Source organism: Mesorhizobium sp. BR1-1-2, from assembly GCF_020165435.1.
In the GTDB taxonomy this organism is placed as follows: domain Bacteria; phylum Pseudomonadota; class Alphaproteobacteria; order Rhizobiales; family Rhizobiaceae; genus Mesorhizobium.
Genome location: NZ_JAIUID010000005.1, coordinates 111,862 through 169,532 on the forward strand (window position 1 = coordinate 111,862; position 57,671 = coordinate 169,532).

Annotated in this window: 51 protein-coding genes and 1 riboswitch (2 of these 52 only partly in view); of the genes, 30 read left to right on the plus strand and 21 right to left on the minus strand. The window is 64.9% G+C overall.

Annotation, left to right across the window (positions count from 1 at the left end; genetic code table 11):
* The 7 genes in view from LB551_RS13130 to LB551_RS13160 are tightly spaced (at most 5 nt apart) and all read left to right on the plus strand, a layout consistent with a single transcriptional unit that may run on beyond the window.
* Positions 1-539: the 3' portion of a carbohydrate ABC transporter permease gene (locus tag LB551_RS13130; protein ID WP_140551217.1), read on the plus strand. Its footprint begins 298 nt before the window's first position; 539 of the gene's 837 nt are visible here — the last part of the coding sequence; its start codon lies off the left edge, out of view; its stop codon occupies positions 537-539.
* 5 nt (positions 540-544) lie between these two features.
* Complete coding sequence (locus LB551_RS13135; RefSeq protein ID WP_224659443.1) at positions 545-1,366, plus strand: sugar phosphate isomerase/epimerase family protein; 822 nt, start codon at positions 545-547, stop codon at positions 1,364-1,366.
* 4 nt (positions 1,367-1,370) lie between these two features.
* Complete coding sequence (locus tag LB551_RS13140; protein ID WP_224659444.1) at positions 1,371-2,447, plus strand: Gfo/Idh/MocA family protein; 1,077 nt, start codon at positions 1,371-1,373, stop codon at positions 2,445-2,447.
* Positions 2,447-3,265, plus strand: coding sequence for a sugar phosphate isomerase/epimerase family protein (locus tag LB551_RS13145; protein ID WP_224659445.1), 819 nt, complete (start codon positions 2,447-2,449; stop codon positions 3,263-3,265). Before LB551_RS13140 ends, LB551_RS13145 begins: the two co-directional genes overlap by 1 nt.
* Positions 3,265-4,104, plus strand: a complete 840-nt coding sequence (locus LB551_RS13150) for an alpha/beta fold hydrolase (protein ID WP_224659446.1) — start codon at positions 3,265-3,267, stop codon at positions 4,102-4,104. The genes LB551_RS13145 and LB551_RS13150 overlap by 1 nt, the downstream gene beginning before the upstream one ends.
* Positions 4,101-4,823: a ribulose-phosphate 3-epimerase gene (locus LB551_RS13155; RefSeq protein WP_224659447.1), complete on the plus strand. Its 723-nt coding sequence runs from the start codon at positions 4,101-4,103 to the stop codon at positions 4,821-4,823. The genes LB551_RS13150 and LB551_RS13155 overlap by 4 nt, the downstream gene beginning before the upstream one ends.
* Entirely contained in the window at positions 4,820-5,830 is a 1,011-nt protein-coding gene (locus LB551_RS13160; protein WP_224659448.1) for an ROK family protein, read from the plus strand. Before LB551_RS13155 ends, LB551_RS13160 begins: the two co-directional genes overlap by 4 nt.
* A gap of 114 nt (positions 5,831-5,944) precedes the next feature.
* On the opposite strand, the gene LB551_RS13165 is transcribed toward LB551_RS13160, so the two are convergent.
* Positions 5,945-7,273 (minus strand): dicarboxylate/amino acid:cation symporter, encoded by a 1,329-nt coding sequence (locus LB551_RS13165; RefSeq protein ID WP_224659449.1) that lies wholly within the window; start codon positions 7,271-7,273, stop codon positions 5,945-5,947.
* 323 nt (positions 7,274-7,596) lie between these two features.
* Here LB551_RS13165 and LB551_RS13170 point away from each other — a divergent pair, with 323 nt between their 5' ends.
* Genes LB551_RS13170 through LB551_RS13180 form a run of 3 tightly spaced genes read left to right on the plus strand, consistent with a single transcriptional unit; the run spans position 7,597 to position 11,270 of the window.
* A complete protein-coding gene (locus LB551_RS13170) occupies positions 7,597-9,402 on the plus strand; it encodes a sensor histidine kinase (RefSeq protein ID WP_224659450.1) in 1,806 nt (601 codons plus the stop codon).
* Positions 9,399-10,805, plus strand: coding sequence for a sigma-54-dependent transcriptional regulator (locus tag LB551_RS13175; RefSeq protein ID WP_224659451.1), 1,407 nt, complete (start codon positions 9,399-9,401; stop codon positions 10,803-10,805). Before LB551_RS13170 ends, LB551_RS13175 begins: the two co-directional genes overlap by 4 nt.
* Positions 10,806-10,844: 39 nt before the next feature.
* Positions 10,845-11,270 (plus strand): GNAT family N-acetyltransferase, encoded by a 426-nt coding sequence (locus tag LB551_RS13180; RefSeq protein ID WP_224623518.1) that lies wholly within the window; start codon positions 10,845-10,847, stop codon positions 11,268-11,270.
* Here the strand turns inward: LB551_RS13180 and LB551_RS13185 are convergent, their stop codons facing one another.
* The 9 genes from LB551_RS13185 to murA form a co-directional block, all read right to left on the minus strand.
* Positions 11,271-12,386: an anhydro-N-acetylmuramic acid kinase gene (locus LB551_RS13185; protein ID WP_224659452.1), complete on the minus strand. Its 1,116-nt coding sequence runs from the start codon at positions 12,384-12,386 to the stop codon at positions 11,271-11,273.
* A complete protein-coding gene (locus LB551_RS13190; RefSeq protein WP_224659453.1) occupies positions 12,386-13,387 on the minus strand; it encodes a serine hydrolase domain-containing protein in 1,002 nt (333 codons plus the stop codon). The genes LB551_RS13185 and LB551_RS13190 overlap by 1 nt, the downstream gene beginning before the upstream one ends.
* A 232-nt stretch (positions 13,388-13,619) precedes the next feature.
* Positions 13,620-15,368, minus strand: a complete 1,749-nt coding sequence (locus LB551_RS13195) for an ABC transporter ATP-binding protein (RefSeq protein ID WP_224659454.1) — start codon at positions 15,366-15,368, stop codon at positions 13,620-13,622.
* Complete coding sequence (locus tag LB551_RS13200) at positions 15,365-16,204, minus strand: ABC transporter permease (protein WP_224659455.1); 840 nt, start codon at positions 16,202-16,204, stop codon at positions 15,365-15,367. The genes LB551_RS13195 and LB551_RS13200 overlap by 4 nt, the downstream gene beginning before the upstream one ends.
* Positions 16,204-17,163, minus strand: a complete 960-nt coding sequence (locus LB551_RS13205; protein WP_224659456.1) for an ABC transporter permease — start codon at positions 17,161-17,163, stop codon at positions 16,204-16,206. The genes LB551_RS13200 and LB551_RS13205 overlap by 1 nt, the downstream gene beginning before the upstream one ends.
* Before the next feature lie 31 nt (positions 17,164-17,194).
* Entirely contained in the window at positions 17,195-18,709 is a 1,515-nt protein-coding gene (locus tag LB551_RS13210; RefSeq protein ID WP_224659457.1) for an ABC transporter substrate-binding protein, read from the minus strand.
* Positions 18,710-18,871: 162 nt separating this feature from the next.
* The gene (gene murQ / locus LB551_RS13215; RefSeq protein WP_224659458.1) at positions 18,872-19,804 is read right to left on the minus strand and encodes an N-acetylmuramic acid 6-phosphate etherase; all 933 of its coding nucleotides are present in this window, start codon (positions 19,802-19,804) and stop codon (positions 18,872-18,874) included.
* Between the two features lie 184 nt (positions 19,805-19,988).
* Entirely contained in the window at positions 19,989-20,873 is an 885-nt protein-coding gene (locus LB551_RS13220) for an N-acetylglucosamine kinase (RefSeq protein WP_224659459.1), read from the minus strand.
* Positions 20,870-22,126, minus strand: a complete 1,257-nt coding sequence (murA, locus tag LB551_RS13225) for a UDP-N-acetylglucosamine 1-carboxyvinyltransferase (protein ID WP_224659460.1) — start codon at positions 22,124-22,126, stop codon at positions 20,870-20,872. The genes LB551_RS13220 and murA overlap by 4 nt, the downstream gene beginning before the upstream one ends.
* Before the next feature lie 183 nt (positions 22,127-22,309).
* Here murA and LB551_RS13230 point away from each other — a divergent pair, with 183 nt between their 5' ends.
* On the plus strand, positions 22,310-23,170 hold the full coding sequence (locus LB551_RS13230; protein ID WP_224659461.1) for a MurR/RpiR family transcriptional regulator: 861 nt from the start codon (positions 22,310-22,312) through the stop codon (positions 23,168-23,170).
* Positions 23,171-23,187: 17 nt separating this feature from the next.
* Here LB551_RS13230 and fhuB read toward each other — a convergent pair whose 3' ends face one another.
* From fhuB to LB551_RS13255, 5 genes are all read right to left on the minus strand, one after another.
* On the minus strand, positions 23,188-25,167 hold the full coding sequence (gene fhuB / locus LB551_RS13235; RefSeq protein WP_224659462.1) for a Fe(3+)-hydroxamate ABC transporter permease FhuB: 1,980 nt from the start codon (positions 25,165-25,167) through the stop codon (positions 23,188-23,190).
* A gap of 26 nt (positions 25,168-25,193) precedes the next feature.
* Complete coding sequence (locus LB551_RS13240) at positions 25,194-26,069, minus strand: iron-siderophore ABC transporter substrate-binding protein (RefSeq protein ID WP_224659463.1); 876 nt, start codon at positions 26,067-26,069, stop codon at positions 25,194-25,196.
* Positions 26,070-26,091: 22 nt separating this feature from the next.
* Positions 26,092-28,275, minus strand: a complete 2,184-nt coding sequence (locus LB551_RS13245; protein WP_224659464.1) for a TonB-dependent siderophore receptor — start codon at positions 28,273-28,275, stop codon at positions 26,092-26,094.
* Positions 28,276-28,411: 136 nt separating this feature from the next.
* Positions 28,412-29,296, minus strand: a complete 885-nt coding sequence (locus LB551_RS13250) for a helix-turn-helix domain-containing protein (protein WP_224659465.1) — start codon at positions 29,294-29,296, stop codon at positions 28,412-28,414.
* 129 nt (positions 29,297-29,425) lie between these two features.
* On the minus strand, positions 29,426-30,781 hold the full coding sequence (locus tag LB551_RS13255; protein ID WP_224659466.1) for a glutamine synthetase family protein: 1,356 nt from the start codon (positions 30,779-30,781) through the stop codon (positions 29,426-29,428).
* A gap of 487 nt (positions 30,782-31,268) precedes the next feature.
* Between LB551_RS13255 and ftsZ the strand changes: the two genes are divergently transcribed.
* The 14 genes from ftsZ (at position 31,269) to LB551_RS13325 (ending at position 47,748) form a co-directional block, all read left to right on the plus strand.
* Entirely contained in the window at positions 31,269-32,306 is a 1,038-nt protein-coding gene (gene ftsZ / locus LB551_RS13260) for a cell division protein FtsZ (RefSeq protein ID WP_140551191.1), read from the plus strand.
* A gap of 383 nt (positions 32,307-32,689) precedes the next feature.
* Positions 32,690-33,664: a sugar-binding transcriptional regulator gene (locus LB551_RS13265; RefSeq protein WP_181165158.1), complete on the plus strand. Its 975-nt coding sequence runs from the start codon at positions 32,690-32,692 to the stop codon at positions 33,662-33,664.
* A 45-nt stretch (positions 33,665-33,709) separates the two neighbouring features.
* Positions 33,710-35,155, plus strand: a complete 1,446-nt coding sequence (locus tag LB551_RS13270; RefSeq protein ID WP_140497757.1) for an ABC transporter substrate-binding protein — start codon at positions 33,710-33,712, stop codon at positions 35,153-35,155.
* 154 nt (positions 35,156-35,309) lie between these two features.
* Positions 35,310-36,233 (plus strand): carbohydrate ABC transporter permease, encoded by a 924-nt coding sequence (locus tag LB551_RS13275; protein WP_224659467.1) that lies wholly within the window; start codon positions 35,310-35,312, stop codon positions 36,231-36,233.
* 9 nt (positions 36,234-36,242) lie between these two features.
* Complete coding sequence (locus LB551_RS13280) at positions 36,243-37,100, plus strand: carbohydrate ABC transporter permease (protein WP_224623503.1); 858 nt, start codon at positions 36,243-36,245, stop codon at positions 37,098-37,100.
* A gap of 4 nt (positions 37,101-37,104) precedes the next feature.
* Positions 37,105-38,223 carry an ABC transporter ATP-binding protein gene (locus LB551_RS13285; RefSeq protein WP_224659468.1) on the plus strand — a complete coding sequence of 373 codons (1,119 nt, stop codon included), beginning with the start codon at positions 37,105-37,107 and terminating at the stop codon, positions 38,221-38,223.
* A complete protein-coding gene (locus tag LB551_RS13290; RefSeq protein WP_224623501.1) occupies positions 38,220-39,344 on the plus strand; it encodes an ABC transporter ATP-binding protein in 1,125 nt (374 codons plus the stop codon). The genes LB551_RS13285 and LB551_RS13290 overlap by 4 nt, the downstream gene beginning before the upstream one ends.
* On the plus strand, positions 39,344-40,897 hold the full coding sequence (locus tag LB551_RS13295; protein WP_224659469.1) for an FGGY-family carbohydrate kinase: 1,554 nt from the start codon (positions 39,344-39,346) through the stop codon (positions 40,895-40,897). Before LB551_RS13290 ends, LB551_RS13295 begins: the two co-directional genes overlap by 1 nt.
* Before the next feature lie 10 nt (positions 40,898-40,907).
* A complete protein-coding gene (locus LB551_RS13300; RefSeq protein WP_224659470.1) occupies positions 40,908-41,948 on the plus strand; it encodes a 2-hydroxyacid dehydrogenase in 1,041 nt (346 codons plus the stop codon).
* A 45-nt stretch (positions 41,949-41,993) separates the two neighbouring features.
* Complete coding sequence (locus tag LB551_RS13305; RefSeq protein WP_224659471.1) at positions 41,994-43,511, plus strand: glycerol-3-phosphate dehydrogenase; 1,518 nt, start codon at positions 41,994-41,996, stop codon at positions 43,509-43,511.
* Between the two features lie 48 nt (positions 43,512-43,559).
* Positions 43,560-44,501 (plus strand): sugar phosphate isomerase/epimerase family protein, encoded by a 942-nt coding sequence (locus tag LB551_RS13310; RefSeq protein WP_224659472.1) that lies wholly within the window; start codon positions 43,560-43,562, stop codon positions 44,499-44,501.
* A gap of 231 nt (positions 44,502-44,732) precedes the next feature.
* Positions 44,733-45,566, plus strand: coding sequence for a substrate-binding periplasmic protein (locus tag LB551_RS13315; protein WP_224659473.1), 834 nt, complete (start codon positions 44,733-44,735; stop codon positions 45,564-45,566).
* Positions 45,567-45,568: 2 nt separating this feature from the next.
* Positions 45,569-46,930, plus strand: a complete 1,362-nt coding sequence (locus LB551_RS13320; protein ID WP_224659474.1) for a dicarboxylate/amino acid:cation symporter — start codon at positions 45,569-45,571, stop codon at positions 46,928-46,930.
* Positions 46,927-47,748, plus strand: coding sequence for an aspartate/glutamate racemase family protein (locus tag LB551_RS13325; RefSeq protein WP_224659475.1), 822 nt, complete (start codon positions 46,927-46,929; stop codon positions 47,746-47,748). Before LB551_RS13320 ends, LB551_RS13325 begins: the two co-directional genes overlap by 4 nt.
* Before the next feature lie 21 nt (positions 47,749-47,769).
* On the opposite strand, the gene fba is transcribed toward LB551_RS13325, so the two are convergent.
* Complete coding sequence (gene fba, locus LB551_RS13330) at positions 47,770-48,834, minus strand: class II fructose-bisphosphate aldolase (RefSeq protein WP_140551181.1); 1,065 nt, start codon at positions 48,832-48,834, stop codon at positions 47,770-47,772.
* A 262-nt stretch (positions 48,835-49,096) separates the two neighbouring features.
* Here fba and LB551_RS13335 point away from each other — a divergent pair, with 262 nt between their 5' ends.
* From LB551_RS13335 to LB551_RS13345, 3 genes are read left to right on the plus strand one after another with little or no spacing between them, the layout of a single operon-like run.
* The gene (locus LB551_RS13335) at positions 49,097-49,867 is read left to right on the plus strand and encodes a DeoR/GlpR family DNA-binding transcription regulator (RefSeq protein ID WP_224659476.1); all 771 of its coding nucleotides are present in this window, start codon (positions 49,097-49,099) and stop codon (positions 49,865-49,867) included.
* Between the two features lie 18 nt (positions 49,868-49,885).
* Positions 49,886-50,644, plus strand: coding sequence for a triose-phosphate isomerase (locus LB551_RS13340; RefSeq protein ID WP_224659477.1), 759 nt, complete (start codon positions 49,886-49,888; stop codon positions 50,642-50,644).
* A 32-nt stretch (positions 50,645-50,676) separates the two neighbouring features.
* Entirely contained in the window at positions 50,677-51,120 is a 444-nt protein-coding gene (locus LB551_RS13345; RefSeq protein WP_224659478.1) for an RpiB/LacA/LacB family sugar-phosphate isomerase, read from the plus strand.
* Here LB551_RS13345 and dhaL read toward each other — a convergent pair.
* The 4 genes from dhaL to LB551_RS13365 form a co-directional block, all read right to left on the minus strand.
* A complete protein-coding gene (dhaL, locus tag LB551_RS13350; protein ID WP_224659479.1) occupies positions 51,117-51,752 on the minus strand; it encodes a dihydroxyacetone kinase subunit DhaL in 636 nt (211 codons plus the stop codon). The genes LB551_RS13345 and dhaL overlap by 4 nt on opposite strands.
* Positions 51,753-51,762: 10 nt before the next feature.
* A complete protein-coding gene (locus tag LB551_RS13355; RefSeq protein WP_224659480.1) occupies positions 51,763-52,770 on the minus strand; it encodes a dihydroxyacetone kinase subunit DhaK in 1,008 nt (335 codons plus the stop codon).
* 77 nt (positions 52,771-52,847) lie between these two features.
* Positions 52,848-53,321 carry a 6,7-dimethyl-8-ribityllumazine synthase gene (locus LB551_RS13360; protein ID WP_224659481.1) on the minus strand — a complete coding sequence of 158 codons (474 nt, stop codon included), beginning with the start codon at positions 53,319-53,321 and terminating at the stop codon, positions 52,848-52,850.
* A 76-nt stretch (positions 53,322-53,397) separates the two neighbouring features.
* A riboswitch (FMN riboswitch) is annotated at positions 53,398-53,546 on the minus strand.
* A gap of 60 nt (positions 53,547-53,606) precedes the next feature.
* A complete protein-coding gene (locus LB551_RS13365) occupies positions 53,607-54,797 on the minus strand; it encodes an MFS transporter (protein ID WP_224659482.1) in 1,191 nt (396 codons plus the stop codon).
* 49 nt (positions 54,798-54,846) lie between these two features.
* Between LB551_RS13365 and LB551_RS13370 the strand changes: the two genes are divergently transcribed.
* Together LB551_RS13370 and LB551_RS13375 are read left to right on the plus strand one after the other, a co-directional pair.
* Entirely contained in the window at positions 54,847-55,386 is a 540-nt protein-coding gene (locus tag LB551_RS13370) for an Lrp/AsnC family transcriptional regulator (RefSeq protein WP_140551173.1), read from the plus strand.
* A gap of 155 nt (positions 55,387-55,541) precedes the next feature.
* On the plus strand, positions 55,542-56,354 hold the full coding sequence (locus tag LB551_RS13375; RefSeq protein ID WP_224659709.1) for a class I SAM-dependent methyltransferase: 813 nt from the start codon (positions 55,542-55,544) through the stop codon (positions 56,352-56,354).
* A 98-nt stretch (positions 56,355-56,452) separates the two neighbouring features.
* On the opposite strand, the gene LB551_RS13380 is transcribed toward LB551_RS13375, so the two are convergent.
* Positions 56,453-57,671, minus strand: the 3' portion of a protein-coding gene (locus tag LB551_RS13380; RefSeq protein WP_224659483.1) for a four-carbon acid sugar kinase family protein. 104 nt of this gene lie beyond the right edge of the window; 1,219 of the gene's 1,323 nt are visible here — the last part of the coding sequence; its start codon lies beyond the right edge, outside the window — the gene reads right to left on this strand; it ends in the stop codon at positions 56,453-56,455.

Sequence of the window (57,671 nt, forward strand, 5' to 3'; positions counted from 1 at the left end):
TCAACGTCAAGGGCCGCTTCGGCATCCTGATGGTCATCCTGTCGGTGTCGATGTTCCCGCAGATCGCGCTGGTCGGACCGCTCTATCTGGTGGCTACCAATCTCGGCCTGCTCGACACCTACACGGCTCTGATCATCACCTATCTGGCGCTCGGCCTGCCTTTGGTGACCTGGGTGCTGTTCGGCTATTTCGAGACGCTTCCGCGCGAGATCGACGAGGCGGCGCGCATGGACGGTGTCAGCGTTCCCGGCCTGCTCTGGCGCATCATCCTGCCGATGTCGCTGCCCAGCCTGGTGACGACAGGCCTGCTCGCCTTCATCACCGCGTGGAACGAATTCCTGTTCGCGCTTGCCTTCACCTCCAACATCGACCGGCAGACGATCCCGGTCGGCATCGCCAATTTCACCAACCTCTATTACGTCCCCTGGGGCGACATCGCCGCGGCCTCCGCCGTGGTCACCGTGCCGCTGATCCTTCTGGTGCTGTTCTTCCAGCGCCACATCATCGAAGGGTTGACCCAGGGCGGCGTCAAGGAATGAACGACATGACGAAGACGAAGCTCAAGGTCGGCTGCCAGACCTTCACCTGGGAGATGCTCGGCAAGGCCTGGACCGGCGGCCCCGACGATCTCCTGAAGGCGATCGCCGATGGCGGCTATGCCGGCATCGAGATCACCGACACCATGATCGGCCGCTATGCAGGCAAGCCGGTCGAGTTTGCCGCGGCGCTGGAGTCATCCGGCCTGAAGCTGGTCTCCTTCGCCTTCGGTTCGAAAAGCGGCTTCACGCTGAAGGACGAGATCGGCGCCGACCTCGACACCGCAAAGCGCTGGATCGACTTCGCCGCCGCCTTCCCCGGCGCGCTGGTGTCGATGGGCTCGGCGACCGTCGTCTCCGACGGTTCGCGCGACGACAAATTCGCCATCGCCGCGGAGGTCTATAACAGGGCCGGCGAACTCGGGTGCAAGGCCGGCGTCCAGGTCGCCGTGCATCCGAGTTCGCACCACAACACGCTGCTGTTCGACCGCGCCGACTACGACGCGATCTTTGCCTTGCTCGAACCCGACCTGGTCGGCTGGGTGCCCGATACCGGCCACATCCTTCGCGGCCACAAGGACATGTCTGATACGCTCACCACCTACCGCGACCGTATCCGCTACATCCATCTGAAGGACGTCGACGCCAAGGGCGATTGGGCGATGCTGGGTGAAGGCGTCTGCGACACGCCTGAAGTGATCGAGATCGTCGGTGCGGCGCCGCGCTTCAACGGCTGGCTGGTGCTTGAGGAAGAATCCGACACGGCCGCTGCCGATCCTGCCGGCGCGGTCAAGACCAACCGCCAGACGATGCGCGGCTACGGAGCCTGAGACGATGATCAGAAAACAGGACAGGCGCCTCAGGGTCGGCGTGTTCGGCTGCGGCCCCATCGCGCAGTTCGCGCATCTGGAATCCTGTGCAAAGGCCGGCAATGCCGACCTTTACGCCATTTGCGACGCCGCACCCGACCTGCTCGCCCGCATGGGCGCCACCTACGAGCCGCGGAAGATGTATGCCGACTACGACGCGATGCTCGCCGATCCCGAACTGGAAGCGGTCATCGTCGCCACGTCGGACGCCTATCACGTGCCGATGTCGGTCAAGGCGCTCGACGCGGGCAAGCATGTGCTGTGCGAAAAGCCGATCGGAACTTCGGTCGAGGAGGGCGAGGCGCTGGCGGCGGCGGTGAAGCGCTCCGGCAGGATCCTGCAGGTCGGCCACATGAAACGCTTCGATCCGGCACTGGAGGCGGCGCGCGACTTCGTCCGCGACGAAATGGGCGAGGTGCTGGCGCTGAAGGCCTGGTATTGCGATTCCACCCACCGCTACACCAATACCGATGCAGTGCAGCCGCTGCCTGTCACCAGCAAGCTGGCGAAGAAACCGTCGGGCAATCCGAAGGCGGATCTCCGGCAGTATTTCATGCTGGCGCACGGTTCGCATCTGGTCGATACGGCGCGCTTCCTGTGTGGGGAGATCCTTGCTGTCCGCGCGCGCCTCAACGAGCGCTTCGGCGCCTATTGCTGGTTCGTCGAGACCGAGTTCGCCAGCGGCGCGCTTGGCCATCTCGATCTCACCGTCGCCGTACGCATGGACTGGCACGAGGGTTTCCAGCTCTATGGCGAGAACGGCTCCGTCATCGCCAAGACGTTCAATCCCTGGTACTTCCGCGCCAGCGAGGTCGACATCTTCCATGAGAAGGACGCGACCTCGCGAAAACCGCTCGGCGCCGACGGCCATTTCTTCCGCCGCCAGCTGGAAGGTCTCGCCGACACGGTGCTGAACGGCGCGCCGATGCGCGGCGCCAATGTCGAGGACGGCATCGCCTCGATCCGCGCCATGGTCGCCATTGCCCGCTCCGTCGAGACCGGCGAGCGGATTGAGCTCGCCTCGGTCTCGGGTGCGGTCTGATGCGTCTCGGCATCTTCGCCAAGACCTTTGCGGGCACCGAGCCGGCTGCTGTGCTGAAAGCCGTGCGGCAGGCGGGTTATGAGACGACGCAGTTCAATCTCGCTTGCTCCGGCCTGCCGTCGATGCCCGATGCTGTGCCTGACGCAGCCATTCCTGCCATCCGCGCCGCCGCCCGATCGTCAGGCGTATCGCTCGCCGCCCTGTCGGGCACCTACAACATGGCGCATCCCGACAAGGCGGTGCGCGACGATGGTCTTCGCCGTCTTGCCGTCGTCATCGGTACGGCGGCCGCCCTCGACATTCCACTGGTCACGCTCTGCACCGGCTCGCGCAATGCAGCCGACCAATGGGCTTACCATCCCGAGAACGCCACACCGGCCGCCTGGTCCGACATGGCCGCAGAGATGGAAAAGACGCTGGCGCTGGCCGAAGAGGCCGGCATCGATCTCGGCATCGAGCCCGAGCAGGCCAACATCGTCACCTCGGCGAAGGATGCCACCCGCTTGATCGCCGACATGGGCTCGAAGCATCTGAAGGTCGTGCTCGATCCGGCGAACCTGTTCGAACATGCGACGCCGGAGGAGGCGCGCGCCATCGTCGCGGCGGCGATCGACGAGGCCGCCGGCCATATAGCCATGGCGCATGCCAAGGATCGGTATGGCGACGGCCGCTTCGCCACAACAGGGGAGGGCATTGTCGATTTTCCGGATTTCGTCGCGCGGCTGAAGCGGGCCGGGTTCGACGGCCCGCTCGTCACCCACGGACTATCCGCCGAAGAGGCGCCTGGCGTCGCCGCCTTTCTGCGCGGGCTGCTCTGATGGTTGCCGCGCCGACGGTCATCCTTCGCGACGATGCCGCGCTTCGCGTCTTCGACACGGGGCAGGGAAGGCTTCCCGTCGTCTTCCAGCACGGTCTCGGCGGTGACGCCGCCCAGGTGGCGCAGAATTTTCCCGACGGCCCGTCGCGACGCCGGCTCACCGTCGAATGCCGTGCGCAAGGCGGCTCCGGCGCCGGCCACAAGCGCCCCTTTTCGATCGCCATGTTCGCCGACGACGTGCTGGCCGCCGCCAATGCGGCCGGCATCGAACGCTTCGTCGCCGGCGGCATCTCGATGGGTGCGGCGATCGCGCTGCGCCTGGCCGTCCGGCATCCCGAGCGCGTCACCGGCCTGGTGCTGGTCCGTCCGGCCTGGGCCTTCGACGCGGCCCCTGAAAATATGCGTCCCTATGCGGAAGTGGCCGAGCTCATCCGAAACCGTCCGCCGAACGAGGCGCGCGCCGTCTTTGCCGCTTCGGCCACGGCGGCCCGGTTCCGCGCCGAAGCACCCGACAATCTGGCGTCCCTGCTCGGTTTCTTCGAGCGCGACAACGCAGCGATCTTCGCCGAAATGATGCAGGCAATCGCCGCCGATGGACCCGGCGTCTCGCGGGCCGCAGCCTTTGCTCTGTCAATCCCCACGCTCGTCGTCGGAAGCGGCGTCGATCTCGTCCACCCACTGGCGACCGCGCGCGAACTCGCCAGAACCATCCCCGACGCGGTCTTCGCCGAAGTGGCGCCGAAGGCCACCGACAAGGCCCTTCATTTCACCGAGATCCGCGCCGCCATCGGCAGTTTTCTCGAAACGAATTTCAATCAACGGGACCACCACGACTCATGACCTCCAAACCCCTTTCAGGACAGGCCGCCATCGCCGCCTTGCCGCGTGATCGCCTGATCGCCGAGTTCTCGCTCTGGTCGGCCGATCTCGCCAATTTCGAGGGCGACCTCCGGCGCATTGAACCCTATGTCGATCTGCATCACATCGACGTAGCCGACGGTCTCTTCGCCCCGTCCTTCCTGTTCTTTCCCGATCTCGTCGCCCGCATCGCCAAACTGACGGCCAAGCCCATCCACGTGCACCTCATGGTCGACGCAGGGATTGTCGAGGCGCAGACGCGCCAGTTCATCGAGGCCGGCGCCGACATGATCAGCGTCCATGCCGAAAACGGCGAGGCGGGTCTGCGCGCGGTTCGGCTGGCACGACAACTCGGCGCCGAGGCCGGCGTCGTGCTGAGACTTGAAACGCCGGTCGAGACGGTGGGGCCTTTCGTCTCGGAAGTCGCCTTCGTCACGCTTCTGGGAACCGCGATCGGCGTCAAGGGCCAGGGCCTCTCCGAGAAGGCCTGCGACAGGCTTGGCGAAGCCCGTACGATCCTGCGCAAGACCGGCCGCGAGGCGGCCGTCGTTTTGGCAGCCGACGGCGGCATCCGCCATGAGACGGTGCCGCGGCTTCGCGCCGCCGGGGCCGAGACCGTGGTGCTCGGCTCGCTCGCCTTCGGCGACAAGGATCTGGCCGGCCGCATCGGCTGGCTGCATGGGCTGAAAGTCGCGGCATGAGCAACGAAGCCGCTCTCGCGATCGATCTGGGCGGCACCGAGCTTCGTGCCGCCCTGGTCGACCGCGAGGGCAAGATACTGGCATTCGCGGCGGTGCCGACACAGGCACAGGCTGGTCCCGAAGTGGTGATCGGCCAGATCGAGGCTCTCGCCGCGACCATCCATGCCGAGGCACCGGCGCTCGCCATTCTTGGCGTCGGCGTCGGCGCGCCGGGACCGCTCGATCCGCTGGCCGGCATCGCGGTCGGGCCGCCGACGCTTGCCGGCTGGCTGGACGTGCCGCTGGCCGACATCCTCGAGCGGCGGCTCGGCTTGCCGGTGCGGCTGGAGAACGACGCCAATGCCGCGGCACTTGGCGAGTGGCGCTTCGGCGCCGGCCACGGCGCCCGTTCGCTCGTCTTCGTCACCGTCTCGACCGGAATCGGCGGCGGCGTCGTCGTCGACGGGCGCATCCTGCATGGCCGCCGCGGCCTTGCCGCCGAGATCGGCCATATGACCATCACCAATGAAGGCGAGCGCTGCATGTGCGGTGTCGTCGGCTGTTTCGAGGCCATCGCCTCGGGCACCGCGCTCGGCCGCCGCGCCAATGCCGCGACTTCAGCCTTCGACGGCTCGACGCTGCGCCGCCTCTCGGCCAACGGCGAGGTTACTGGCCGCCATGTCGTCGATGCGGCGCGGCTGCAGGACGATCTCGCCCTGGCCTTGCTCGAGGAGGAGGCGCGCTGGCTGGGCGTCGGCTTCACCAACCTCCTGCATCTCTATTCGCCCGACGTGCTGGTCGTCGGCGGCGGCATCGCCAATGGCCTCGATCTAATGGCTCCGGCAATAGAGGCGACCATCCGCCAGCGCGCCATGCGCGCCTATCGCGACGTGCCGGTGGTTCAGGCCCAGCTCGGCCGCCACGCCGGGCTTGTCGGCGCGGCAAGCCTTGTCCTGTTCGACGACGGCACGGCCCGCGTGCCTGTCGAAGGGCCGAGCAGATATCCCGGACACGAGGAGGGACACTGATGGCCGAGCTGCGCGGCGTGCGCAAGTCCTGCCGCCTCACACGGTAAACACACGAAAACTGGCCCGAGGCAGCGATGCCTCAGGCTATTTGCTATCGCTGTGCGGCCGCTGCGATTACTCGGCGGGAACGATGTCCGCCGGCAGGCTATCGTCGGCGGTACCCGCCAGCGCCCTGGCCAGCTTGGCCTCGTCGAGTTCGCCTTCCCAGCGCGCCACCACCAGCGTCGCCACCGCATTGCCGACGAAGTTTGTCAGCGCCCGGCATTCCGACATGAAGCGATCGACGCCGAGGATCAGCGCCATGCCGGCGACAGGCACGGCCGGCACCACCGAAAGCGTGGCGGCAAGAGTGATGAAACCGGCGCCGGTGATGCCGGCCGCCCCCTTGGAGGAAAGCATCGCCACCAAGAGCAGCAGGATCTGGTCGCCGAAGGAGAGGTGGATGTTCGTTGCCTGCGCGATGAACAGCGCGGCCAGCGTCATGTAGATGTTGGTGCCGTCGAGATTGAAGGAATAGCCGGTCGGGATGACCAGGCCGACCACCGAGCGCTTGGCGCCGGCCTTCTCCATCTTCTCCATCAGCGAGGGCAGTGCCGCTTCCGAAGACGAGGTGCCCAGCACCAGAAGCAGCTCCTCCTTGATGTAGCGGATCAGCGACAGGATAGAGAACCCGTTGTAGCGGCAGACGGCGCCCAGCACGACGAACACGAACAGGAAAGCGGTCACGTAGAAGGTGCCGACCAGCATGGCGAGGTTGATGACCGAGCCGATGCCGTATTTGCCGATGGTGAAGGCCATGGCGCCGAAAGCGCCGATCGGGGCTGCCTTCATCAGCACGCTGACCAGCTTGAACATCGGCGCCATCAGCGCCTGCAGGAAATTGAGCACCGGCGCGCCCTTGTCGCCGACCAGCGCCAGCGCGATGCCGAACAGCACCGAAAAGAACAGCACCTGCAATATGTCGCCGTCGGCGAAGGCGCCGACGATCGTCGCAGGGATGATGTTCATCAGGAAGCCGGTGACCGACTGGTCGTGCGCCTTGGCGGCGTAGCTGTTGACGGTCGCGGCGTCGAGCGTCGCCGGGTCGATGTTGAAGCCGGCGCCGGGCTGCACGACATTGGCCACGATCAGGCCGATGATGAGCGCCAGTGTCGAGAAGGTGAGGAAATAGAGCATCGCCTTGCCGGCGACACGGCCGACCTTCTGCAGGTCGCTCATGCCGGCGATGCCGGTCGCGACCGTCAGGAAGATGACCGGGGCGATGATCATCTTCACCAGCTTGATGAAGGCGTCGCCGAGCGGCTTCATGCTCTCGCCGAGCGACGGATAGAAATGGCCGAGCAGGATGCCGACGGTGATCGCCACCAGCACCTGCACGTACAGTTGGGCATAGAGCGGCTTGCGCTGCGCGGCGGGCGCGCGTGATTGGTTTGCCATGTGCATCTGCTATCTCCCTGGCCGGAGGGAACGGCGCGCGCCGCCCCGCAAGACTTCTCCCATCGCGGCGCTCCGGTCGCTCGCCGCTGTCGAGAGTTTTGCAAGCGCCGTGCCAGATCGAGAAAACGCCGGACCCCCGGATTTCCGGCAGTTTTGTCCCCGTTTCGATGGAGGCCTGTGCGGATTTCCGCACTCGCCCTGGTTTGCCTGGGCGGAGTTTCGCATTACAGTGGCTGCTGAACAGCGAACGGTGGAGAGGTCAGACGCCACAGGCAGGCACCGATAGCGGATATCAGGAGTTTGCCGGCCGCGACCTGCTGCGCGAAGCGATGGCCAGGCTGCGTGACGGCCGCTGGCTCATTCTCCTGATCGTTCTGGCAATGCTGGCGGGAGCGGTCGCGATTGCCGGGCGCCTTGCCGCCAGCCAGGCCGCCCGCGATCTGCGCGACGGAGCACTGGCAGCCTTGCCGCTGGCGGCGGGCACCCTGACCGGCGAAATCGAAAAGCAGCGTCTCGTTCCCTTGGTGCTGGCACGCGACGATGCGGTGCGCGACGCGTTGCGCCGGGCCGGCAAAACGCAAGAGACAGCGCTCGATGACAAGCTCCGGGCCATTGCAGCGGACGCCTCGGCATCCGCCATCTATGTCATCGACACGGCAGGCATCGCAATATCCGCCAGCAACGCCGGCGAGCCGGGCAGCTTCGTCGGCATCGACTACAACTTTCGTCACTATTTTACCGATGCCATGGTCAAGGGCGCCGCCAGTCAGTATGGCCTCGGCACGATCAGCGGCAGGCCGGGACTTTATCTCGCCAGCCGCGTCGACGACGGCAACACGCCGCTCGGCGTCGCGGTGCTGAAAGTCGAGCTCGACGGCGTCGAAGCCAATTGGCGCTCCAGCGGCTTTGTCGTCTTCGTCACCGACGAGCGCGGTGTCGTGCTGGCCACCAGCCGGCCCGAGTGGCGGTTCCACGCGCTTGCTCCGCTCTCCGCCGCGGACGCTGCGACAGCCCACGAGCAGCTTCAACTCGCCGAAGCCGGCTTCGAACCGCTGCCCATACGACGCGGTGCCGGCGACGGCCTGGCGACGATCGACGATGCCGGAAAGCCGCGCCGGTTCGTCGAGGTGGTGCAGGACCTGCCCGGCGCGGTTCCTGGCTGGCGTCTGTGGCTGCTCACACCTGCCGATGCCGCCTTGACGTCGGCCGCCAACACGGCGCGCCTGACCACGCTGCTGGCGCTGCTGCTGACGGGTTTGCTTGCCTATGTGCTTCTCAGGCGCCGCCGTGCCCGCCGCCTGAGGCAGGAAGCGCTGGCGCGCATGAATGCCGAACTGGAGAGCAGGGTAAGCACACGAACGGCGGAACTGACCCGCTCCAACGCGGCCCTCGCCGGCGAGATCGCCGAGCGCGAAAACGCCGAGGCCAAGGTCCGTTGGCTGCGCGACGATCTCGCCCAGGCCAACCGGCTTTCCATCCTCGGCCAGATCGCCGCCGGCGTCGCGCATGAGATCAACCAGCCGGTGGCGGCGATACGCACCTATGCCGAGAATGCCGGCCGCTTTCTGCATGGCGGCAAGGTCGAATCCGTTTCCGGCAACCTGACATCGATCGTGTCGATGACCGAACGCATCGGCGCCATAACCGGCACGCTGCGCACCTTCGCGCGGCGGCCAGGCGTCGCCGCCTCGCCATTGCCGGTGCGCGAAGCGATCGACGGCGCGCTGTCGCTCCTGTCCGGCCGCATCCGCGATTCCGGCGTGACCATCGTCAAGCCGCGCGGCACTGCCTCGCCGATGGTCATGGCCAGCCGCATCCGGTTGGAGCAGATCCTGGTCAATCTCTTGCAGAATGCGCTGGATGCCCTGAAGGACCGGCCCGATCCGCGCATCGAGATCGAGCTTGCCGAGCGCGACGACAGGGTGCTGGTTTCGGTGCGCGACAATGGCCCTGGTCTCGGGCCCGAGGCGGCCGGCAATCTGTTCATGCCGTTCCAGACCACCAAGGAGAAGGGGCTTGGCCTCGGTCTGGTGATCTCGCAGGAGATCGCCCAGGAACTGGGCGGCACGCTGCGCCTCGATCCCGACTGCACAAAAGGCGCGTCCTTCACCATAGATCTGAGGCGAATTGAATGACGCAGGGATCAGGGCTGGTCGCGCTCGTCGAAGACGACGCGGATCTGCTTCACGCCACCACGCAATTGCTCGAGCTTGCCGGCTTCAACGTGATCGCGTTAAAGGCCGCGGAGGCAGCGCTTGCCGCCGTCGACCGGGATTTCCAGGGCGTGGTTGTCAGCGATATCCGTATGCCCGGCATGAATGGCTTGCAGCTGTTCGATCGGATCAGGGCGATCGACATCGACATACCGGTCATCCTGGTCACCGGGCATGGCGATATCGACCTCGCGGTGGCCGCGCTCAAGGATGGCGTCTACGACTTCATCCCGAAACCCTATGCCGGCGAGCGCCTTGTCGAGGCGCTGAAGCGGGCAAGCGAAAAGCGGCGGCTGGTGATGGAGAACCGGCGGCTGCACGAGGCCGCCGCGCAGGCCGCCGACGGCCTGCCGCTGATCGGCGAGGCGCCCGCCATCCGCCGCCTGCGTGAGACCTTGCGCCAGATCGCCGACATGGATGTCGACGTGCTGGTGGAAGGGGAGACCGGCACCGGCAAGGAGGTGGTGGCGGATCTCCTGCACCGATGGGGGCGGCGCCGCGCCAAACCTTTCGTGGCGCTGAATTGCGGCGCCCTGCCGGAAACCGTCATCGAGAGCGAGCTGTTCGGCCACGAGCCGGGCGCGTTCACGGGGGCGCAGCGGCGGCGGATCGGCCGCATCGAGCATTCCAGCGGCGGCACGCTGTTCCTCGACGAGATCGAATCCATGCCGGCGCCGCTCCAGGTCAAGCTGCTGCGAGTGTTGGAGACGCGCAGCCTCACTCCGCTCGGCTCCAACGAAACGCGCCGCCTCGATCTGCGGGTCGTGGCGGCAACGAAAATCGACCTCGGTCGGCCAGACCAGCGTGGCGATTTCCGCGAGGATCTCTATTTCCGTCTAAACGTGGTGACGCTGCGCATCCCGCCTCTGCGCGAGCGGCGCGGCGACATCCCGATGCTGTTCGGGCATTTCCTGGGCAAGGCCTCGCAGCGTTTCGGCCGTCCTGTCGCGGCCGTGAATGCCGCGGTGAGCGACCATCTCCAGTCGCATGACTGGCCGGGCAATGTGCGCGAGCTGGCGCATTTCGCCGACCGCGTCGCGCTTGGCCTGGGGCCTGACGAGGAGGCCGGGGCGACGTCCGCGCGCTTGTCGGAGCCCGCGGCGGCGCTGCCCGAACGGGTCGGCCGCTACGAAGCGCAACTCATCCGCGAGGCCTTGCGCGATCACGCCGGAGATGTGCGCGGCGCCATCGATGCACTCGGCGTCCCGCGCAAGACTTTCTACGACAAGCTTAAGCGCTACGGCATCGTCGCGTCCGAATACCGCAATAGCGACCCGGATACGCCCGGTTCGAGCACGGGCGTAAAACTTGCCCGCCCTTCGTAACGCTTCATTCCCAGCCAACTGCGCACTCCGGAAAGAGCCATGAACACGACACTGGAAACAACGGCAAACCCCTTGCCGGAAGAACTCGCCTTTCTCGGCGAGCGCCTGGCGGCGTTCAACGACGGCGATGTCGGGGCATCCGAAAGGAAGGCCCTGGCGGTGTTCGTACGCGACGAACATGGCGCGGTCGTCGCCGGCATTTCCGGCTACACCGCTTGGGGCTGGCTCTACGTGCAATGGCTGTGGGTCGACGAAAGGCTGCGCGGCCGGCACATGGCCGGCAGGATGCTGGACGCGGCCGAGAAGGAGGCGGTGGCGCGCGGTTGCCAGAACGCCTGGATCGACACCTTCAACCCGAACGCCGCCAGGGTCTATCAGCGCCAGGGCTACCGGCCCTTCGGAACGCTTGCCGATTTCCCCGTCGGCCGCAGCCGCGTCTTCCTGCAGAAAAAGCTTGGCGACTGATCAACCAGCCAGCCGTCCGCCGCGCATCGGCTGCGGCGCGCCCGTCGTGCTGGGGAAACTGATCGGCAGGCCGCGCAGCACGCGCACCGCCAAAAAGGCAAAACACTCCGCCTCCACCGCGTCGCCGCTCCAGCCGAGGCTTTCGGCCTGCACCACCTCGACACCGGCGCGGCTGGCGATCATTGCCATCATCGTCGGGTTGTGGCGGCCGCCGCCGCTGACCACCAGTTTTTTCGGCCGGTGTGGCAAGAGGTCTAGTGCCTTGCCGACGGCGGAAGCGGTGAAGGCGGTCAAAAGCGCAGCGCCATCCTCCGCGTTCAGGCCATCCGCCATGGCGGCGCCGAAATCGAAGCGGTCGAGCGATTTCGGATAGGCCTTGGTCAGGTAGGGGTGCTGCAACAGCTTGGCGAGCCGGGCTTCGTCGACCGTTCCCGCCCGGCCAAGCGCGCCGTCGCGGTCCATTTCGCCGAGCCCCTTCGACTTGATGAAGTCGTTGAGCGGTGCGTTGGCGGGGCCGGTGTCGAAGGCGACGACATTGTCGCCGCCGTCCCACCAGGTGATGTTGGCGACGCCGCCGAGGTTGAGCACGGCCACCTCGCCGCTGGCGCCGGCGCTGCTCATCAGCGCGGTGTGATAGGCGGCCGCCAACGGCGCGCCCTGTCCCCCCGCGCGCATGTCGGCAGAGCGGAAATCATAGGCAACCTTGGTGCCGAGGAGCGCATGCATCAACTCGCCGTCGCCGAGCTGCCGGGTCTGGCCGAGCCGGCCGATTTGCGGCGCGCGATGCAGCACGGTCTGGCCGTGGAAGCCGACCACGCCGATGTCCGCCATCCTCATCCCATAGCCTTCGACAAGCTCCCTGACCGCCGCTGATTGCGCGCGCGTCAGCGCCTCCTCGGCTTCGCGGAAGATCGCCGGCTCCGGTCCGGTGAAATTCCAGGCCCGCGCCTGCTTCAGCGTCTCCTCGAGCAGTGAGCGGATCGACGGGGGGTAGGGCATCAGGCGGTAGGTGCCGAAATCGTCGATGCGCTCGCCATCGGTTTTGATCAGGGCGACATCGATGTTGCCGTCCAGCACGGTGCCGGTCATCAGGCCGACGGCCCAGATGGATTCCATTATCGAACTCCATTGATGAGATCGCCGACCGCTTGGCGAAGCGCGACGATTCCGCTGTCGAAATGACGTGTCGGATGGATCCGGTTGGTAAGCAAGGTCCAGGCCTTGCCCCTGTCGAAGTCGATCCACAGCCCCGTGCCGGTAAAACCGGTATGGCCTATCGTTCCCGGGCTGCACAAGGCGTCGCCGGACCAGCCGTCATAGGGACGCTCCCAGCCATGAGTGCGGGTGGCGGACAAGGGCTGCCGCATCAGCGCGGTCGAGCATTCGGATGCGCCGGTCAGCAGCACTTGGGCGAAATCGAGCACCGAGGCCGCCGTGCCGAACAGGCCGGCATGGCCGGCGCCTTGCAATGCCGCGCAATTATCGTCATGGACTTCGCCGGACAGAACCCGGTGGCGCCAGGTGCAGTCCTCGGTCGCCGCAGCGACATCGGGCTTGGTGGACCACGCAAATCCCGGGCCGGGCTCCATGTCGCGGATCGTCTTGCCCGACAGCCGCTCGAGCGCAAAGCCCAGAAGAATGAAATTGATGTCGGAATAAACCGGATCGCGCGCCCGCCATTCCCGTTGCAGGATGAAGGCGCGCAGCAGGTCGGGATCGCGGCCATAGGTGTAGATCGGTTCAACGGCCGGGAAGGGCGTCTGGTGCCCGAGGCACTGGCGAAACGTCACCTTCCGCTCCCAGGCACTCGCGTCGTACTGGCGAAGATCCGGCAGCACCGAGATCAGCGCCGCGTCGAGATCGATGGCACCGTCCTGCGCCAGCGCCAGAATGCGCGGCGTCGTGAAGATCACCTTGGTCAGGGATGCCAGGTCGAACCAGGTCTCCTCGCGCATTGGTCGCGCATTCGGAACCAACTGCGCCGCGCCGATGGCTCTGGTGATGCGTTGGCCATCGCTGTCGACAATGCCGAGCACGCCCCCGGGAATGCACCTGGCGGCCACTGCTGCCGCCAGTGGTTCGAAGGCGCGGTCGAAAAGTGGGGCGAGGTTGGTCAATGCCTGCCTCCCTCGGAGAGGCAGCGATCCTTCGCGCCCCCCTCTGGCCTGCCGGCCATCTCCCCCACGAGGGGGGAGATTGGCAGCGTTGATGTTCCGCCAACCCTACAACGCTGGAGATCGGCGAAAGCAGTGACGAAATCCGATCTCCCCCCTCGTGGGGGAGATGCCCGGCAGGGCAGAGGGGGGCGCTGGCCCGCCGACCTCGCATATCCCAGGGCGCCACTCCTCATCACCCTTCCACCCTCGCCATATGATCCCCGCCAAACCGCTCCCATCTCGCCGGTGCCGGCTCAAACCCCCGTGGGCGCAACAGCGACGGCACCTGACGTGTGTCGATCTCGAAACGCTCATGCCGCCGGTCGATGGCCGGAACCGCTGATATGAGCTTCTTCGTATAGGAATGTTTCGGCGCCGACAGCACCGAGGCCGCGTCGCCGATCTCGACGATCTGGCCGGCATAGATGACGGCGATGCGGTGGGCGATCCGCTCGACGACAGCCATATCGTGCGAAATGAACAGATAGGCCAGCCCGAACTCGTGCTGCAGGTCGACCAGCAGCTCAAGCACCTTGGCCTGCACCGAGACATCGAGGGCGGAAACCGCTTCATCCAGAACGACGACCGACGGGTTGAGCATCAGCGCGCGGGCAATGCACAGCCTTTGCCGCTGGCCTCCGGAGAATTCGTGCGGATAGCGCTGCAAACTGTTCTCCGGCAGGCCGACGCGCTCCAGCAGGCTCGCCATCCTGGCTCGCGTTTCGGCATCCGCCCGGCCGCCGTTGGCGATCACCGGCTCCGCCAGGATGCTTTCGATGCTCAGCCGCGGGTTGAGCGAAGCGTAGGGGTTCTGGAAAACCATCTGCACGGGCTTGGCGCTGTGCTTTGCCGAGGCTGTCCGGGCGGCGACCGAGAAGCTGCCGCGCGTCGAGCGCACCAGCCCAAGGAGTGCTTTCGCGGTGGTTGATTTGCCCGAACCGCTCTCGCCGACAATGGCCAATGTCTCGCCCGGCATCAGGTCGAAGTCGACACCGTCGACGGCGTGCACGGCGCCGCTCGCATGGCTGAAGAAATTGCTCCTGAGCGGAAACCGCACCACCAGGCCGTTGACCTCCAGGGCCGGGCCGGTCCTTGCATTCTTGTCGCGCTGTCGGTCCGCGCGTGTCGCGCGGCCGTGGGCGAAATGCGGCACATCCCGCAATAGATGCTGCGTGTAGGCGTGCTGCGGCCTGTCGAGGATCTGGTTCAATTCGCCCTGTTCCACGGCCTGCCCGTTCTGCATCACCATCACCTTGTCGGCGATGCCGGCGACAAGGCCGATGTCGTGGGTGATGAAGATCATCGACATGCCGCTTTCCTGCTTGAGCTCTGCAAGCAGCGCCATGATCTGCGCCTGTACCGTCACATCGAGCGCCGTGGTCGGTTCGTCGGCGATGAGCAGGCGCGGATTGCAGGCGAGCGCAATGGCGATCATCACCCTTTGCAGCATGCCGCCCGACAGCTGGTTGGGCGTGTATTTCAGCCGCCTTGCCGCATCGGGGATGCGCACGCGGTCGAGCGCGTCCTTGGCCGCCGCGGTGGCTTGTCTTCCGGTCAGTCCACGGTGCAACCGGAACGATTCCTCGATCTGCGTGCCGATCGTCAGCACCGGATTGAGCGAGGTCATCGGCTCCTGGAAGATCATGCCGATCTCTGCGCCGCGAATGCCGGTCAGTTGCGGCTCGGTCGCGGTCGTCAGGTCGAAGAGGCTGCCGTCGGCCCGTTTCAGCGTCATGGCGCCTCCGGTGATGCGGCCGCCGCCGAAATCGATGAGACGGTTGATCGACAGCGCGGTGACCGACTTGCCCGAACCGCTTTCGCCGACAATGGCCAGCGTTTCGCCGTCGGCGAGGTCGAAGCTGACGCCGCGCACCGCTTCATTGGCTTGCGGGTCGCGGCCGAAGCCGACGCGCAGGTCGCGAACCGACAGAAGCGGGATCATGCGAGCGCTCTCCGCATCCTGGGATCGAGGATGTCGCGCAAGGCGTCGCCCAGCAGGTTGAAGCCCAGAATGCTGATCATGATCGCCAGGCCCGGGAAGATCATCAGCCATGGCGCGGTTTCCATCAAATTGCGGCTGTCGCTCAGCATCAGGCCGAGCGAGGCGGCCGGCGGCTGCGTGCCAAGCCCGAGAAAACTCAAGCCGGCTTCGGTGAGCAGCGCCCAGGCCAGCGCCAGCGTCACCTGGACGGTCAGGGGCGCCACCAGATTGAGCAGCAAATGCCGCGTGACGATATAGAACGAGCTGCTGCCGAAGGTGCGCGCGGCGTCGACGAATTCGCGCGCCTTGAGCGACAAAGCGGGACCGCGCACCACGCGCGTGAAGATCGGCGTGTAGACGACGCCGATGGCGACCACGCTGGTCCATGTGCCAGGTCCGGCAACGGTGACGATCAGCAGCGCCAGGAGGATGGCCGGGAAGGCCAGCAGCACGTCCATGATCCGCATCACCATGCCGTCCCAGCGGCGCCCGAGCCAGGCGGCGGCGAGCCCGAGCACGGTGCCGGCAAGCGCGGCGAAGGCGACCGAAAAGAACGCCACTGTGAAGGACTGGCCGACGCCCGCCATCAGCCGGCTCGCCACGTCGCGGCCGAACAGGTCGGTGCCCATCCAGTAGGTGCCATCAGGCGCGTGCAGCCGGTCGATCCGGTATTGCGTGATCGGATTGTGAGGCGTGAGTCCCAGCACGCCGAGGGCGGCGACCAGGAGATAGACGCCGACGATCACGCCGCCGATACGGCCGCTGCCGTGCCCGAAGATGGCGCGCAGCATGCGCATCACTGCTCGCCCAGCCGGATGCGCGGATCGAGCGCGATATAGGCGAGGTCCACCAGGAGATTGACGATCATGAAGTTGAAGGCGATGAACAGCACGCTGCCCTGCACCAGCGCGTAGTCGCGCTGGAGGATGGCATCGAGCACCATGCGGCCGAGGCCGGGCAGGGCGTAGATCTGCTCGACGATGACCGCGCCGCCCAGGAGATAGCCGAACTCGATGCCGCTCAGCGTCACCACCGGGATGAGCGCGTTGGGGAGCGCATGCCGCCAGATGACGCTGCGCGCCGAGGCGCCCTTGCTGCGGGCGGTGCGCACATAGTCGTCGCTCAACACGTCGAGCATGGCCGAGCGCGAGATGCGGGTGACGGAGGCGGCGAAAGCGAAGCCGAGCGTGATGGCAGGCAGGATCAGCTGGCTGAGATTGCGCAACGGATCCTGCCGCAGCGGCGCGAATTCGCCCATCGCCGGCAGCACGCCGAAACCGGCCGACAGCGCGTAGATGATCAAAAGGCCAAGCACGAAGCTCGGCGTCGACTGGCCGATCATGGCGACGATGCGCACTCCGAGGTCGGACAATTTCTCGCTATGCGTGGCGGCGTAGATGCCCGCCGGCATGCCGACGGCGAGCGCGATGATCATCGACAGCACGGCCAGTTCCAGCGTCAGCGGGAAGCGCTCGAGGATGACGTCCAATACCGGCCTGCCATAGGTGACGGAGATGCCGAAATTGCCGTGCAGGATGCCGCCGATCCAGCGCCAGTACTGGACGAACCAGGGCTGGTCGATGCCGAAATAGGCGGCGAGCGCATCGCGCTGCGCCGGCGTCAGCAGGCCGGCCTCGGTGCCCAGCATCGCGGTAATCGAATCGCCCGGCACCATCCGGATCGCCACGAAGACCAGGATGGACACGCCAAGCAGGACGAGAGGAAACGCCGCCAGTCGTCGCATCAGATAGTTCACGCGAAGAAGTCCTCTCGTCCGATGCCTGCGGCTACTGCTGGATGGTAACCTTGCTGAGGCTGAACAGCGTGCCCGTCGGCGTCGGCAGGAACCCGGCGACGTTCTTCTGTTGAGCGGTGTAGCTGTAGGACGTGTAGAGCCAGATCCAGGGCGAAACTTCGGCGAGGTGCTTCTCGAACTCGGCGAAGATCGCCTTGCGCTTGGCCGGATCGGTCTCGGCGCGGCCTTTCTGCATCAGGCTATCCAGCGTGTCGTCTATGTAGTTGGCCACCTTCTGCAGATTGCCTGCCTTGGTCCAGTAGCGGTTGTACATGGTGTAGGGGTCGGCGCGGCCGCCGTTCAAGGCGATCGCCATGTCGAAATCGCCCTTCAGCCAGGCGTCGACATAGACGTTGAGCTCCATCATCTTGATGTCGAGCTTGACGCCGATCTCGGCGAGCTGCGACTGGATGACCTGGGCTTCTGCCGCCGCCGTCGGCGGCTCGCCGGTGGCGCCGATCACGGTCGCCGAAAAGCCGTCGGCAAAGCCCGCCTCCGCCATCAGCTTCTTGGCCTTCTCGACATCGCGCTTGTAGCAGAAGAGCTGGCTTGGATCGGTCGCAAGTGCTGGGATGGTCAGCGGTCCGGTGACCTTGCCTTCACCGAGCGCGGCGGTGTCCAGCACCTCCTGCCGGTCGATCGCGCAGGAGATCGCCTGGCGCACCTTGAGCTCGGTCATCGGCTTGCGTGACGGATTGAGCTGCAGCACGTTATAGGCCAGCACTGGCGCGCGGTTCAGTTGCAGGCTGGCCTCCTTCGGCACAAGCGTGGCCACCAGCGGATCGTTGAGCAGCGCGAAATCGACCTGCTTGGTGCGCATGGCGGCGAGGATCGCCGCTTCATCGGGCAACACGCTGATCTCGATGCCGTCGACGCCGGTCGCGCCGCCGGCCCATTCCTTGTTGGCGCTCAAGACTTCCTTGGCGTTGGGGTCCCATTTGTCGAGCTTGAACGGTCCGGAGCCGACCGTTTTGGTGCCGATCGAGCCGGCCTTGATCTCGGCCGCCGGCACGATGGCCGCGTTGATGTCGCTCATCGCAGTCAGGATCGGCGCGTCGGGCTGCGATAGATGGAAGACGACGGTTCCAGCGTCCGGCGTGTCGATGCTGGTGATCGACAGGAAGTTGGCACGGGCGGCGGCGCCTGTCTTCTCGTCCAGGATGCGCTCGAACGATGCCTTGACGTCGGCCGGGGTCACGGCAGCGCCGTCCTGGAATTTCGCCTTGGGATCGAGCTTGAAGGTCAGCTCCTTGCCGTCCTTGGAGAATTCCCAGGACGTGGCGATGGCCGGGATGATCCGCAGGCTGGCATCGACCCGCACCAGCGGCTCATAGATCAGCTCCAGGAGCCGCAGCGAGGAAAAGGCCGTCTGCTTGTGCGGATCAAGTCCCGTTGCATCCTGCGACCAGGCCATGTGCAGCGTTGCCGCCTGCGTCGAAACAGTGGCGATGCCAAGCATGGCTGCCAGAGTGATGCCCGACAGCAGCTTTCTTGTGAGGTGAACCATTCTCGTCTCCCATCTTTGCTTGAACCCGATGCCCTTGCAGTTCTGCGGACCGCTTCCAAGACACACGCGCTTTGGTGCATCGGCCCAGTCTATGCGGCTTCGCGCCGTCTTGTCTAAGTGGCTTCATGCCGCCTTGTCTAAAGCGCCTTCATGCGTCTTGTCTCAAGCGCCTTCACGCGTCTTGTCGCTGATTGCCTTTCGCAGGAAACCCCCTGCCTTGGCGAGGGCTGCGCGTGCCTCCTCGACCTCAAGCCCGGTGATGGTCAGCAGGATCGCCAGCTTCACGTCGTTGCCGGTCCGGCCGAGCGCCTGGCGCGCCTGCGCCGCCGTGCAGCCTGTGGTCTGCATCACGATCCTGGTTGCCCTGGCGACCAGTTTCCTGTTGGACGGATTAAGGTCCACCATCAGGTTCTGGTAGCTCTTGCCGATGCGGATCATCGAGGCCGTGCTCAGCATGTTGAGCACCAGCTTCTGCGCCGTTCCGGATTTCAGCCGCGTCGAGCCTGTCAGCACCTCGGGACCGACGACAGGCGAGATGGCGATGTCGGCAATACCCGCTATGGTCGATGCCGGATTGCAGGACAGGGCGACCGTCGTTGCTCCCACCTGCTTGGCATGGTTCAGCCCGCCGATCACATAGGGCGTGCGCCCGCTGACCGCGATGCCGACCACCACGTCGTCCGGGGTGAGCTTGATGTCCTGCAAGGCCCTGGCGCCCCTCTTGGGATCATCCTCGGCGCCTTCGGTCGAGCGCACCAGCGCGTCGGGCCCGCCGGCGATCAGGCCAATGACCATGCCTTCCGGCACGCCGAAAGTGGGCGGACATTCCGAGGCGTCGAGCACGCCCAGGCGGCCGCTGGTGCCGGCGCCCATATAGATGAGCCGGGCGCCTTTCTGGAAGGCGAGGACGATGCGGTCGACCGCGGCCGCGATGTCCGGCAGCACCTTTTCGACCGCCGCCGGGACCACCCGGTCCTCGTCGTTGATCTTGCGCAGCACATCGATCGTCGGCAGCAGGTCGATGTCCATGGTCCGCGGATTGCGGCCTTCGGAAACCAGCCGGTCCAGCTCGGACATCAAACCTTGCTCGCTCATCTCACGCTTTCAAAATCAGGCCAGTGCTTTCAAAACTAGGTCGCTCAGCCGTGAGGGGAGCGGTTCCTCAACGGCTCCGGTACACGCGCACTTCGATCTATTGTCGCTACGCTGTTTCGTTAACGTCTTAGAATTCCATATTCGTTCCGTCAACGAAAAGATGGAATAAATTATTCCTCCGGTGTTAGCGCTCGCCGGGCGGCCTCCGGGCAAGAATGATCGCCCCGGAAACCGCGTCGCCATCGGCGGGTTTCAGGCGCCGGCGAACGTCGGGTGCGAGCCATGGTTCGAGCGGACTGGCGAGCCCGCCAAGCAGGGTCACGCGCGGCGCGCCTTTTTCGAACAGAACCCGCACCAGCGTGTCGATCTGTTCGGCGGCCTTTTGCACGATGCGCCGCCCGGCCGGATCACCTTGGTCGGCGTGGCGCATCACCATCGGCGCCAGGGCCGCATAGTCGGTGGCGCTGGCGCGGTCCATCCAGGCCACGGCTTGCATAGGATCGTTGTCGAAACGCTGCATGACTTCCGCCAGCAGCGCCGTGCGCTCATGTCGGCCGTCATGGGCGCGCAATGCCAGCTGCACGGCCTTCAAGCCGAGATCGGCGCCGCTGCCTTCGTCGGAGATCGGAAAGCCATAGCCGCCGGCGCGCAGGTCGCGCCCTTCGACGAAGCCGAGCCCGATCGAACCGGTGCCGGCGATGACGATGGCGCCGTCCTGGCCCGAATGCGCGCCGAGGCAGGCGGCGACGCCGTCGCTGACGAAATCGATGCTGGCGAAGGGGTGCGCGATCGCCCGCAGCGCCTCCAGCGCGCCCTTGCGGCCGATCCCCGCAAGACCGATGCCGGCGTGGATCCGGGTGGTCTCGGCCGCGCCGAACCCTGCCTCCTCGATCGCCGCGCCAAAGGCCTTGGCAACCGACGTCCAGGCCGCATCGATGCCGAGCCGTGTCGACGCCGGACCGGAGAGGCCCTGTCCCAGCACAGTCCCCTTCGCATCCTCGATGCGGGCACGGCAGCCGGTCCCGCCGCCGTCGACGCCGAGAAAATAATCGGAGCGGCCGTTGTTCATGCGCTCAGCCGCTCGATGTCGGCGCCGCACAGACGCAGCTTGCGGTCCAGTTGCTCATAGCCACGGTCGAGGTGATAGACGCGGTTGATGGTCGTCTCGCCCTCGGCGACCAAGGCCGCCAGCACCAGCGACACCGAGGCGCGCAAATCGGTGGCCATGACTTGCGCGCCGTGCAGGTTCTCGCCGCTGCGCACCAGCGCGGTGGTGCCTTGCAGCTTGATGTTGGCGCCGAGCCGCATCAGTTCGGGAACATGCATGAAGCGGTTCTCGAAGATGGTTTCGCGCAGCAGCGACGCGCCTTGCGCGCAACACATCAGCGCCATGAACTGCGCCTGGAGATCGGTCGGAAAGCCCGGATACGGTTCCGTGGTCAGGTCGGCGGCCTTGAGTGGCCGCTCGCGCGACACGATGAGCCCGCGGTCGCCGGGCCAGACGCCGACGCCGGTCGCCTCCAGCAATTGCACCACCGAGGCCATGTGCTCGAGCCGGGCATGCGTCAGTTCCAGTTGCCCGCCGGTGATCGCCGCGGCGATGGCATAGGTGCCGGCCTCGATGCGGTCCGGGATGATGTCGTGCCTGGCCGCGCGCCAGTCCGTGTCGCCGGCAATCAGGATGCGATGCGTGCCGGCGCCTTCGATGCGCGCGCCCATGGCGTTGAGGCAAGCGGCGAGGTCGGCCACTTCCGGCTCGCGCGCCGCGTTGAGGATTTCGGTTTCGCCCTTGCCCGTGGTCGCCGCCATCATGGCGGTTTCCGTCGCTCCGACCGATGGCGAGCTCAGCACGATGCGCGTGCCGGTGAGCCCGTTCGGCGCCGAGGCGACGATCAGCCCGTTCTCGACGGCGATCCGGGCGCCCAGTGCCGCGAGTGCGGCGACATGCATGTCGACCGGCCGCGCGCCGATCGCGCAGCCGCCGGGCAGCGAAACCCGCGCATGGCCGAAACGGGCGAGTAGCGGCGCCAGCACCAGCACTGTCGCGCGCATCTTTCTGACGGTGTCGTAGGACGTCTCGTTGGAAACGGCGGCACTGGTGTCGATCGTCGCGGCGTGGGCCGATCGCGTCACCTCGGCGCCGTGCAGCCGCACCACGCCGAGCATGTTCTCGACGTCGGTCACGTCGGGCAGGTTGGTCAGTTCGAGCGGGTAGGGGCTGAGCAGCGCCGCCGCGATCTGCGGCAGAGCGGCATTCTTGGCGCCCGATATGGTGACCGCGCCTTGCAGCCTTTGCCCGCCGACGATGCGCAGTCTGTCCATGGCTGAAACCTTATGCGACCAGTGCCGGGCCGCGTCCGGCGTAGCGCGCTCGAAAGCCTGCTCCCAATCCGGTGCTTAATCCGGCCCGGTTCGAGAATTAATTCCGCGTTCTTGGCTGTCAATCGAAATTGGAATAAATTATTCCTCGGCCGTGCGGCTGGACGCCAAAGCGCAAGGGGAACCATGTCCGTTCTGAACAGGATCAGTGCCAAGCTCGACGGCATGGCGCCCGGCGATCGTGAGATCGGCCAGTACATCGTCGACAATCCCGACGAGATGCTGCGGCTGTCGACGGCTGCTCTTGCGGCCGAGATCGGGCGCAGCCAGTCGAGCGTCGTCAAGTTCAGCCAGAAGCTCGGCTATGCCAGCTACCAGGAGCTCAAGCTCGCCGTCAGCGAAGCCAAGGCGCGGGAATGGCAGATGCCGGCCGGTATGATCCACGGTTCGATCGAGGTCGGCGACGGCTACCAGGTCATCCTGAAGAAGCTGATCGGCAGCAAGCTTCTGTCGATGGAGCGAACCGTCGCCGCCAACAGCGAGCGGATCATCTCCAGGACGTTGGAATTGCTGAACGGCGCGCGCCGCATCCATCTGGTCGGCGTCGGCGCCTCCTCGCTGGTGGCGCGCGATTTCTCCTACAAGCTGATGAAGCTTGGCCGCAATGTGCTGCATGACAGCGACAGCCATATCCAGATGGCCAATGCCTCGACGCTCGGGCCTGGAGATGTGCTGTTCGCGCTCTCCCATTCGGGCGCCAGCATCGAAACCTTGCGCATAGCCGAGCTCGCCCGCAAGCGCGGCACCATGGTGATCGCCGTCACCGGCCTGCACGACAATCCGCTGAGCCGCGTTGCCGACATCTGCCTCTACACCATCGCCGACGAGGAGCGTGCACGCTCATCGTCCATCACCGCGCGCGATGCGCAACTGGCGCTGACCGACCTTCTGTTCATCCTGCTGGTGCAGAAGCAGCCGGACGCCAACGACTACGTCCACAACAGCGAGGCGGCGGTCCAGGTGCTGAAGGCCGAACGGCCCTCGTAGCCTGCCTGGACGCCGAGTCAGCCTTGGCGCGGCACGCCCTTGGCAAGCAGGTAGACGAGGTAAGGTCCGCCAAGCAGCGATGCGAACAGGCCGACAGGCAGTTCGTACGGGAAGGCCGCCATCCGCGACAGCCAGTCCGATATGGTCATCAGCAAGGCCCCCAGAAGCATCGCCCCGGCAAGATGAATGCGTGCGCGCGAAAAGCCGAGGAGCCGGGCAAGGTGTGGCGCGATCAGGCCGACGAAGCTCAACGGGCCCACGATCAAAGCGGCCAGCGCGGTCAGGAGCGCGCTGACAACGACCAGCATCAGCCGCCCGCCGGCTACGGGCACGCCAAGTCCGCGCGCGCTGTCCGGCCCGAGCGGCAAGATGTCCAGCCAGCGCGCGGCAAGAAAAAGCGGCAGCGTCAGCGGCAACAGGCAGGCCAGTGCAACGGATGCGTCCAGAGCGGCCGCCTGGCCGGTCGAACCGCTCAGCCAGCGCAACAGCACATAGGACTGTGCATTGCCCATCGCGATCGCCGCGGTGATCAGCGCGCTGCACAGCGCGCTCATGGCAATGCCGGCAAGCAGCAATCGGTCGGCCCCGAATTTTGCCTTGGCGGCGATGGCCAGCATGGCGGCCAATGCCGCCAGTGAGCCCAAGGCCGAGCCGGCGAGCTGCCAGCCGAGCCCGGCGGTTGCACTGACCGTCAACACGGCGGTCAGGCCGGCGCCCGCGCCGGTGCCGACACCAAGCACTTCGGGGCTCGCCAGAGGGTTGCCGGTAACGCGCTGGATGACCACGCCCGCCGCCGCGAGCATTGCGCCGGCGGCCGCGGCCACGCCGACCCGCGGCGCGCGCCAGGAGACGAGATCGGCCAGCAGGTCGCCGCCGGCGATCGACCACCCTGCCGGTCCGCGACCGACCACGAGGGCCAGGGCGGCGGCGGCAAATGTGAGCGCAAGCAGGACGAGGATGACGCGCCAAGGCCGGCGGGCCTTGCGCGGCGTCATGCCATTGGAACCGAGATGCGGCCATTCGAACATGCGCAGCCGCGGCAGCAGCCAAAGCAGCAGTGGGCCGCCCAGAAGCGCGGTTCCCGCGCCGGTCGGAATGCGCTCGCCGCCAGGGCCGGCGGCGAGTTGGACCAGCCCGTCCGTCAGCCACAGCAGTACTGCGCCGATCAGCGGCGCGGCGATCAGCTTCTGCCGTAGCGTGCGCGCGCCCGAAAGCGTGGCGAGCGCCGGCGCGGCAAGGCCGACGAAACCGATGACGCCGATCTGCGCCGCGACGCTCGTCGCCATCCATACCGCAAGCGCGATGATGAGAAAGCGGCTGGTGTGGCGGGCAACGCCAAGGCCGCGCGCCGAGGCGTCGTCGAGGCCAAGGATGGTCAGCGGCCGCAGCAGCATCAATGCCGCGACAGCGCCGGCCGCCAGCCTCGTCGTCAGCGCGATGGCCGGTCCCCAATCCTGCTGCACCAGCGACCCGCCGCCCCATATGAACAGCGAGAACAGGTAATCGCCATTGGCGAGGATCAGCGCGGCGCTGACGGAACTCGCGGTCAGCGCCACCATCATTCCGGCGAGCACGACCGACACCGGCTCCAGCCCGCGCCGCCAGGTCAACGCCAGCACAAGCAGCACAGCGGCGGTGCCGCCGGCAAAGGCCACCAGCCCTTGCGACCGCTCCATCAGCAACGGCGCGTAAAGCGAGGCTGTGGTCATCGCCAGTTGCGCGCCGCCCGAAATGCCGAGCGTCGATGGTTCCGCCAGCGGATTGCGCAGCACATGCTGCAACAGCAGGCCGGACAGGCCGAGCACGGCGCCCGCCAGCACCGCCACGACGGCGCGCGGCAGCGTGCTGTAGAACAGGATGACATGATGGAGATCGCCCGGCACCGATGCCGGCTGCTGCATGCCGACGCGCCATGCGAACAAGAGTGCGGCCAGCCCGGCGAGCAGGCCCCACAGGACGAGCGGCGGCAGCGCGCCGCCGATGGTGCGGTGAGGCATCTCGCTTCCGGCTACGGCGCGCCCCGTCACGAAGCATGATCCGCAAGCGCCGCCGCCGCCAGGCGCGCGAAGCGGCGCGCCGACGGCAGGCAGCCGAAATGGTTGATGGCTTCGAGCACCGCGACGCGGCCCTGGCGCACGGCCGGCAGCGCGTTCCACAACGCATTGGTGGGAAGCGAGCGCCCGACATCCGCCGGCAACGGCGAGACGATCAGGATCGAGGCCTCGGGCACCCGCGCCAGCGCCTCCAGGCCGACGGGTGCGGCAGCGCTGTAACTTGTCTCGTCGGACCAGGCATTGACCAGGCCGAGCCGCGTTAGCACGTCACCGAACATGGAGTCGCGGCCGAAGGCGCGGAAGTGCCTGGAGTCGCCGAGGCTGATGACAAAGACCGGCCGTGCGGACGTCGTTGGCAAGGCGGCGCGACGCCGCGCTATATCGTCGGCGGTGTCGCCGACGTAGCGTTGCGCTTCGGCCGGTCGTCCGAGCTTTTCGCCCAGCGCCAGCGTTGTTGCCTCGGCGAGGGCGTAGGGCGGCACTCCGGCATCGTAGACGGTTTGCGCGAACACCGGCGCTATGCGCTCCAGAATCGGGCGCTGGTACTCGTAGAAATTGGAGATGACGATCAAGTCCGGCGCGACGATGCGCAACAGCTCGTAGTTAGGCGTGCCGCGCAGTCCCAGATCGGTCACGGATTGGGGAACGGCAGGCTCGACCGCAATCCTGCGGAACTGGATCAGTTCGGTCGCCGCCGCCGGCTCGACGCCGAGCGCCAGAAGCGTTTCCAGCATGCCCCAATCGATCGCGGCAACATTTGTCGTCGCGGTCCTGCCGGCAACCGGCGGCAGCAAGGCCGCGGCCGCCAGCGCAAGCACCTGCCGTCTGTTGGGCGGATGGATCATCGCCGGCGGGTTTGGTCCATGATTACCAACTCGTGTGCGCCTTCAGCTTGAAGGAGCGGCCTTCGCCGTAGGAGCAGGTGAGCGTTGTCTGGCAGCCGGACACATAGGTCTTGTCGAAGAGGTTGGTGATGTTGAGGTCGACGCCCCAGTTCTCCTTCTCGTAGCCGAGCTTCAGGTCGGCCAGCGTCACCGCCGGAACCTTCGCCGTATTCTCATTGTCTGCCCATGAGGAGCCGATATAGCGCAAACCGCCGCCAATCGAGATGCCGTCATACCAGTCGCCACGGAAGGTGTAATCGACCGATGCGGAAGCCATCACTTCCGGCACGATGAAAGGCGTCTTGCCGATGAGAGCCGGATTGGCGTCCCTGGTGATGTCGATATCGTAAGCCGTGAAGGCACCGGTAACCCGGAAATCCTCCGTCACGTTCACCTTGCCTTCGAGCTCAACGCCGCGTGAACGCACCTCGCCGGTCTGCATCTGGGTGAAGGGAGTGACATTCGACGGCACGTTCTGACGGGTCAGGTCGAATAGCGACAGGGTGAACAGGCCATCGACAAAAGTCGGCACATACTTCACGCCGACTTCGTACTGCGTGCCCTCTTCCGGCTTGAACAGATTGCCCATCGCATCGGTGCCGATGATCGGATTGAAGAAGGTGGCGATGCTGGCATAGGGGGTTACGCCGTTGGCGAATTCATAGGCCAGGCCGGCGCGGCCGGAGAAATCGCCAACCGTGCTGCTCTGCGTGCTGGAGCCCGCCGAGTAATAGGTCGGGCGGTTGTCGGCTTCGAGCCAGCCACGGTCGTAGCGGCCGTTCAGTGTCACCAGCCAGCCATCGCCGAAGCGCATTTGATCCTGTGCATAGAAGCCAAGCTGCTTCTGCGTCAGGTCCTGATTGAGATAGCTGACACGAGGCGTCAGCGGCGAACCGTACACCGGATCGAAAGCGTCGATCGGGTTGTCATAATTGGGATCGTAGAGGCCGGACGACTGTACCTGGTCGATGTTGTAATATTTGAAATCGACGCCAGCGAGGATCGTATGTTCGATCGCTTCGGTCGCCACCTTGCCTTCGATCTGGTTGTCGGCGAGGAAGGTCTTGGCCGTGGTGTCATGATCGAAATTGATCCGCGCCAGCTCGGTCGGCCCTCCGATGGTTGACCAGCCGTTCGGATAAACGCTGACCTCGTTGATGTCGGCGGCGGTGAAACGGGCGTTGGAGCGAACGGTCCAGTCATTGTCGAACGTGTGCTCGAACTCGTAGCCGAGCGAGCCCTGCTCGCGTTTGTAGAGGTCGATGTTCGGTTCCATGAAGTTCGCATCGGGATCGATGCGGCCATAGTTCACGCCGCCGACAATGTGATCGATCACGGTTCCATCATAGGGCAGGAAGCTGCCGCCATTATGGTTCTCGTCGATGTGGCTGTAATTGGCCAGTATGGTTAGCGTGGTCGCTTCGTCCGGCTTCCAGCTAATGCTCGGCGAGATGAAGCCGCGCCAGCCGTTCTGCAGGTCGCTGTAGGTATCGCCGCCGGCGACCTTGCCCGTCATCCGGTAGCTGACCGTGCCGTTGTTGGCGACATCGCCGATGTCGAAGCCGAGATAGACGTTGCCGGCATCGTTGACGCCGGTTTCGACATAGCGCGTGCGTTCGAAGTCCGGGCGCTTGCTGACATAGTTGACCATGCCGCCGGGATTGCTGCCGCCATAGAGCACCGAGGCCGGGCCTTTCAGCACTTCGATGCGCTCAAGGCCAAAGCTGTCGACATAGAAACCGCCGAAACCATAGCTGAACAGCTGGAGGCCATCCATGTAGGTGCCGGTGGCCGTCGCATCGAAGCCGCGAATGTACATCCAGTTGGTGTCGCTGTCGGGGCCAAAAGGCTGCGCAAAGACGCCGGCGGTGTAGCGCAGCGCCTCGTCAGCCTTCTGTGCACCCTGATCCTCGATCTCCTGCCGTCCGACCACCGAGACGGATTGCGGGACTTCCTTGATGTCGGTCGCGGTCTTGGAACCGGTTCTGGTCGTCTTGGCGACGACGCCTTCGACCGGCCCGGTCGCGCTGTCTCCGGCCTCGCCCTCGACCAAGACCGGTTCGAGCTGGATGCTGGATTGCGCCGTCTGCGCGAGCGCTGGCGGGATCATCGCGACCGCTGCCACGCCGGCCGCCAGAAGCGCCTTGATCCGGTAGATTCTGCTCATCAGGAAAGTCCCCGCCTGTCATCATTGAGATACTTGATGATTTATATCAACTTATCTGCGGGTCATTGGATGGATTTGGCCGGGTTGTCCGTTCTTGTCCAAACCACGGACATCGCGGCACTATGTTGCGGAAATGTCACTGGCGGCCGACGCTCTTCATCCACGCACCGGGCGTCAATCCGACCACGGACTTGAACACGCGGGTAAGGTGCGCCTGGTCGAAGAAGCCGGTGGCCTGGGCGATGTCGCCAAGCGAGGCAGCCTCATGCGCCATCATCGCCTTTGCCCTGTCGATCCGCGCCTGCATCTGCCAGCGGTGCGGCGGCACGCCCGTTGCCGCCTTGAAGGCATGGCTGATCGCCGTTTCGGACAGGCCGGTCAGCGCGGCAAGATCAGCAAGGCGGATCCTGTCCAGGCAGTGGGCGTCGATGTAGTCGGTGACGAGCCGCAGCTTGCGGCGGGACAGGGGCGTCCGGCGCCTGGCGGCACTTGGCCGGTCTATCTGGAAAACGCATGCGAACAAGGCGTTGAGCAGACCTTCGCCATAAAGATCATGCACCTTCCGCTCGCTGCCGCATTCAGCGGCGATCAGGCCGGCAAGCGTGGCGATCCGATCATCGCGAAACTGGAGGCGCGACATCTGCAAGGCATCGCGATCGAGGCTGCGGCCGAAGCGGCGGGTCAGTGTGGCCGCGTCGAAATGCAGGTCGAGATGCCTGATCCGCTTCAGTCCCTCGACCCGGCCGCGGATCGGCACCCCGGCCGGTATATAGGCCATGGAAAACGCCTGGTTGTGACGGCGCGGCTCGCCCTGGGCGCCTTCGACGACGAAGGCGCCGTCGCCGGTGACGCCGAGAGTGACGAACAGCCGGGGGTCGGGAGAGACGTAATAACCCTCGGCATTGTCACCGCATGAGACATCCCAGAGATCGGCGACCACGCCGTCCCAGACGTGCCATTTCAGGTCGCCGATCACGGCAAATCCCTGAATCCGGCTCTCCATGCGCGCAACGAAGGTCAATTCTGTTTATCCCGGGCATAATACATGACAAAAACTATCATGTTTATGCCCGGTCAGCGACTGCACCGCAAGCCCTTGCGGTTCGAAGGTCGTCCTGAACCGACGCCGCCGCTGTCCGTCAGCGCGGCCTCAGACGCTTTCGAGGTAGGTCTCGATTTCGAAGTCGCTGACGTTGAGCGCGAACGTATTCAGTTCCTGGCGTTTGCAGGCGATGAAAGAGTGGCGCAGGATCGCCGGGAAGATCTCCGCCACATGCGTCCCGCTTTCAAAGGCCGCGATCGCCGATGCCCAGTCCGGCGGCAGCTTGGCCGGGGCAAGGCCTTGCCCGTCGTTCCCGGTCGGGTCGCCCGGTGACATCTGCCTTTCGATGCCGACCAGTGCCGCGCCCAGTATGGCGGCAAGCACAAGATAGGGATTGGCGTCCGCTCCCGATACGCGATGCTCGATGCGGCGCGCACCGGTCGGGCCGCCGGGAATGCGGATCGCGACCATGCGGTTCTCGTAACCCCAGGCGACGGCGGTCGGCGCGTAGGATCTCGGCCGGAGCCTGCGGTAGGAGTTGAAATGCGGCGCGAACACCAGCGTGCTCTCGGCCATCGCCGCCAGCAGTCCGCCGACAGCGTGGCGCATAATGCCGGAGCCCTGGTCGGTGCCGTCGTCGAAGACGTTGCGCCCGTCGGCGTCGAGCAGGCTGAAATGGACGTGGAAACCATTGCCGGCCCGGTCGCCATAGGGTTTGGCCATGAAGCAGGCGGCAAAGCCGTGCTTGCGGGCGATGCCCTTCACCGTGCGCTTGAACAGGACGGCGTCGTCGGCTGCCCGCAGCGCGTCCGCGACATGGTTCAAATTGATCTCGAACTGGCCGACGCCGTTCTCGGCAATGGCGGTATCGACGGGAATGCCTTGTGCCCGGCAGGCTTCGTAGATGTCGTGGATGAAGGCTTCGAAGTCGTCGATCTCGTCGATTGACAGTGCCGCGTCGGAATCCAGACGCCGCCCGGTGACCGGCGAGACAGGCCCGACCGGCCGCTGCGATTGCGGGTCGACAAGGTAGAATTCGAGCTCGGTCGCGGCCACAGGGGTCAGGCCCAAAGCCTTGTAGCGGTCGAGGATGCGGGCCAGCGCCCGCCGGGGATCGCCGAGATACGGCGCGCCGCCTTCGTCGGCGAGCCAGAGCGGGATGAGGGCGGTCGGATGCGCCGTCCAGTTCACGGGAAGGATGCCGCGGCCGGTCCACTGGCACAATCCGTCTGCGTCGCCGGTCGAGAACACCAGCGCGTTGCCTTCGATATCCTCGCCCCAGATGTCCAGCCCGATCAGCGAATAGGGCATGCGCAGCTTGCCCTCCAGCGCCTTGCGCGCCTGCTCGACGGGGATGCGTTTTCCCCGCATGATGCCGTTGAGGTCGCACACCGCGGCCCTCAGGCTCTGGATGTCGTTTCGGCTCTCAAGCCAGTTCAGAACGTCCGCGATTGCATCGCCCAATTTCCAACCTCTGGTTTCGAAGGGTGCCCGCGCCCTGATCGGCTGCACTATCCCTGGTAAAAATGGCTTGTGATTTTCGGAAGCCGTATCCGGCCGCAGCCGGAACGTTTCCCTATTTTTTCAAGTCACTAGCTGGGATGTCGGGAGGCATTTCAAAACCAATTGCGCGATCTGCGATCGCAACATAGAGGTAAGGACGCGGAAAGCCAAGGCTCGGCATCAGGCTCAGCGCGCAGCGTCTGCAGCCGCATGAAGGCCCGGGATGCCTGCATCACTCTCGGGCATGCGCGGCCGTCATGGGGATATGAAACGCCCCTATCACAAATCTTGACCTTCCCCGCACTTGCACCTCTGGCCGCTCTCTGGCTTTTTGGGACACCCATCCGAGCGGACTGATTCGTCACGCCGCTCTGCGTCGGTTGCCGTTTTGCGGTGTGATCGATCTGGCGGGGCGTGAAGCGCGAGCGACTGGCGAAGGAGAAGAGGCATGGCCGAGTTCAAGAAGCCCGAGATCTCCGAGATGAGACCCAAGATCACCGTTGTCGGCGTCGGCGGCGGCGGCGGCAACGCCATCAACAACATGATCGCCGAGCAGCTTCAGGGCACCGAATTCATTGCCGCCAACACAGACGCACAGGCGCTCACCATGTCCAAGGCGACGCGGCTGATCCAACTCGGCGCGCATGTGACCGAAGGGCTGGGCGCCGGATCGCTTCCCGAGATCGGCCGCGCCGCGGCCGAGGAATCGCTGGACGAGATCATGGACCATCTGGCCGGCACCCATATGTGCTTCGTCACCGCCGGAATGGGCGGCGGCACCGGAACCGGCGCCGCGCCGGTGATCGCCCAGGCGGCGCGCAAGGCAGGCATCCTGACGGTCGGCGTCGTCACCAAGCCGTTCACTTTCGAGGGCAGGCGCCGCATGCAGATGGCCGAAGAGGGGATCGAGCGGCTGCGCGAAAGCGCCGACACCGTGATCGTCATCCCCAACCAGAACCTGTTCCGGATCGCCGACGCCAAGACCACCTTCGCCGATGCCTTCGTCATCGCCGACCGGGTCCTCTATGCCGGCGTCAGCTGCATCACCGATCTCATCGTCAAGGAAGGCCTGATCAACCTCGACTTTGCCGACGTCAAATCGGTGATGCGCGGCATGGGCCGCGCCATGATGGGAACCGGCGAGGCGTCAGGCGATAGCCGGGCGATGAAGGCGGCGGAAGCCGCCATCGCCAACCCGCTGCTGGACGAGATGTCGATGAAGGGAGCCAAGGGCGTGCTGGTCTCGATTTCCGGCGGCCGCGACATGACCCTGTTCGAGGTCGACGAGGCCGCCACGAGAATCCGTGAAGAGGTCTATGAAGACGCCGATATCATCGTCGGCGCCATCTTCGACAAGAGCATGGAAGGCCGGTTCCGGGTTTCCGTGGTGGCCACCGGCCTCGACCGCGGGCTCGGCGTGGAAGATGCCGATGCCGGCATGGCGCACGACCATTCCATGCCGTCCGCGGCGCGGACGTTGCAATAGGCCCTGCTCGCCGTCGGCCTTTGCCGCCGCCGGGGGCATCGACGTCGCTCGGCCCATCGCGGTCCGGCCTGGACCTGATCACCGAAAGCGGCTTGCCGAATGCTGCGATCCGCTCACCGGCGGGCCGCTGGGCGGCGGCGCTTCACATGGATGGCGGCCATGGTGATCGGGTTCCTGCGCGAACATAAGCCGACACCGTTTTCTTTCGAGCGTTGCCGTGGCCCTGATAGGTGCCGCGTGTCAGGTGTCCGCATGTCCATTCTCGTTGACAATCAGCGCCCGTTTTTGAACCTCGCGTTGTTTTGCAGGCGCTTGGCGCTTGACTCCGACGCGTCGGTGTGAAAAATTTTGCAGAAACTGAAAAAAATATCAAAGGGCGGAACGTGGTTGGATTTGGAAACGGCCTCTTGCGCGATGATGAAACCGGCATGGCGGCACGCGCCGCCTGGCTTCATTACGCCGGCGGCCTTACCCAGTCCGAGGTTGCCAAGCGCCTCGGGCTGACCAGCCTCAAGGCCCACCGCCTGATCACCAAGGCCAATCAGGAAGGGCTGGTGAAGGTCTATATCGACGGCGAAGTCTCGGAATGCGTCGAGCTCGAGGACGAGCTGTCGCGCCGCTACGGCCTCGATTATTGCGAGGTGGTTCCCGATTTCGATTCCGAGGAGTTGCCGCTCAAGGCGCTCGGCATCGCCGGCGCGCAATTCCTCAAGCGTGAGATCGAACGCGGCGAGCAGGCGCTGATCGGCGTCGGCCATGGCCGCACGCTCGCCGCCTGCGTGGAATACCTGCCGCGCAGCTCGACAGACAAGATCCGCTTCGTTTCGCTGCTCGGCGGCCTGACGCGGAAGTTCTCGGCCAACCCGCATGACGTCATTCACCGCCTCGCCGAGCGCACCGGCGCCGAAGCCTATGTGATGCCGGTGCCGATGTTCGCCAACACTGTGGACGACCGCGCGGTGTTGCTGGGACAGAAGGGCATCAGCGAGGTTTTCGATCTCGCAAGATCCGCCGACCTTTTGTTTGCCGGCATCGGCACGGCCGAACGCGAAGCCTCGCTCGTCGCCACCGGCATGATCGAGAAGGGCGAGATGGAGGAGATCCGCCGCAATGGCGGCGTCGGCGAATTGCTCGGCCATTTCTTCGACGATGCCGGCAAAGCGGTGGCAACAACCCTTTCCAACCGGGCGCTGGCGCTGGCGCGCGAGGACATCGCCAGCCGCCGGATCGTCGCGGTAGCCGGCGGCAAGGTCAAGGTTCGAGCCGTCAAAGCGGTGCTGGAGGGCCGCTATCTCAAGGGCCTGATAACTGATGAGCGGACAGCGCGATCGCTCGTGGAGGAGACGCCAGTCGGGTAGCCGGCGTCAGTTCAGTTAAAACTACCCTGTGGAGGAGAAGACCAAATGCATGAGAAAGAGAAAGACCTCATTGACGCTTTCCTGCGCGGACAAGTCGACCGTCGTGGGCTGATCAAGGGCCTGGGTGCGATGGGCCTTGCCGCCGGCACGGCCGGTACGCTGCTCAATCTTGGGCAGACCCGGGCGCTGGCCGCCGACTTCGACTGGAAGGCGCACCAGGGCAAGACCATCAAGCTCCTGCTCAACAAGCATCCCTATGCGGATGCGATGATCGCCAACCTCGAAAACTTCAAGCAGTTGACCGGCATGAATGTCGTCTACGACGTGTTCCCGGAAGACGTTTATTTCGACAAGGTCACGGCCGCGTTGTCGGCGAGCTCGCCCGAATACGATGCCTTCATGACCGGCGCCTACATGACCTGGACCTACGGCCCAGCCGGCTGGATCACCGACCTGAATGAATGGATCAAGGATCCGGCCAAGACCAACCCCAACTATGCCTGGGACGACTTCCTGCCCGGCGTCAAGAACTCCTGCGCCTGGAACGGCAAGCCGGGCGGGGCTCTGGGGTCCGAAGACGCCAAGCAATGGTGCATTCCGTGGGGTTTTGAACAAAACAACATCACCTACAACAAGGGGATGTTCGACAAGGCGGGGGTCAAGGTTCCCGGCAATATGGACGAGATGGTGGCCGCTGCCGCCAAGCTCACCAAGGATGTCGGCGGCGGCGTCTACGGTATTGGCGTGCGCGGGTCGCGCTCCTGGGCGACGATCCATCCGGGCTTCCTGTCGGCCTACGCCAATTTCGACCAGAAGGACCTGAACGTGTCGGCCGACGGCAAATTGTCGGCCGCCATGAACACTGCCCAGTCCAAGGCTTTCCACAAGCAATGGGTGCAGATGATCCAGGAAAGCGGTCCGAAGGACTGGTCGACCTACACCTGGTACCAGGTCGGCGCCGATCTCGGCGCCGGCGCCTCGGCGATGATCTTCGACGCCGACATCCTCGGCTACTTCATGAATGGCGGCGACAACAAGATGGCCGGCAAGCTTGCCTTCGCCGCCTTCAAGGCCAACCCGGAGGCCAAGGCGCCAACGCCGAACATCTGGATCTGGTCGCTGTCGATGTCCAACTTCTCCAAGGACAAGGACGCCACATGGTACTTCATGCAATGGGCCTCCGGACCCGAGCATGCGCTGTTCGGCGCCACCAAGATGGATTTCGTCAATCCGGTCCGCCAGTCGGTCTGGAAGGATGAGACATTCCGCGAGAAGCTGAACAAGAGCTATCCCGGCTACGTCGAGATGTTCGACGCCTCGGCGCCGGGCGCCTCGATCAAGTTCACCGCGCAGCCGCTGTTCTTCGATCTCACCACCGAATGGGCGGCGACGCTGCAGAAGATGGTGGCCAAGGAAGTGCCGGTGGACGAGGGTCTCGACAAGCTGGCCGAAAGCATCAACGGCCAGCTCAAGGAAGCCGGCCTCGGCTAGATGTAACGGAGGACCGGCCAGCCCTGGCAGGCCGGTCCGACCTTTTCAAGCTTGCGACGCGGTGCCGTAAGGTGGCCGCTAATTCGCCCGACCGGCCGCCTTGCTCCCTTGGGCGGCCGGCAGGGCGGAGCGACAGGGACAACGGAGCAGCACGATGACTGCGGTGGTATCGCAAAGACCCAAGCCCTCGGGCTTCAGGATCAGCAAGAGAGTGCTGCCCTACGTGCTCAGCCTGCCGGCTCTGCTGGTCTGTATCGGCATCCTGATTCCGTTCCTGACCTCGGTCGTCTATTCGTTCCAGCGCTATCGACTGAGCCAACCCTGGGCGCGGCAGTTCAACTGGGGCGACAACTACATCTCCTTTTTCACGGATCCGAAGTTCTGGAACACGCTCAAGGTCTCGCTGCTCTATGCCGGCACCACGGTGGTGCTGGAACTGCTTCTCGGCCTGGCCATCGCGCTGCTTTTGCAGAAGCGCTCGACCCTGAACAACTTTATCTCGATCATGCTGCTGATGCCGCTGATGACGGCGCCGGCGTTGGCCGCGCTGATGTGGAAGCTGATGACCAATCCCGGCTTCGGCGTGCTGAGCTATCTCGCCAGCCTCATCGGCTTACAGGATTTCCGCTGGGCCTCGTCGCCGTCGACGGCTTTGTTCACCGTCGTTCTCGTCGATATCTGGGTCTACACGCCCTTCATCATGATCCTGCTGCTTGCCGGCCTGCGCAGCCTGCCGACGCAGCCCTTCGAGGCCGCCGCCCTCGACGGCGTGCCGAGGAGCTTCGTCTTCTTCCGCATCACGCTGCCGATGCTGACGCCCTACATCCTGACGGCGACTTTGTTCCGCCTGCTCGATTCCATCCAGCAGTTCGACATCATCTACGCCATGACGCAAGGAGGACCGGGCGACACGCTGACCGTGTTCCAGGTCGAGGCCTACCTCAACTTCTTCCAGTCGACCAATGTCGGCCGCTCGGCGGCGCTGATGATCATCCTGTGGGCGATCACCTATTTCCTCTCCAACATCTTCATCAAGAACTGGCTCAGGCTGCGCGAGCGCGCCCGGGGCCAAGTATAGGAGGCAGCCATGGAACACACCTCCTTGCTTGAACGCACCCTGCGCGGCGCGGCACTCACACTGGTCGTGATCTTCTTCATGTTCCCGATCGTCTGGATCCTGATGATGTCGTTCCAGACCAACGAGACCATCCTGCGCATTCCGCCGCAACTGGTCTTCGAGCCGACGCTCGCCAACTACACAGCGCTGATCACCGGCAAGCTGACGACCGCCGCCGGCACACTCGACATCGCCTTCATGCGCAATCTCTGGAATTCGGTGTTCCTGTCGGTGACCTCGGTCGCGGTCTCGCTGCTGCTCGGCGTCCCGGCGGCCTACGCCTTCGCGCGGCACAAGTTCCGCGGCTCGGAGGACATCGCCTTCACGCTGCTGTCGTTCAGGTTCGCGCCGGCCCTGCTGGTGCTGTTGCCGCTCACGCTCTATTTCCAGAAGCTCGGGTTGGCCAACACCTATATAGGGCTGATCTGGGTCTACCAGCTGATCTGCCTGCCGCTGATCCTGTGGATCGTGCGCGGCTATTTCGAGGATATTCCGGCCGACATCGAATATGCCTATCGCATCGGCGGCCATTCCTGGTTTGCCACCTTCCGCAGAATAGCGCTGCCGCTCGCCGGCCCAGGCATCGCCGCGGCCGGCCTGCTCGCCTTCATATTCGCCTGGAACAATTTCGTTTTCGCGCTGGTGCTGGCCTCGGCCGACAAGCAGCCGGTGACGGTCGGCGCGCTCGCCTTCATCACCTCCTCGGGCATCCAGTACGGCCAGATCTCGGCGGCCATCGTTTTGTCGATCACGCCGACGCTGGCGCTCGCCCTCTATGCGCAGCGCTACCTTGTCGAAGGCCTGTCGCTCGGCGCGGTGAAGGGGTAGTTCCATGGCCAGCCTCGAACTCAGAAAAATCGTCAAGCGCTACAAGAGCCAGACCGTGCTCGACAATCTGTCGCTGACCGTCGCCGATGGCGAGACGCTTGTCCTGTTCGGACCCTCCGGCGCCGGCAAGACGGTGCTGTTGCGCCTCGTCGCCGGCGTCATCGACCCCGATGAAGGCAAGATCCTCATCGGCGGCGAGGACATGACCGATGTCGACGCTGAATTCCGTGGCGTCGGCATGGCGTTCCAGAATTTCGCGCTGTTTCCGCATATGAGCGCGTTCGACAACATCGCTACGCCGCTGGAGGCCAAGCGGTCGTCGCAGGGCGCGATCAAGGGGGGCGTCGAGAGCGTCGCCAGGCTGCTGAAGATCGCCCATGTGCTCTCGCATAAGCCGCGTGCTCTTTCCAACGGCCAGAAGCAGCGCACAGCACTTGCCCGTGCGCTGGTCGGCTCGCCGCCGCTGCTGCTGCTCGACGATCCCTTGCGCAATGTCGATGCCAAGCTGCGCTTCGAGATGCGGCTCGAACTGCCGCGCCTGCTCGCAGACCGCGGCGCCACCGTCGTCTACGTCACCCAGGACTACAAGGAAGCCATGGCGCTCGGCGACCGCATCGCGGTCATGTCGCAAGGCGTCATCAGCCAGCTCGGCACGCCCGAACAGATTTATCGCGAGCCGGCAAATGTCGAGATCGCGCGGCTGTTCGGCGATCCGACCATCAACCTGCTCGACGTCAAGCCGGCGCTTGGCGCCAAGGGAATCCATGTCGCCTTATCGAACGTGCAGGTCCATCTCGGCGGGGCTCCCGAGACCGCGGTCGGCCGCGACTGCATCATCGGGCTCAGGCCGGAAGCCCTGCATTTCGTCGGCGAAAATGAACCCGGCGCCATTCCGGTGACGGTCGAGGCCGAAACGCCGCTCAACGAAAAGATCGTCACGCTGGTGCGCACGCTGCGCGGCCGCGAGATCCTGGTTTCGCGGCCGGCCGGAACACCGGGCCGCAGCGAAGGCAAGGCTTATATCGCCGTCGACGGCAAGAGCGCCCTGTTGTTCGATCGCGCCAGCGGCGAGCGCATCGGCTCCAAGAACGTCGTCAGTTTGCGCAACGGAGAAGCCGCATGAGCGCGAGCGCACTCACCATTTCCGGCGTCGACAAATTCTATGGCCCGATCGACCGGGGCGTCCACGCCGTCAAGAAGCTGACGATGGAGATCGACAAGGGCGAGATCGTGGCGCTGCTCGGTTCGTCCGGCTGCGGCAAGACCTCGACGCTGCGCATGATCGCCGGCTTCGAGGAGGTGTCGCGCGGCGCGATCTCGGTCGCCGGCCGCCAGGTACACACGCTGCCGCCGGTCAGGCGCAACGTGGCGATGGCCTTCGAGGGCTATTCGCTCTACCCGCCGCTGACGGTGCGCGAGAACATGGCCTTCGCGCTCAAGGCGGCCCGGCTGCCCAGAAGCGAGGTCGAGGCCAGGGTCGCCAGCATCGCCAAGCTGCTCGAGATCGAGGACATATTGGAGCGTTACCCAAGCTCCATCTCCGGTGGCCAGCAGCAGCGCGCCAGCCTTGGCCGGGCGCTGATCCGCGACGCCGACCTGCATCTGCTCGACGAGCCGATGGGGCAGCTCGAACCGCAGCTGCGCGCCGTGCTGCGCGGCCGCATCAAGCATTTCATCAAGGAACGCGGCTTGACCGCGATCCTGGTCACCCACGACCAGACCGAGGCCAATGCGCTTGCCGACCGCATCGCGGTGATGGAAGGCGGCGTGCTGCAGCAGTTCGATACGCCGGACCGGATCAAGGAACGTCCGGCGAACCTGTTCACCGGCACCTTCGTCGGCGAGCCGCCGATGAACGTCTTCGAGGCCTATGTCGGCGCCACCGCCGGGCGCATCAATCTCAAGCTGCCCGATGGCCTGTCGCTCGACTACGATAAGGACGCCTTCAGCGCTCCCGTCCGCGACCAGCTGCTCAGCCGCGAGCGGGTGGTCATCGGCATCAGGCCTTACGCGGTGCGGCGCTCGAAGGAAGGTGTCCCCGCCAGGGTTTCGGCCAATCAATGGCTTGGCGACCAGACCCATATAGCGGCCGATTTCGCCGGCGGCTCGCTGGTCCTGGTCGAGCACGACCGCACCCGGCTGGACCTTGGCGCGCCGATCAATGTCAGCATCGACCCGAAGAACCTGCATGTCTTCGACCAGGCGAGCGGCGAGGCCATCTCGCACGGCATGGAGCTCGCCTGATGCGTGATCTCTTGATCGGCATCGACGCCGGCACTTCCGTCATCAAGTCCATCGCCTTCGACACGAAGGGCCGGCAGATCGCCGCCGCGGCAACGCCGAACCGTTACGAGACGCTGCCGGGCGGCGGCGCCGAACAGGATCTGGCGCGCACATGGGCGGATGCGGCGGCGACCTTGCGCCAGCTCGCCGAGAAAGTGCCCGATCTCGCCGGCCGGACCATCGCCATCGCGGTGACCGGGCAGGGCGACGGCACCTGGCTGATCGACGGCAAGGGCGAGCCGGTGGCGAAGGGCTGGCTCTGGCTCGACGCGCGCGCCGCAGGCGTCGTCGAGGAAATACGCGCGCGGCCGGAAGACAGACTGCGCTTCGAAAAGACCGGCAGCGGGCTCGCCGCCTGCCAGCAGGGCTCGCAGTTCGTGTTCATGAAGCGCAACATGCCAGAAATGCTCGCCAAGGCGGCGACGGCGTTTCACTGCAAGGACTGGCTCTATTTCAAGCTTACCAGCGAACGTGCCACCGATCCCTCCGAGGGAACCTTCACCTTTGGCGATTTCCGCACCCGCGACTATAGCGAGGATGTGCTCGACGTGCTCGGCGTCGCCGACCTCAGGCATTTGCTACCGCCGGTCACAGACGGCACCAGGCACAGCGCCGCACTGTCGCAGGCGGCGGCCGCCGCCACCGGCATGCTTGCCGGCACGCCGGTCGTGCTCGGCTATGTCGACGTCGTCTGCACCGCGCTTGGCGCCGGCCTGCTCGACCGCGAGCGCAAGCCCGGCTGCACCATCATCGGCTCGACCGGCATGCATATGCGGCTGGCCGAGACGCCCGACGACGTGCAGCTCAACGAGGCCGCGACCGGCTACACCATGGCCATGCCGGCGCCCGGCGTGTTCGCGCAGATGCAGTCCAACATGGCGGCGACGCTCAACATCGACTGGGTGCTTGGGCTGGCCTCCGGCATCCTCGCCTCGCAAGGCATCACCCGCAGCAATGGCGAGATGATCGCGCTCGTCGACACCTGGATCGCCGCATCGCAGCCGGCGTCGTTGCTCTACCAGCCCTACGTGTCCGAGGCCGGCGAGCGGGGGCCGTTCGTCGATGCCAATGCCAGGGCCGGCTTCGTCGGCATTTCCTCGCGTCACGGCTATGCCGATCTGGTGCGCGCCGTCTTCGAGGGATTGGCCTTCGCCGCGCGCGATTGCTACGCCGCCATGGGGCCATTGCCGCGCGAGATCCGGCTGACCGGCGGCGCCGCCCGAAGCCCGGCGCTGCGCAAGATCCTCGGTGCCGCCGTCGGCGCAGACATCCGCACCAGTGAGCGCGAGGAGGCCGGGGCGGCCGGCGCGGCGATGATCGCGGCGGTATGCGTCGGCCTGTATAAGTCGATGGACGAATGCGTCGCGGAATGGGTAACGCCGCTGCTTGGCGAGGCCGAGCCGAGCGATCGGAACCTCGCCGCGATCTATGACAGGATGAGCCCGTCCTACATGTTGGCGCACCAGGCGTTGCGGCCGGTCTGGCGCGCGATGGCTTCAGTGCAGGCAAATTGAGAAGTCGAGTATGCCCAGGAAAATAGCGATCATTGGCGACAACTTCATGCTTCCGGAGGTGTTTCGCGCCAAAATCGAGAAGGTCGCGAGCGGTGACCTCGATGTCAGGACATTGCAGACGGCCTGGCCCGACGAGCCGATGGAGTTCGGCGACCCGGCGCTCGGCCTCGACAAGGTCAAGGAGTATTTCGGCCGTCCCGACGAGGTTGTCGAGTTCATCGCCGATGCCGAGATCCTCGTCACCCAGCTCGCGCCCTTGTCGGAGGGCATGATGCGGCGCCTGCCGGCGCTGAAGCTGGTCGCGGTTTCGCGCGGCGGCCCGATCAACATCGACATGGAAGCGGCCCGCACGCATGGCATCACCGTCGTCAACGTGCCCGGCCGCAACGCGACCGCCGTGGCCGAATTCACCATCGGCGCCATACTGGCCGAGACGCGGCTGATCCGGGTCGGCCACGAAGCGCTGCGCAGGGGCGAATGGCGCGGCGATCTCTATCGCGCCGACCGCACCGGCCGCGAGCTTAGCGAGATGACCGTCGGCGTCGTCGGTTATGGCAATATCGGAACAAAGGTAGTCAGGCTGCTGCGTGCTTTCGGCTGCCACGTCCTGGTCAGCGACCCCTATGTGCAGTTGAGCGCCGAGGACCGCAATGCCGGCGTCGAGCTCGTCGCTCTGGACGATCTCCTGTCCCGTTCCGATGTGGTCACGCTGCATTCGCGGGTGACGCAGGAGACGCGCGGCCTAATCGGCAAGGACGCCATCGCGCGGATGAAGCCCGGCGTGATCTTTGTCAACACCGCGCGCGGACCGCTGGTCGACTATGACGCCCTTTATGAGGCGCTTGTTTCGGGACAGGTCGCAAGTGCCATGCTGGAGACGTTCGCGGTCGAGCCGGTGCCATCGGACTGGCCCTTGCTGCGGCTTCCCAACGTGACGCTGACGCCGCATATCGCCGGTGCTTCGGTGCGCACCGTCACCTATGCGGCCGAGCAGGCCGCCGAGGAGGTGCGCCGCTATATCGCCGGGCTGCCTCCGGTCAACCCGTGCTGAGAGCGGCAGCCATGCGTGCAAATCCGGCAGCGAGATCGTGACGAGATGAGCGGCGGACCCGAAATCGTCGATCTCCTCGTCATCGGCGGCGGCGTCAACGGCGCCGGCATCGCCCGCGATGCGGCAGGCCGCGGCCTCTCCGTCATTCTGTGCGAAAAGGACGATCTGGCGGAAGGCACCAGTTCGCGATCGGGCAAGCTCGTCCATGGCGGCCTGCGCTATCTCGAATATTATGAATTCCGCCTGGTGCGCGAGGCGCTGATCGAGCGCGAGGTGCTGTTGGAATCGGCGCCGCACATCATCTGGCCGATGCGCTTCGTGCTGCCGCACAGTCCTGACGACCGGCCGGCATGGCTGGTCAGGCTCGGCCTGTTCCTCTACGACCATCTCGGCGGCCGCAAGCGGCTGCCGGCTACCCGCACGCTCGATCTGCGTACCGCGCCCGAAGGCGCGCCGATCAAGGATGAATTCAAGCGCGGTTTCGAATATTCCGACTGCTGGGTCGACGACGCCCGTCTCGTGCTGATCAATGCGCTGGACGCGCGCGAGCGCGGAGCCAAGGTCTTCACCCGAACCGCCTGCACCGCCGCCCGCCGGGAAGGCGGCCTCTGGTCGGTGGAGATGCGCGACGGCAAGACCGGCGTGAAGACCACCGTGCGGGCGCGTGCGCTGGTCAATGCCGCCGGCCCCTGGGTCAACGACATCATCAACCGCGTGGCTGGCCAGAACTCGACGCGCAATGTCCGCCTGGTCAAGGGCAGCCATATCGTCGTGCCCAAATTCTGGGAGGGGCGTCAGGCCTATCTCATCCAGAACAGCGACAAGCGGGTGATCTTCATCAATCCTTATCAGGGCGATCTCGCCTTGATAGGCACCACCGACATTCCCTATGACGGCCGACCCGAGGATGTGGCGGCGGACGAGAGCGAGATCGAATACCTGATCAGGGTGGTCAACCGCTATTTCAAGCGCGGCCTCGCGCGCGGCGATGTCGTCTATTCGTTCTCCGGCGTCAGGCCGCTCTATGACGACAATGCCGACAACCCGAGTGCCGTGACGCGCGACTATATTTTCGAACTCGACGCGCCGGATGCTGAGGCGCCGCTGCTGTCCGTCTTTGGCGGCAAGATCACCACCTTCCGCAAGCTCGCCGAGCATGCGCTGGACAGGATCGCTCCGTTCTTCCCTCGGATGGGCAAGCCCTGGACGGCGAAGGCGTATCTGCCTGGCGGCGACATCGCCAATGCCGATTTCGAACAGTTTCTAGGCGATCTCGGGCGGGAGTATCCGTGGATGCCTGCATCGCTGCTCAAGCACTACGGCCGGCTCTATGGGACCAGGACACGCCTTCTGGTCGGCGCAGCCCACTCGCTAGCGGAACTCGGGCGATGCTTCGGCAAGGATTTCTTCGAGCGCGAGGCCAGTTACCTGTTCGAGCAGGAATGGGCTGAGACACCGGCCGACATTCTCGAACGGCGCACCAAGCACGGCCTGCATCTTTCCGCCGAGGAGAGATCGGCTTTCGAACACTGGTGCGCGAGCCGGCTGGCGAGGGCAGGGTGATGGCAATCATCGCCAATGTAGCGCGACAGGGCTGAGAGGATCGCGATCGTGGCATTCACGCTCTCCCTCAACACCAATCCGCTGGTCAATCGCTTTGCCGAGCCTGACGACCTGGTCGATACCATCGCCTACGACATCGGCATCAGGGACATTCAGCTCACGCATGAATTCGTCAATCCGGGCTGGCCGGCGGCGACGATCGTCAAATTCATCCGCCTGTTCCGCGGCGCCTTGAACCGCACCGGCGTGCGTGTGACATCGGGCATGACCGGTCCTTACGGCCGGCTCAACCATTTCGGCCATCCAGACGCCGATGTGCGCCGCTACTATGTCGACTGGTTCAAGATCTTTGCCGACATCTCGGCCGAGCTTGGCGCCGGCGGCATGGGTACCCAATTCGCGATCTTCACCCATCGCGATTATGATGATCCCGCGCGCCGCGCGCGCCTGTTCGACATTGCGCTGGAATGCTGGCGCGAGGTCGCCGAACACGCCCGCGCGGCCGGGCTTAACTACCTGTTCTGGGAGCCGATGTCGGTCGGCCGCGAGTTCGGCCACACGATCGAGAATTGCCGGCTGCTGCAGGATGCGATCGACGCGGCCGGCATGGCCATTCCGCTGGAGATGATGGTCGACATCGACCATGGCGACGTCACCTCCAGCAACCCGGCCGATATCGATCCCTATGCCTGGGCCGAGGCTTTCCCCAGGAAGTCGCCGATCATCCACATCAAGCAATCGTCGATGAACAAGGGCGGCCACTGGCCGTTCACCGCGGCTCACAACAGGAACGGCCGCATCACGCCTGAAAAGCTGCTGGAGACGGTGCGGCGCGGCGGCGGCACCGACAACGAAATCTGCCTCGAACTGTCGTTCCGCGAACGCGAACCGGTCGACCACCAGGTGGTCGCCATGATCCGCGAATCGGTCGACTACTGGGCGCCGTTCATCGACACGGGCAGGCCTGATCTGTTGCCGAAAAACGGGTAGAAATCGGGGCGGGGGCCGATGCCACTCGCGCCTGTTGACGGTCCAACTGATTGGCCCTGCGAAGCAACCAGATATCCCAGACATATTAGATAATCCGAGTATTGCGGCAGCCTGCGCTGCTAATTGCTATAAAAGTACAACGCGAAAGATACTTTTGTTTAACTTCGCCATGCATACTGCGAATTGGTCCGATTTGTCTGTCCGGCTTCCCTCGCTAACCAGAGAATCCGCATGTCGGTTACACGTCGCACGCTGCTCACGGCTGGAAGCGTCGGCTTGCTGGCCGCGCAAGCCCGGGCGGCCAACACTCCAGGACAGCAGGCGGAGATCGCTCCCGTCGTCAGCGACAATGCGCTGCGCATTGCAATGCCGGCCTTTGCCTCCGATCCATTCTTCCCGGCCGATGGATCGGGGGACAGCGGCATAGACATGGAACTGGCCCGCGGCATCGCAGCGGAGCTCGGCGTCGAGCCGGTGTTCGACCGATCCGCCGCAACGTTCGACGGCATGGTGAAACAGCTGACTTCCGGCCAGGCGGACATAGCCATCGGCAAGCTCAGCCGAACTCTTCGCCGTGGCCGGTCGATCCTCTATTCCCGGCCCTATGCCATGCTGCACCAAGGCCTCATCGCCAATCGCCTCAATCTGGCGCGCATCGCGCAAGGCAAGCCACCCGAGCAGATCATCCGCGATTTCTCGGGCGATCTCGGCGTGATCGAGGGCTCGTCATTCGCAACCTATGCCGCGACGACCTTCCCGCATGCACAAGTTCATCGTTTTGCAGGTTGGGACATGGTTGTCGATGCGATCCGCGACGGGGCGATCGACATGGCGTATCGCGACGATTTCGAGATCAAGAAGCTGATGGTCGACGATCCGTCGATGACGGTCGCCGCGCGCTCGATCACGCTGACCGACAAGGTAGACACGATCGCAATCGGCGTGCGACCGGATAATCCGCATCTCGCGGCCTTTATCGACCTTTATCTCGATCTCGCGCGCGGCCAGCAGGTTCTCAAGACTGACGAGATCATCGCGCGCTACCGGTTGGGGAGCAAAGCCTGACGATGGCCATCTCCGAAGCATCCGGACACATGGCTTTCGATTGGCGCCTGGCGGCAAGGCGCGTATTGCGCTCGCCCGCGACGACGATCGCGATGATCGGGGCGGGAATCCTTTGCGGCCTCTACTATCCAGCATTTGCCCATGCGATCAGCCCTGTGGCGCAGCTCTACCTGAATTTCCTCAAGATGGTCGTCCTACCCTACCTGGTCTCGTCGGTCATCTTCTCGATCATGTCGATGGTTCAGGATCCGAACTCGGTCCGTTACCTGGGTCGCGTGGGTATGGCGGTGCTGGTCGTGTCATTCCTGAGCGTATTGGTGAGTGGCACCTACTCGCTTGTCCTTCAGCCGGGCCAGATCGAGAATCCGCAATCACGCATCGAGCTTGGCGAGTTCATCAATTCGCAGGGCAGCGTATCCACCGATCTCGCATTCCCCTACCAACCGCCACCTGACGAGGGGGCCGACAGCGGGCACTCGATACTGCTCGATCTCGTGCCGAACAACGTGTTCAGCGCGCTGGCCTCAGGTCAAACCATCCAGGTCCTGCTGTTCTGCCTGCTGTTCGGGCTCGCGATGGGCAAGATTCCCCAGCCTTCGTCGATGAGCCTGTCTCAGGCGCTGAACGCGGTTTACCGGGCCTGCACGGTCCTTACCAACTGGTTCATCTGGGGATTGCCGTTTGCAACCTTCATCCTGATCGCGGATCAGACCGCGTCGACCGGAACCAAGCCGCTCACGCTGATGGGCGGTTATCTGCTGGTGATGGGTCTTTCCTGCCTCACATTCATCGCCGGCGCATTCGCCGTCATCGCCATCCGCTCTCGGCGAAGCTACTGGGTCACGATCAAGACGTGTCAGCCCCTTCTCATGGTGGCCATCACCACCCGCTCTACCGTCGCCTCGCTTCCGTGGGTCATCAACCTGCTGAGCGAGCGTCTGCGGTTCAGCCTGGTGGTCGTCGAACTGCTCGTGCCTTTGCAGGCGGCATTGCTGCGCACAGGCCCGGCGCTGCTTTACACGTCGGGTGTTCTTTTCATCGCTCAGCTCTACGGCCGCCCCCTGGCAATCCCCGACCTCCTGCTCGTCGGCATCACCTCGGCGCTTCTCGCGCTCACGACCGGCGGCATGGGCAGCCTGCTCATCCTGTCCCAGATGTCGATCGTCTGTGGCTACCTGAAGATTCCCTTCGAGGCGGCATTCGCCCTGTTCGTCGCGGTCGACGCGGCCGTCGACACGTTCATGACGCTGTCCAGCGTCTGCACCGTGGCGGCGAGCACCGCAATGATCGCGCCCAGCCATAGGGAGACGACGCAGTCTGTCGAAGCGGCCTCGGAACAGCTCGAAGCCGAGCCCGTCCGATGATCGACCATGGCATCAGCCTCCAGCTCGGCGTCATCGGCGGCCTCGGGCCGTTGGCATCGGCTGACTTCTACTTCAAGCTGACCCGAATGACCCAGGCGTTCCGGGACAATGAGCATGTGCCCGCCGTCATCCTCAGCGTGCCACAGTTGCCTGACAGGACCGAGGCGATCCTTGCCGGCCATGACGGTCCGCTGCCGTCTTTGAAAGCCGCGGTCTCGACGCTCAATGCGCTCGGCGTTGCCTGTATCGCAATGCCGTGCAACACCGCCCATCATTGGTATGAGCAACTGGCCGCAAGCTCGCAGGCGCGGATCATCCATATCGCCGACGCGGTCGTAGCTGAAACCCATCGGAGCCTGGGCCGAGGCAAGGTTACGATCCTCGCCACGCAGGGCACGCTGGTCTCCGGCTTCTATCGGGACAAGATGTTGGCGGCGGGATTTGAGCTCTGCTTCCCCGCGGGTACGGAATTCCAGGGTCGCGTCGATAGAGCGATCGGCCTCGTCAAGCGTGGTTCAATCGCGGAGGCGGCGAGCGAAACCGAGCGTGCGCTTGAAATCGCGCGATCGGCCGGCGCCGACACGGCCGTTCTCGGCTGCACCGAACTGTCGGTGGTGGCCGCCAGCCTCAATCCTACGAACGGATTGATCGTCATCGACAGCAATGCGGCCCTGGCGCGAGCCTGTTTGACACGGTTGGGCTTCGCCGCGCAGGACGTTCCGCGACCTCGGCCGGTGTTCTCGTCCCGTAAAGAGTTGGCCCGTAAAGAGTTGGCCCGTAAAGAGCTGGAGCGGTTCGGCGGTTCTATCCAACACTGAACCGCTCCGGGAACTGCTCGTTCAGCCGAATTTCGGATCGAGGCTGCCCGCTTTGTAGCGCTTGGCCATTTCCGAGACCGGCAGCGGCTTGATTTTCGGCGCGTTGCCGGCGGTGCCGAACTGCTCGAAGCGCTCCTTGCACAGCTTCCTCATCGCCGCCATCGCCGGCGTCAGATATTTGCGCGGGTCGAATTCGGAGGGGTTTTCCGTCAGCACCTTGCGGATCGCGCCGGTCAGCGCCATGCGATTGTCGGTGTCGATGTTGATCTTGCGCACGCCGTGCTTGATGCCGCGCTGGATCTCTTCCACCGGCACGCCCCAGGTCGGCTTCATCTGGCCGCCATATTTGTTGATGATCTCCTGCAATTCCACCGGCACGGAGGACGAGCCGTGCATGACCAGGTGCATGTTGGGCAGGCGGCGGTGGATCTCCTCGATGACGTTCATCGCCAGCACCGCGCCGTCCGGCTTGCGCGAGAATTTATAGGCGCCGTGGCTGGTGCCCATGGCAACCGCCAGCGCGTCGACATGGGTGTCGCGCACGAACTGTTCGGCCTGCACCGGATCGGTCAAAAGCTGGTCGTGGCTGATCGCACCCTCGACGCCGTGACCGTCTTCCTGTTCGCCGCCGCCGCTCTCCAGCGAGCCCAGCACGCCGATCTCGCCTTCGACCGACACGCCGCCCCAATGCGCCATGTCGACGACGCGCTTGGTGATGCCCGAATTATAGGCGTAGTCGGCCGGCGACTTGCCGTCTTCCTTGAGCGAGCCGTCCATCATCACCGAGGTGAAGCCATGCTGGATTGCGGTGACGCAGGTGGCCTCGTTGTTGCCGTGGTCGAGATGCATGCAGACCGGGATGTCGGGATGGATCTCCACCAGCGCATCGATCAGCTTGGCCAGCACCACGTCATTGGCATAGGCACGCGCACCGCGGCTTGCCTGCAGGATGACCGGCGACTTGGTCTCCTCCGCCGCCTCCATGATGGCGAGGCCCTGTTCCATGTTGTTCATGTTGAAGGCCGGCACGCCATAGCCGTATTCGGCGGCGTGATCGAGCAATTGTCTCAGTGTGATGCGAGCCAACGAATAGTCTCCCGTATCTGGTTTCGAACTTGTGGTTGCGGGCTGTCCGCGCATCGTCCAGCCCACCGATGCTTCTGGCCGGATTTCCGTGCAACCGCAACCGTCAGACGCCGTCCCGGCAGCAATTCTTGTTACAGCGTCGTGATGAAAGCCACCGGAATATCCCAGAAAAATATCTCATTATCACAAAAATAATGATAGTTTCAGGGAGAAATATGTTAGCTTATGAGGAGGCAGCGTCGGTTGGCGGACATCGGCAGCAATGAAGAGCGATAACAGGCGTCAAGGCATCATGGACCATCTGATGGACGTCGGCGCGGCGAGCGTCGACGATCTTGCCTCACGCTTCGGCGTCTCCAGGATGACGGTGCATCGTGATCTCGACGACCTTGAGGAGAGCGGTTTCCTGCGCAAGGTGCGTGGCGGCGCTTCGATCCAGCCGAGCGGTCTCTTCGAAAGCGATTTTCGTTACCGGCAGAAGCAGGCGACAGGGGAAAAGCAGCGCCTTGCGGCGGCCGCCGTGGCGATGATCGAACCCGGCCAGACTGTCATCATCGACGACGGCTCGACGGCTGGCGGCATCGCGCGGCACCTCGCCGATTTCAGGCCGCTGACGGTGATCTCCAACAATCTGGCCGTCATCCAGGATCTGGCCGGCGCCGGGGGCATCGACCTCATTGCGCTCGGCGGCCAGTACAGCAAGAAGTTCCACGGCTTCTTCGGCCTGCTCGCCGAGGCTTCGCTGAGATCGCTGCGCGCCGATGTCGCCTTCCTGTCGTCATCGGCTATCCATGGCGCCTTCGCTTTCCACCAGGACCAGGAGGTGGTGCAGATCAAGCGGCTGATGATGGAAGCGGCGACGCGTAAATATCTGTTGGTCGATCACGGCAAGTTCGGCCGCACGGCGCTACATTTCCTGACCGACCTCAAGGCCTTCGACGCCGTCTTCACCGGGCGCGAACCCGAGCCGGGAATTCGCGGCACGCTGGATGCCGCCGGCGTTTCGTTGACGGTCGTGGCCAACAAGGATTGAGGATCAAGGAGCGCAGGCGTGGTTTATTGGGTCGGTACAAGCTGGAAGATGAACAAGACGCTCGCCGAGGCGCTGGATTTCGCCGGGGCGTTGGCGGGCTTCGTGCCAGGCTTCGACGAGCGCATCCAGCCTTTCGTCATCCCGCCTTTCACGGCGGTGCGCGAGGTCAAGCAGGCGCTGTCGTCGACGCGGGTCAAGGTCGGTGCCCAGAACATGCACTGGGCCGATGCCGGGGCCTGGACCGGCGAGATATCGCCGCTGATGCTGAGCGACTGCGGCCTCGATCTGGTCGAACTTGGCCACAGCGAACGGCGCGAGCATTTCGGCGAGACCGATCGCACCGTCGGCCTGAAGACGGCGGCCGCCGTCAAGCACGGATTGATACCGCTGATCTGCGTCGGCGAGACGCTGGCGGAGCGCGAAAGCGGCAAGGCGGATGCGGTGTTGACGTGCCAGGTCGAGAGTGCGCTGCGGTTCCTCGAAGGCGAGGCGAAGGCGGCAAAAATTCTGTTTGCCTATGAGCCGGTCTGGGCGATCGGCGACAAGGGTATTCCGGCCAGCTCCGCCTATGCCGACAAACAGCAGGCGCTAATCAAGAAAGTGGCCGGCGGCCTGCTGCCGTCCATCCCGCCGGTGCTCTATGGCGGCAGCGTCAATCCCGGCAATGCGGCCGAGTTGATCGGCCAGCCCAGTATCGATGGCCTCTTTATCGGCCGCTCGGCCTGGCAGGCGGAGGGCTACATCGACATCCTCAGGCGCGCCTCGGCGGCGATCTGAACAAACGAAATCATTCAAGAAAGGACACGACCATGAAAATAGCCATTGGAGCCGACAGCGCCGGCAAGCCGCTGCTCGATGTCATCGCCGCGCATCTCGCGACAAAATCCGGCCTCACCGTCAGCGATCTCAGCCAGGCCGGCTTTTATGCCGACCTGTCGCAAAAGCTCGCCCAGACGATCGTCGAGGGCGAGAACGACCGCGGCATCCTGTTCTGCGGCACCGGCATCGGTGTTTCGATCTCGGCCAACAAGGTGCCGGGCATCCGCGCCGCACTCACCCACGACACCTATTCAGCCGAGCGCGCCGCCAAATCCAACAACGCGCAGATCATCACCATGGGCGCCCGGGTCATCGGCCCGGAACTCGCCAAGGCGATCGTCGATACCTGGTTGGCCTCGGAGTTCGACGAGAAGGGACCGTCGGCCGGCAATGTCCAGGCGATCAACAAGCTCGATGAAGCGAAGCAGGCCTAAGCCAGGCTTTCGCGCAACGCCTCGATGACGGTTACGGCCGAGGCGGCGCCGGGGTCGATATGGCCGAGCGAGCGTTCGCCGAGCCGCGACGAGCGGCCCTTGGCGGCGATCATGTCCTTGGTCGCTTCCGCCCCCCGCCGCGCCGCGCCCACTGCCGCGTCGAGGCTTTCGGCAAGGCCCTTTCCGGCCGCATTGCTGGCGCCGGCCGCTTCCGCCGCCGGCGACCAGGCGTCGATCATCGTCTTCTCGCCGATCTCGGCCTTGCCGCGATCGCGGATGCCTTGCGCCATCGCCTGGAACAGCGCGACGACATCCGCATCGGCCAGCGTGGTCTTGCCCTTGACGGCGGCGGCGGCGCGCATGAAGGCGGTGGCATAGAGCGGGCCAGACGAAGCACCGACGGCGTTGAGGAACGATTTCGCCGCCATGTTGAGAAGCGCGGTCGGCTCGGTCGCCGCCAGGTCGAGTGGCGCCAGCGCGTCGCGCACGGCGTTGAAGCCGAGCGCCATGGCGATGCCGTGATCGGCGTCGCCGATGACGCCGTCGAGCTGGCAGAGCCGGTCCTTGTCGGCTTCGATCGCCACCGCGATCGCATCGAACATTCTCTTCAGGTCAGCGCTATCGATGCTCACGGATCACTCCTCAGCCGGCGCGGAACATGGCGCAGTCGCACGGATGGTCGAGCATGGTCTGCAACTCGCCATCCAGATGGAACAGCGTCACCGAGGCGCCGGCCATTTCGAGCGACGTGCAATAATTGCCGACCCAGGTCGCATGGATGGAAACGCCGATGTCGTCGAGACGCTGCTTGACCCGCCGGTTCATGATGTAGAGCTCCATCAACGGTGTCGATCCCAGCGAATTGACCAGTACCGCGACCTTGTCGCCGCGTTGCGGCGCCATCTCGGCAAGGATCTTGTCCAGCATCTCGTCGGTGATCTCGTCGGCGGTCCCGAGCTTGCCGCGCGCGATGCCCGGCTCGCCATGGATGCCCATGCCGATCTCCATCTCCTCGGCCCCGATCTCGAAATTCGGCCGCCGGGTCTGCGGCAGCGAGCAGGGCGACAGCGCGACGCCCATGGTGAAGGTATGGTCGTTGGCCTTGCGCGCGACGCGCTCGCATTCGTCGAAAGAGAGCATGCGGTCACAGGCCGCGCCGGCCGCCTTGAAGACGAAGAAATTGCCGGCGACGCCGCGGCGCTTCTGCCGCTGGTCGCGCGGTGCCGAGGCGACATCGTCGGTGGTCAGCACCGTGCGCACCTCGATGTCGTCCATGGCGGCCATTTCGGCCGCCATGTCGAAATTCATCACGTCCCCGGCATAGTTGCCGTATGTGAACAGAACGCCGGCGCCGCCGTTCGCCGCCTTGGCGCATTCAAGGATGGGATCGGGTGGCGGCGAGGCAAAGACATTGCCGATCGCCGCCGCATCCGCCAGTCCCTTGCCGACAAAACCGAGAAAGGTCGGCTCATGGCCCGAGCCGCCGCCGACCACGAGCCCGACCTTGCCGGGACGCGGCCCGTTGCGGGCGATGATCGAGCGCGGGCTGCCGTCCGCGCTCCTGAGATGACGGGGATGCGCGGCCAGAATTCCCTCTAGCATCTCGTCGACGGTACGATCGCCGTCATTGATGATCTTCTTGGTCTGCACCGGCATCCTCCCGAACTCGGCATTTTCCCGAGATACTACAGGCTGTTACTGGGATTTCCACCCCGCTCTCGGCTGTTTCAGGCAGCGATGTGCTTTCGCGCCGCCAGGATCTGGACGCATGCGCCGGCCGCTTCCTTGCCCTTCACCTGGAAGTGCTCGAGGAAGAAGCGGTGGTGCTCGGCGCTGTCGTGATAATTGTGCGGCGTCAGTACCGCCGAAAGCACCGGCACGCCGGTCGCCAACTGCACGTTCATCATGCCGTCGATGACGGCGCCGGCGACGAACTCATGCCGGTAGATGCCGCCATTGACGACGAAGGCAGCGCCGAGGATCGCGGCGTAGCGATCCGTCTCGGCCAAAGTCTTGGCGTGCAGCGGGATCTCGTAGGCGCCGGGCACGTCGAAGATTTCGACGGCGAAGCGGCCGTTGCCCAGTGTTGCAAGCTCTGCCTCGAAGGCAGCGACACACTGGTCGACGATATCCGCGTGCCAGCGCGCCCTGACAACGGCAACGCGGGTCGTTTCATAGTCTTTGTGGGAATGCTGATTCATGGGTCCATCCTTCCGTTTCGAACCAGAATCAGGACGCACGACACGAAAACCGGCCGCCGGGGCGGTCCGTCTTCCGTTTCGTTCTCTTCCATCCGGACTGTAACCGTCGGCTCCGGAATTGCACCGGATCTGCTGACCCTTCCGGTTTTGCCGGAAAGCGCTCGCGGGCTTGGGCCGAAACCCTTTACCGCCGGTGGGGACTTTCACCCCGCCCTGAGAACATTAAACGGCTTTGTATGGAAGGGCAGGGGCGCTGCTGTCAACCAGGCGAAGGCTGGTGGCCCATCACGTCCTGTGTGGCTGGCGCGGGCGCCATGCCGCGGCCGAGGCCGCGATCAGCATGAGCACCGCCGCCACCATCGACGACGCGGCAAAGCCGAAACCGGAATATAGCGGCCCGAAGCCGGTGGTGCCGACAAAGACCGCCAGATAGGTCACCGCGCTGTTCAGGCCCATAATCGTGCCGCGCCGCGACGGATCGAGCGCCGAGAGGCGCATCACCAGCACGTTAAGACCGAAATGATTGGCCAGACCCCAAGCCGCCACCATGGCGAGCGTCAGGCCATAGTTGTTGCTTGTCGCGGCGATCGCGACATAGACGATGGCGACGAGAAGGTAGGCGAAGGGCATGACGCGGCGAGCCCCCAGGCGATCGATGATGCCGTCGAAGAGCGCCGCCGTGCCGAACCCGGCGCCATAGGCGAGTGCGGCCAGGCCGTTGGCGCTGACCGGCTGACCCAGCCCGCTGTGCAGATGGTCGCCAAGATAGCCGTAGACACCGTAGAAGGCGGTCATGAAGGCGCCGCAGGCGATCAGCAGCGGCACGATGCCGGGGGTACCGAGCGCCTCGAGCGGCGCCGGCGCCGGGCCGGCCTTCCTGACATCCGGGAGTGACGATGCGGTGAGGCTGCCAAGCGCCATCGCCGCCAGTAGCGCCACGGCGGCGAAGACGGCCCGCCAATGCACGAGATCGGCAAGCACCGCCGACAGCGAAACGCCGGCCACCATGCTCAGTGTCCACCCTGTCAGCACGACACCGATCGTTCCGCTTTCCCGTCCGGGCGGGGCGATCGCCGCGGAACTGGCATAGATTGCCGGCATGGCGACGCCGGCGGCGATGCCGGCGAGAAGCTGCGCGGCGACCAGTGCCGTCACCGTCGGTGCCGCGGCGCTCGCGACAAGCGCCAATGCCAGCAGCAGCAAGGCCGCCTGCAGCATCCGGCGCGCGCCTATCCGGTCGATGTAGCGCGCCAGGAACAAGGCGCTCGCCGAGGTGCCGAGGCCGAAAGCGGCCGCCGCCATCATCACGACAGGCACGCTGGTCGCGAACGACACCGCCACGGCAGGAGCAATCGGACCCAGCACCAGGGAGTTCGAGCCGATCACGGCGATGCATCCGGTCAAGAGATAGGCCAGCGCCGGGATGGGCGGCCGGGCGTTCGCACCCAGGGTTGCTGCTTGATCACTGTTCGACATATCTTCATAATGGCCGTATTTTATTCGGCGACAATCGGGAATTTCCACTATGGACGAAGAAACAAATGGCATTCCGCAGAACAGGCCGGCACCCCGCGACGTCGACGCGATCGACAGAAAAATATTAGGCGTTCTCGTCGACGACGCCACGGTCAGCTATGCTGAACTCGGCGATCGTGTCGGCCTTTCGCCGCCCGCCGCGCATGAGCGCGTCAAGCGCCTTCGGCGCAGTGGCGCCATTCGCGGCACGGCTGCTATCATCGACCCCAAGGCGGTCAAGAAGCCGCTGCTGGCATTCGTGCACATAGACACCAAGGGCTGGGGCAAGACGCCGGAGCTGATGGCGGTTTCGCAATATCCGGAAGTCGAGGAGATCCACACGGTTGCCGGCGACACCTGCATGCTGCTGAAGGTGCGCACTGAGGACACGCGGGCGTTGGAAGGCCTGCTCGCTCGCCTCTACGAAACACCCGGCGTCACCTCGACACGCAGCTATGTCGTGCTGTCGACCTATCTCGAGCGGCCGGTGCAGCCCGGCGTCACGACCCAGTGGCCGGCGCCCAGGCACATGGCCGAGCCCCTGTACTAAGGCCTGATGCCGATAAGCGCGAAGCGGTTTTCGGACGACATCATGCTCTATCTCTTTGATTTGGAGGTGGACTGATCGTCTCCGCCGAAAACGGCGCAAGACAAACAATGATATGCTAATCTCCCGAACCTCCAGGCAGGCGGCGGGTGATGGCAATGCAGGACACGGACAAGCTGTTCGCTGGCTCCATACCGGAAAACTACGACCGCTATATGGTGCCGCTGATTTTCGAGCCGTTCGCCGCGGATATGGCAAGACGAGCAGCGTTTCTGTCGCCCGCCGCGGTTTTGGAGACGGCCGCCGGCACGGGGGTCGTCACGCGCGCATTGGCGCCAATACTGTCTCCCGGCGCAAGCTATACCGCAACCGACCTCAACCAGCCGATGCTCGACCACGCCGCTTCGCGACAACCTCCCGACGGTCGCATCACATGGCGTCAGGCGGACGCCTTGACGCTGCCGTTTGAAGATGCGGCTTTCGACCTCGTTTGCTGTCAGTTCGGCGCGATGTTTTTTCCCGACCGGCCATCTGCCTACCGCGAAGCCAGGCGAGTCCTGAAGCCGGGAGGACATTTCCTGTTCAGCGTTTGGGATCGCATCGAGGAGAACGTCTTTGCCGACGATGTGACGAATGCTCTCGCGAGGATCTTCCCCGACGATCCGCCGCGCTTTCTGGCACGCACGCCGCATGGCTATCACGACAAGGCAGTGATCCGTCGCGAGCTGGAGGACGCTGGCTTTTCTCCTGTGATCATCGAGACGAGAGCCGAACAAAGCCGTGCATCCTCGCCGCGCCTTCCCGCCGTCGCTTATTGCCAGGGAACTGTGCTTCGCACCGAAATCGAGGCCCGGGAGGCCGGGAAGCTGCAAGCCGCGACCGACTACGCCGCATCCGCGATTGCAGACAGACATGGCAGCGGCGCGGTGGCCGCCAAAATTCAGGCTCACGTCATCATGGCAACAGCTTAGGCCAATTCCAGCAAAAGTGCGCAGCGGTTCTGCGTCCGCAATTGCGTAGGAACAAACAGATAGAGCATTAGAGGCGATCCTGTTTCGCCGGAAATGCCCTAGCTCCCCAGCCGGATGGTCTCGAAATAGGCGTCGGTGCCGACCTGACCGCCCTTGAGCGCGATTTCGAGGCCATCGATTGCACCGCCGCCATGAGCGACACAGAGCGGTGATCCCGGCGATTCCGGCAACGGCATGCGCACGGTCAGCGCGTCGATGGCCAATTGTCCGAGCGCGTGGCTGGAAGTGTCGCCGCCAGCGATCACCGCGCGCTTGAGTCTCTTCTCGACGACCAGCCGGCGCAGAATGTCACCCAGTGCCCGGCCCAGCCTGTTGCGTGCGCCTTCGATATGGTCGATCTCCGCACTACGGTCGGCCTGTGGACCAAGAGCTGTGTAGAGGATGACGCTGCGCCCCGCAGCCAGGCTTGCCAATCCGCTCGCGACGGCGCGCTCGATTGCGTCGGCGGCGCCCTCAGTGACCAGTTGCATGGCATCCATCTCGACGCCGTCGAAACCGTGGGCAAGGGCGTGGCGGATCTGCTTTTCGGTGGTCGGCGATACGCTGCCCGAGACCACCGCGAGGCGGTCCACCGGTCCCGGCGGCGCGAACGATGCTTGTCCGGAGGCAATGCCTCTGCCGGCCCATTCGGCAAGCAAGGCGTACTCGACGCCCGAGGATCCGACAACGAAGCCATGGCCTTGGTTGTGGATACGCCAGATCTGCTCGCCGACGCGTCTCTGTGTCTGGCGGCTTTCGACATCGAACAGGACAATCGCCCTGTTTTGCACGGCCTGATCGACCCTTTGCGCAAGATCGTCAGCCTGCAATGCCGCCAGGTCGACAAGTCCGGAGCTGAGACTGGTCTGACGCGAGAGATGCACCAGCAGGTCTGCTTCGTTCATCGGCGTCACCGGATGCCTGCTCATCACCGGATGCCTGTCGATGCGGAAATACTCGCCGCGGAACGCCGCGAAAAGGTTGCCGAAGGCCGTGTAGCGCTTGAGCTGCGGCGCGCCGACGACCATCGGCACGCTGCTCTGGCCGAAGATGCGCCGGCCGATCTCGATGGCGCGGCCGATATTGCCGACCGTCGGACTGGAATCGAAGGTCGAACAGATCTTGTAATGGCAAACCGCAGCTTCGAGGCCTTTCAGCCATTCGAAGGCGGGCGCCAGATTCTCCTCCATCCATTGCGGCGTTTCGCTTCGGCTGGTGCCGGCCAGTCCGACGGCCCGGCAATTGGCAAATCGCGCCAGCAGGCGCTGGTCGGGCCGG

Bases quoted from the DNA above. Each gene is read 5' to 3' on its own strand.
- LB551_RS13135 (WP_224659443.1), top strand. From the start codon at position 545: ATGACGAAGACGAAGCTCAAGGTCGGCTGCCAGACCTTCACCTGGGAG.
- LB551_RS13140 (WP_224659444.1), top strand. From the start codon at position 1,371: ATGATCAGAAAACAGGACAGGCGCCTCAGGGTCGGCGTGTTCGGCTGC.
- LB551_RS13145 (WP_224659445.1), top strand. From the start codon at position 2,447: ATGCGTCTCGGCATCTTCGCCAAGACCTTTGCGGGCACCGAGCCGGCT.
- LB551_RS13150 (WP_224659446.1), top strand. From the start codon at position 3,265: ATGGTTGCCGCGCCGACGGTCATCCTTCGCGACGATGCCGCGCTTCGC.
- LB551_RS13155 (WP_224659447.1), top strand. From the start codon at position 4,101: ATGACCTCCAAACCCCTTTCAGGACAGGCCGCCATCGCCGCCTTGCCG.
- LB551_RS13160 (WP_224659448.1), top strand. From the start codon at position 4,820: ATGAGCAACGAAGCCGCTCTCGCGATCGATCTGGGCGGCACCGAGCTT.
- LB551_RS13165 (WP_224659449.1), bottom strand. From the start codon at position 7,273: ATGCACATGGCAAACCAATCACGCGCGCCCGCCGCGCAGCGCAAGCCG.
- LB551_RS13170 (WP_224659450.1), top strand. From the start codon at position 7,597: ATGGCCAGGCTGCGTGACGGCCGCTGGCTCATTCTCCTGATCGTTCTG.
- LB551_RS13175 (WP_224659451.1), top strand. From the start codon at position 9,399: ATGACGCAGGGATCAGGGCTGGTCGCGCTCGTCGAAGACGACGCGGAT.
- LB551_RS13180 (WP_224623518.1), top strand. From the start codon at position 10,845: ATGAACACGACACTGGAAACAACGGCAAACCCCTTGCCGGAAGAACTC.
- LB551_RS13185 (WP_224659452.1), bottom strand. From the start codon at position 12,386: ATGGAATCCATCTGGGCCGTCGGCCTGATGACCGGCACCGTGCTGGAC.
- LB551_RS13195 (WP_224659454.1), bottom strand. From the start codon at position 15,368: ATGATCCCGCTTCTGTCGGTTCGCGACCTGCGCGTCGGCTTCGGCCGC.
- LB551_RS13200 (WP_224659455.1), bottom strand. From the start codon at position 16,204: ATGCGCATGCTGCGCGCCATCTTCGGGCACGGCAGCGGCCGTATCGGC.
- LB551_RS13210 (WP_224659457.1), bottom strand. From the start codon at position 18,709: ATGGTTCACCTCACAAGAAAGCTGCTGTCGGGCATCACTCTGGCAGCC.
- murQ (WP_224659458.1), bottom strand. From the start codon at position 19,804: ATGAGCGAGCAAGGTTTGATGTCCGAGCTGGACCGGCTGGTTTCCGAA.
- LB551_RS13220 (WP_224659459.1), bottom strand. From the start codon at position 20,873: ATGAACAACGGCCGCTCCGATTATTTTCTCGGCGTCGACGGCGGCGGG.
- murA (WP_224659460.1), bottom strand. From the start codon at position 22,126: ATGGACAGACTGCGCATCGTCGGCGGGCAAAGGCTGCAAGGCGCGGTC.
- LB551_RS13230 (WP_224659461.1), top strand. From the start codon at position 22,310: ATGTCCGTTCTGAACAGGATCAGTGCCAAGCTCGACGGCATGGCGCCC.
- fhuB (WP_224659462.1), bottom strand. From the start codon at position 25,167: ATGCCTCACCGCACCATCGGCGGCGCGCTGCCGCCGCTCGTCCTGTGG.
- LB551_RS13240 (WP_224659463.1), bottom strand. From the start codon at position 26,069: ATGATCCATCCGCCCAACAGACGGCAGGTGCTTGCGCTGGCGGCCGCG.
- LB551_RS13245 (WP_224659464.1), bottom strand. From the start codon at position 28,275: ATGAGCAGAATCTACCGGATCAAGGCGCTTCTGGCGGCCGGCGTGGCA.
- ftsZ (WP_140551191.1), top strand. From the start codon at position 31,269: ATGGCCGAGTTCAAGAAGCCCGAGATCTCCGAGATGAGACCCAAGATC.
- LB551_RS13270 (WP_140497757.1), top strand. From the start codon at position 33,710: ATGCATGAGAAAGAGAAAGACCTCATTGACGCTTTCCTGCGCGGACAA.
- LB551_RS13275 (WP_224659467.1), top strand. From the start codon at position 35,310: ATGACTGCGGTGGTATCGCAAAGACCCAAGCCCTCGGGCTTCAGGATC.
- LB551_RS13280 (WP_224623503.1), top strand. From the start codon at position 36,243: ATGGAACACACCTCCTTGCTTGAACGCACCCTGCGCGGCGCGGCACTC.
- LB551_RS13285 (WP_224659468.1), top strand. From the start codon at position 37,105: ATGGCCAGCCTCGAACTCAGAAAAATCGTCAAGCGCTACAAGAGCCAG.
- LB551_RS13290 (WP_224623501.1), top strand. From the start codon at position 38,220: ATGAGCGCGAGCGCACTCACCATTTCCGGCGTCGACAAATTCTATGGC.
- LB551_RS13295 (WP_224659469.1), top strand. From the start codon at position 39,344: ATGCGTGATCTCTTGATCGGCATCGACGCCGGCACTTCCGTCATCAAG.
- LB551_RS13300 (WP_224659470.1), top strand. From the start codon at position 40,908: ATGCCCAGGAAAATAGCGATCATTGGCGACAACTTCATGCTTCCGGAG.
- LB551_RS13305 (WP_224659471.1), top strand. From the start codon at position 41,994: ATGAGCGGCGGACCCGAAATCGTCGATCTCCTCGTCATCGGCGGCGGC.
- LB551_RS13315 (WP_224659473.1), top strand. From the start codon at position 44,733: ATGTCGGTTACACGTCGCACGCTGCTCACGGCTGGAAGCGTCGGCTTG.
- LB551_RS13320 (WP_224659474.1), top strand. From the start codon at position 45,569: ATGGCCATCTCCGAAGCATCCGGACACATGGCTTTCGATTGGCGCCTG.
- LB551_RS13325 (WP_224659475.1), top strand. From the start codon at position 46,927: ATGATCGACCATGGCATCAGCCTCCAGCTCGGCGTCATCGGCGGCCTC.
- LB551_RS13335 (WP_224659476.1), top strand. From the start codon at position 49,097: ATGAAGAGCGATAACAGGCGTCAAGGCATCATGGACCATCTGATGGAC.
- LB551_RS13345 (WP_224659478.1), top strand. From the start codon at position 50,677: ATGAAAATAGCCATTGGAGCCGACAGCGCCGGCAAGCCGCTGCTCGAT.
- LB551_RS13360 (WP_224659481.1), bottom strand. From the start codon at position 53,321: ATGAATCAGCATTCCCACAAAGACTATGAAACGACCCGCGTTGCCGTT.
- LB551_RS13365 (WP_224659482.1), bottom strand. From the start codon at position 54,797: ATGTCGAACAGTGATCAAGCAGCAACCCTGGGTGCGAACGCCCGGCCG.
- LB551_RS13370 (WP_140551173.1), top strand. From the start codon at position 54,847: ATGGACGAAGAAACAAATGGCATTCCGCAGAACAGGCCGGCACCCCGC.
- LB551_RS13375 (WP_224659709.1), top strand. From the start codon at position 55,542: ATGCAGGACACGGACAAGCTGTTCGCTGGCTCCATACCGGAAAACTAC.